Consider the following 56487-nt stretch of genomic DNA (forward strand, 5'->3'; position numbering starts at 1 on the left):
CAAACGGATCCTGCTGGTCAGTACCGACCCGGCGTCAAATGTAGGACAGGTTTTCGGGCAGCAAATTGGTAACACCCTGACGGTCATCACTGCCGTCCCCGGACTCACAGCGCTGGAAATCGATCCACAGGCGGCAGCGCAACAATATCGTGCCCGCATCGTTGATCCGATTAAAGGCGTTCTGCCCGAAGATGTCGTTCGCAGCATTGAAGAACAGTTATCCGGTGCCTGCACAACAGAAATTGCTGCTTTTGATGAGTTCACCGGCCTGCTGACCGACGACGGGTTGCTGAATGATTTTGACCATGTGATTTTTGATACCGCGCCTACAGGGCATACCATTCGTCTTCTCCAGTTGCCAGGTGCCTGGAGCAGTTTTATCGAGACGAATCCTGACGGTGCATCCTGCCTTGGACCGCTGGCCGGACTGGAAAAACAGCGGGAACGTTACTCGCATGCATTATCGGTGCTGGCAGACGGGGAAAAGACACGGTTAATCCTGGTCGCCCGCGCTCAGCAGTCAACGCTGGCTGAAGTCGCCCGCACGCATGATGAACTGCTGCATGTCGGTCTTAAGCATCAGTACCTGGTCATAAACGGGATGATGCCTGCCGAAGAAGCGTCGCAGGACAGCCTTGCCAGTGCATTATACCAGCGAGAACAACGTACTCTCTCCGTAATGCCGCCGGTACTTACCACGCTTCCGACTGACAGGTTAAACCTGCAGCAGGAAAATCTGGTTGGAGTGAAGGCGCTTCGCCGTCTGCTGAACAGAGATATCATCCCATGTTCATCAGCCGCTGTGATACCACGGTCTGAGGTCATCTCCGCACCGTCCCTGAAAATGCTGGTTGATGATATCGCCAGGGACAGACATGGTCTGGTGATGTTGATGGGCAAAGGGGGGGTGGGAAAGACAACGCTGGCCGCTGCTGTCGCCGTGGCGCTCGCTGACAAAGGGTTTGATGTCCACCTCACCACCTCCGATCCCGCAGCACACATTGAAAGCACACTTAACGGACAACGCCATAATCTTCAGGTCAGCCGTATCGATCCACATACCGAGACAGAGCGCTACCGGGAACATGTTCTTGCCACGAAAGGAAAGGATCTGGATCCACAAGGGCGGGCGCTGCTTGAAGAAGATTTACGTTCTCCCTGTACGGAAGAAATCGCCGTGTTTCAGGCATTTTCCCGTGTGATCAGGGAAGCAGGAAAGCGTTTTGTCGTAATGGATACCGCCCCGACGGGCCACACACTGCTGCTGCTTGATGCTACGGGAGCCTACCATCGTGAAGTGGCAAAACGGATGGGGGAAAAGGGACATTATTTGACGCCAATGATGCAGTTGCAGGATCCTGAGCGAACCAAAATCATGCTCGTTACCCTGCCAGAAACCACGCCTGTTCTGGAGGCTGCCAACTTACAGGAGGATCTTCGCCGGGCGGGCATTGAGCCGTGGGCGTGGATTATCAATAACAGCCTTGCCGCCGTACGTACGACGTCTACGTTACTCAAAATACGCGCTGCACATGAAGTGGAACAAATCAGGAAAGTTCAGTCAGGCCTTGCAACACGTCTGGCATTGATCCCGCTACAGGAAGATGAGCCGGTCGGTATTGACCGTCTTAGAATTCTCGCTGGAAAACAATAATAAGCGACACTGCGGACGAGCATAACTTGTCCGCACAGGAGAGAAAGTATGTGGTTAGCAGGAGCGATTTTTGTTCTGACGATTGTGTTGGTTATCTGGCAGCCTAAAGGCCTGGGTATCGGCTGGAGCGCCCTTATCGGTGCCGCGTTGGCTTTGGTCTCCGGCGTGGTCCACATTGGCGACATTCCCGTCGTGTGGAACATTGTGTGGAATGCGACGGCCACCTTTATTGCAGTCATCAGGTTTCTTCGAGTGGGCGGCGCTGCATGTCGCGCGGTGGGGCAACGGTCATGGCCGTTTGCTGTTTACTTACATTGTCCTGCTCGGCGCTTCCGTTGCCGCGCTCTTTGCCAATGATGGAGCCGCGCTTATTCTCACGCCGATTGTGATTGCCATGTTGCTGGCATTAGGCTTTAGCCGCGGCGCGACGCTGGCTTTTGTGATGGCGGCAGGTTTCATCGCTGATACTGCCAGCCTCCCGCTAATCGTGTCAAACCTGGTGAATATTGTCTCCGCCGACTTTTTCAACATCGGGTTCAACGACTATGCCTCGGTCATGGTACCTGTCGACATTGCAGCCATCGTGGCAACGCTGGCGATGCTACACCTGTTCTTCCGTAAAGACATTCCGGCCACCTACGACGTGTCTAAATTGGCTGAGCCGCGCAAGGCCATCAAGGATCCTCTGACCTTTAAAACGGGCTGGTTTGTGTTACTACTGCTATTGATAGGATTCTTTGGGCTGGAGCCGCTGGGCGTGCCGGTCAGTGCCGTCGCGGCGGTGGGAGCACTTATTCTATTTATCGTGGCAAAGCGCGGTCATGCGATCAACACCGGCAAGGTGCTGCGCGGCGCCCCGTGGCAAATCGTCATTTTCTCTCTGGGTATGTACCTGGTGGTATACGGCCTGCGCAACGCCGGCCTGACTGATTATCTGTCAATGGTCCTCGACCGCTTTGCTGAGCAAGGTCTGTGGGTGGCGACCCTGGGCACGGGCTTCCTGACCGCCTTTCTCTCCTCCATCATGAACAACATGCCGACGGTACTGATCGGCGCGCTGTCCATTGAAGGCAGCAGCGCGGCGGGTGTGATCAAAGAGGCCATGATTTATGCGAACGTCATCGGCAGTGATTTGGGGCCAAAAATCACCCCGATTGGCAGCCTGGCGACCCTGCTATGGCTCCACGTGTTGTCGCAGAAAGGCATCAAGATCACCTGGGGCTATTACTTCCGGGTCGGGATTGTCATGACCCTCCCGGTACTGTTTGTGACGCTGGCCGCCCTTGCCTTACGCTTATCGTTTGCCCATTAATTCATCCCTGGCTACCCGCCTGCCGTGACGTCACGGCGGGCCTTACTCACAAGAGAGCACCGTTATGACTTCTATCACGATTTATCATAATCCTGCCTGCGGCACCTCGCGCAACACGCTTGAACTTATCCGCAACAGCGGCGTTGAGCCAACCGTTATTCACTATCTTGAAACGCCACCGGGCCGCGATGAGCTGATAAAGCTGATTGGCGACATGGGGATTTCAGTGAGATCACTGCTGAGAAAAAATGTCGAACCTTATGAACAACTGGGCCTGACTGAAGATGCGTTCAGCGATGAGCAACTGGTGGACTACATGCTGCAATATCCCATTCTCATCAACCGCCCTATTGTCGTCACGCCGCTTGGCACCAAACTGTGTCGCCCGTCGGAGGTCGTTCTGGATATTCTCCCGGGCGCGCAGCAGGGTGCCTTCACCAAAGAAGACGGTGAAGCCGTAGTCGACGCCCAGGGAAAGCGGGTTGCTAAATAAACCAGAGTGAAACAGAGAGGCACCCCATCAAAGGGGGGCCTCTCGTCCATAAGGGGGGTTAAAGAATGGCTATGAAAAAACATCGGGTTCTGTTCGTGTGTTCGGGCAACTCAGCCAGAAGCCTGTTTGCCGAAGCTCTGCTCAATAAGATTGCCGGCGATAAATTTGAGGCGTTCAGCGCAGGAAGCGCTCCGATGGACGCACCTCATCCGCTGACGCTGGAGGTGCTGACCATGCAGGGTATGGATACGTCATCGCTATACAGCAAGGGGTTAGAGCATTTTACCGGCAGTGATTCCCCGCACATGGATTTTATCTTTACGCTTTGCGACAAAACCGCCGGAGAAGGCTGTCCGGCTATACCGGGGCAGCCGATAACGGCTCACTGGGGATTTCCTGATCCCACAGCTGTTGAAGGTACTGAAGAGGAAAAGATTCGGGGTTTTATCCAGGTTGAGAAACAAATAGCCACACGGCTGCGGCTGTTCGTCAGCCTGCCCGTTGATAAAATTGAACGCATGTCTCTTCAGGTCCAGCTTCGACAATGGGGAAGCGACGATTAATCCTCAGCATTGCTTGCGAGACAGCCTGCTGAGACCCACGCCCTGTTCTCCCCGGCTTTCTCCCCTCATGCTACCTGCCTGTACCGTTCCCTAAACGAAAGAGCAACACTCAGGACCGTAATTATCAGTGACACAGACAGAGAAAACAACAAGGTGTCATAAATGCCCATGGCGTCCAGCAGGCTGGCATAGATGGCCGGTGCCAGAGCGGAAAGGAAAAAGCTTGGCATCAGCAGTGTACCGAGTTTGTCTGCATACTGATGTTTATCGAACATAACGAGAGGTAAAGTAGCCCTAACCAGCGTCGACAGGCCGTTGGCTGCACCATAACTTAATACAAAGAGAGCAGCGCTTACGGTGGAGTGGAAACTGAACAGACTGAACACAAAGCAGAATGGCAATATTCCCCCCACCAGCATATTCAGTCCAAGCGGCGAGCCTTTTGCGCCCATAAAAACGTCGCTCAGGCGGGCGCTGACCTGACCGACGCCCCAGAGTGTGCCAATCAATACCGGTACGCCGAAGCCTGCAAGCATGGCGGGGAGATGCGCGGAAATTCCCGTGGATAAAAAGCTCAGCAAGGCCATCAGAGCGGCGTAAATCCAGCCCGACCACCGGTTACTGTCGTCGACTAACCCACAGGGTGACGGGGCTGGTTGGGTACCGGAAGTCAGTGGCGATGACATTTTATCGGGCAGACAACGGAGTAAGAGAAGGCTCATCAGCGCAAACAGCCCATAGCAAACCGTACCTGCACGCCATCCCATCACCGTTAAGAGCCACGCACCTACCGGCCAGAAGGCCACGGAAGCAAGACCGCCCAGCAGCGTTACCTGCGTCATGGATTTTCGTGCCGATGGACCCGCGATATCCACCAGAACGGCGAAGGCGGCGTCATAAAGAGACAATCGCATCCCTGCGCCCATAATAACCCAGGCTGCCCAGTAGCTCAGGGGCCCCTGACTGGCCGCTAACAAAAGACATCCGGTGGCGTTCAGCACGATGCCGCTGGCCATCATCTTTTTTCCGCCCAGGTGTTTCAATATCCTGCCGGAAAATGGCGAGGTGAGCCCCATTATGCCCATGGATAGTGTCTGCCCGGAATAGGTCATCACCTGCGTCCATCCCAGCTCCCTGCCGATAGCCTGACCAAATGCCCCCAGCAGGTAAAAGGTAATGCCCCAGTTAATCAGCTGGGTTAACCCCACGAATAACGTCACCCTGCCCTTTACAATGACCTGTTCCAACGGGAATGCTCCTTGGGGAAAAGACCGGGAGATTACAGGATAATTATTACACCTCTACTTTACTCATCGGAGGCATTTATCCGGCTATGGTTGCGCGTGCTACACAGCCGCGCCACTGCATGCAGGATGTGACGCTCTCAAATGCTTTTCTGGTTAACTCTGACGGACAATTCGGCGGCACTTTCTTTGCGTTCGCTGTAACGGTCAACCAGGTATTCAGCATTGCCACGGGTTAACAGCGTAAATTTCATTAGCTCTTCCATCACGTCGACAATGCGGTCGTAATAAGCGGAAGGTTTCATCCTGCCGTTTTCATCGAACTCCAGAAACGCCTTGGCGACGGAGGACTGATTCGGGATAGTGATCATGCGCATCCATCGGCCAAGAATGCGCATCTGATTCAGGGCATTAAACGACTGTGAACCGCCGCTGACCTGCATGATGGCAAGGGTTTTCCCCTGAGTAGGACGAACAGCGCCTACCGATAGCGGGATCCAGTCAATCTGGGCCTTCATGATGCCGGTCATCGCACCGTGGCGTTCAGGTGAACACCAGACCATCCCTTCTGACCACATCACAAGCTCACGAAGTTCAAGGACTTTTGGATGCGTATCCGGCGCATCATCGGGGAGCGGCAGCCCGGAAGGATTGAATATTTTCACCTCGGCGCCCATCGCCATAAGCAGACATGCAGCCTCTTCTGTAGCTAACCTGCTGTATGACCGTTCTCGTACTGAACCATAAAGCATTAAAATTCGCGGGGCGTGACGGCACGCGGTCAGGGAGAGTCTTTCCGTGCTGATGTGGTTATCGAAGATTTCAGGCTGAATGTTGCTAAGTTCGTTAATCGAATCTGACATATTTCGTTCTCTGTGTGGTGTCATCAACAGGTTTGGTCCTTCTCGGCGCAGCATTCGTCGATAAAGAAGGCCATAATTTCGTTCAGAACCTCATACTGCGGTAAGCAATACAACGTTCTGCCGTGCCGGTTTTGGCGTACCAGCCCCACCGCAACCAGGGCAGCGACATGATGGCTGAGCGTGGAGGCAGGTATGTCCAGGCGTTTTTGCAACTCACCCACGGGCAGGCCCTCATGCCCCGACTTCACCAGCGACTTATACACGGTGAGACGGGTTGGGTGGCCAAGCTCTTTTAGCGCGTTGGCGACGTCATTGAGTTCCATTACAACCTCCATAATTCTATATTTCTAGAATAATAGAAATATAGAATTAATCAACACCACTACGTTAAACACATTTGGTATGGTTCGAATATGCCCCTATCCAGACAGTTGCATCCTGACCGCCGGTGCAACGAATTGAGTACTGGTACAAACGCCACCCCAGTGCCATCCAGGCACGCCGCTTCGCTCTCACCGTCATCATCTATGTCCGGGAGAACATTGCAAAAGGAGCACCGCGCATTTTTATGACCGGTGTGGAAATCAACCAAGACACGCTGATGGAGTACCTGAACGATCGCCTGACCTTTGCCAGGATATCGGAGAACAAGCAGTTGGAGAACTCACTCCGGATTGCGATCGAGATGGTGGAAAATAATAAAGGTAATCTGTAACATGAGCTAATACAGCTAACGCGCCTGCGGCTTGTTCAACTGGCGTCGTCTGCACAAAAGATTTGAGCAGCCATCGCCAGTTTCCTGTTTCCCTCTTTTACCCTTCTTTGACCGTCAGCACATCCAGAGATTTCAGCAGCCACATCATGTCAGTGGCATCCGCCACATTGATATACCATCGGACTCCCCGTGCATATTCATTGTCATCCGGCCAGATGGTGTTACCTGTAATGGTGATCAATAAATCCAGTGTGGCCCCTGCATTATCTTTCAGATGTACTGAAACACAGTTGAGCGAGCCCACCCGATGCGGCCGCATCGAGAGAAGCGCCGGTGACTGCAGGCGTTTTCGGATATGGTCGCAGAGCGTCGTAAGCTGACCATGATCGGTGACACCGATACGGGCCTCTCCCTGCGGTGGCACATCAAACATGACGGCAAGACTCACTTCATTATCATTGACCACGGCAGGTGGTAACATTCCCAGTCGTCTCATACTGCCCTCGCCTCAATGAGTATTCCCCGGGCCTTATCGAGCTTTCGGGCAACGTGGAACGCCGCTTCCAGCTCACTACAGTGGTATTCATTCATCAGCGCACGCCGCTCCGCTTTTTCTTCTTTCTCTGTCATCCCAAGTGCCAGATACAGACTGGGCGGCACCGCCCGGAACAGTGCCTCTACCCTTTTGGCCAGGACCACACCTTCGGTATAGCAACGCGGGAGCTTGGTCGCCGACAACAGCATGGCTTTTTGCTCCACCGTGAGCTTTTTAAAGCGTGAAATTTGCTCCACTTCATCCGGCGGCATGGTCAGACACAGCCACCATTCAGCCATGTTGAGCATTTTTTCCGCCGTGTCCGGGTAGTCCGCAAGGTTCTGGGTGGCCAGCCACAGCCAGGCACCGAGCTTACGCCACATTTTCACCACCTTGGTCATGTAAGGCGACAGCAGCGGGTTCGTGGTCACGATATGGGCCTCATCAATCACCATATTGATTTCACGGTCAAGATACTGGTCACGTTCGGCAATGTTGTTCACCGTATTGACCAGAGCAATGACCGCCACCGCCATCTGCGCTTCATAACCTTCCCTGGCCAGCGTACCCAGGTCGATCAGCGTGACGTCTGCCTCCGGCCACGGCGTACCTGGCCGGTTAAACAGCTCGCCCTCAAAACCTTCGGTGAACATTCGCAGTGCTTCTGACATTTCTTCGGCACGTGCCCGCCGGCTGGCCGTTCTGCGTTCGCGGCCGTCGACATCTTTTGAGTTATCGCGTGCAATATTTTCCAGCGCATGCATCAGATCCTCAGGCAACATTTGCCGGTTCTCATTAAAGGATGCGCGCGCCGCCGCGAGGATAGCTTCACGCAGCATCCCGCGATCGGCCCGCGTCATGCGGGCCTCCTCGGCCGCCTCCCCGCCGGTTACCATCAGACGCGCCGCAATTTCCATTTCTCCCAGGATGTCACGTTTTTCATCGTCTTCCTCATCGCCCGTACCGGCATCAAGCTCGGGCAGAGCCGACTCATCAATGACCAGCTCATCGGGTGAGGCCTGGAGCAACAGATGGGCATCGGCGAAGGGGGCCAGCGAGACACCTTTCCCCGGCTTTACGCTGATTTTATTGACAGTCAGTCCCAGCGACTCACAGTAATCTGCAAACAACCCAAACGAGTTACCCGCCTCCAGCAGGAATAACCGGGAACGGTGTACCGCCATCAGCTGAGACAGCGAAGCACAAAGCGTGGCCGATTTACCTGAACCGGTTGGCCCGAACAGCAACAGGTGCGCGTTCTGCGTGCGGTCATCTTTGTTCATCGGGTCGAAGGTCAGCGGAGCGCCGCCGCGGTTGAAGAAGGAAAACCCCGGATTACCGGTGCCGGTATCGCGGCCAAACACCGGTAACAGGCAGGCAAAATGCTGCACAAACGTCAGCCGGCTGTACCAGTGGTTTTTATCCACCGACGGGTTAAAGCACATCGGCATGGCACGCAGGTAACCATTTAGCGGGGCCACATCGTGCTCAGGATTCACCGGCTGCAGCCCGGCATTGAGCAGTTTTGCACTGATATCGAGATAGCGCTTATCGAGGCTGTTGAGGTCGGGGGCGCGCAGGAGAAACGTCAGCGCAGACCGGTACAGCTTATGCTGGTCGCCCAGGTATTCCCGGGCTTTTTTGGCATCCTCGCGGGCGCGGGTAGATTCAATATTTTCCCCCATAGCGTTACGGCCAAGGCGGCTGAATTCTTCTTCCAGCACGTCCTGCGGTTGCACAATCAGCGTCATAGCAATCATGGTTCCCTCCGGCATCAGGTCCATCAGGGTATTGATGTTCTCCCCCCGCCGGACTTCACCGGTCAGATGGCCCGTTTGCGGCGCGCGGCGTAAGCGTTCGACCGGCACGGCCTTATGAGCGACGTTATCAAACCACCACACACCCCGCTCGGCATCGCTGCGCGGGCGCGTAAACCACAGGGTTTCGCTAAAATCATTCAGAATAGGCAGGCTGTCCGGTTCGCCGTCGTCATGCCGTGCGGCGCGATAAAGCACCTCGGGAGCCACCCACTGTGGACTCGGATTAAACCAGCGCAGCAGCCAGCTGTGGATCTGCTCCCCGTTTTGTCGCTCACAGCGAATGCCGGCACCGGCCAGCGCCGAGGTCAGCCGGTCACATACCTGATTAAGCAGGACTGCCGGCGGCAGCGGATCACGGGCATTCTTCTCGACATATCGATAAATAACCATGCGCGTGCGGCGGGTCTGACCACGCCAGGGCGCGCCGGTGACAATCTTGTCCTCAAAAAGCCCCTTTTCTACTGAAATACTTTGCATGTGTCGTTCAGTTTCGGCCAGCCAGGCGCGGGTAAACGGCGTCCCCTGTGCCCAGGGTTTGACATAGCCCCGTAGCTTATCCATATAGGCCGTCACGTCAGTTTCATCCTGACAGTAAAACTGCACTACCCACTGATTCCCGTCGAGCTCCGGGAGGCTGTCCTGCAGCGCATCCTCCACTACGTCGCGGATTTCTTCCAGACGTTCGGTCGGACGTCCCTCCGTGCCCACCGGGATCACCTCAAACACGGCGCCGACGGACACGCCGTCATCGAGAAGCAGGCAGCGCCCATCCGGGAGATATTCGCCCCAGGGCATATAATCAATAATCGACGGCTGCAGGCCATAGGCTCTGGCCTCATCGCTGTGGGTGAACCGCCCCTCACGGCTGAACGGCTCATGCCCCTCAACCGCGAAGGGTCCGTTGCCACTAAGCTGTACGTCTGAGGTATCGGGTTGACGACGAAACAGTGAAAACATTACAACTCTCCCGTGCGTTCGCCCGGCAGGGCATATTGGATCTGGCTGTAGAACGGAAACACCGTGCTGTATCCCGGCACCGGCGCATTGCCATCGGCGATGTGCGGGTACACGTACATCACCATGTCCGGATTGGGCAGGCGTGGAAACGTCTGCTGTATTTCATTTTCCTGCGTTCGGCTGTAACTTTCCGCCACCTGCGTTGACGCGGTGCGTTCGCGATCGTTGAGCGTTCGGCGAAGCGTAGTGCGTCCTTCCCCGGTCGCGTGCGTCGTTGATGCACCATCATTCCATAACTCCAGCATGGTACTGTCACCCGGGGGCAACATAGTGTCTTTACTGGTACTGCAGCCGCTCAGCAGCATAAGTACCCCTGCATACATCAGAAGTGTTCTTCTCTTTTTCATTCGCCTACCCGCCTTTCTTGTAGAGTTCATCCGCTGAAGCAAAGTCCTGAAAACAATGCAGTAAAAATTTGTCCAGCGCCTTTCGCTGAAGCTCTCCTGTGACACGCGGGATCCGTAATGCCGCAGCGGGCAGCCAAAGCTGCGCCGCCACAGGCGTCGGGTCATTGACCAGCGCGACCATCCAGCTGAGTGAATTCTTTTTGCGGGGAGCGACCGTCCCCGGTCCACGACAGCACCACCACATCGGTTGCAGCACGCCAGAAAACAGCATTGCACTCACTTCCTTCGCACCAAAGCCTGCCACTGCCGGGGAGTGACAAACGGACTGCCAGGGCGTGACCTGATGCGTGATGAGCGAGAGAAACAATGCCTGTGCTGAGTCTGAAACCATCCCGACATCCCTCCTTAATCAAGACCGGTACCGGCCTGGCTCAGACTAAAGCCATAGTTCACCTTGCGGCCCTTCTCTTCATAATCAATGGCAAGCTGTTTGGTGATATGGATCGCCACCTTCATACCCGGCGGCACGTAAATGGCATCAAAGGTTTGGCCATAGCGGGCTTTCACCCAGTCCGCCGTATCCCGCATGCCCCCGGACAAGGCCTTGCCCAACACGGCCTGCCCGGCATCCCCCGTCAGCGTAGAGGTCACCCCGCCATATCCGTTGGTCTGCGTGCTGTTCTGGTTCTGAGCCAGGGCATCACCCGCCGCGCTGCTGGCCCCCAGCGCAAAGAGCGTCGGCAGGTAAGTCGAGGCGTTGGATTTACGCTCACCGGAAAGGCACGGAATACCGTTTTCATCAGACAGCCAGCCAATACTGCTTGCACTCCCGTTGCTTTCACCCTGGCCTCCACCCTGACTGTCAGCCTGCCCGGCAGGCCTTGGCAGGGTGCGTACGGTACCGTCTGAAAACACAAACGTAATGCTGGTCACTGAGCCGCGCACGCACGACAGCGTCCAGTCTCCTGTCGCCGTACCGGATACGACAGCCCCCTGCACATCCGGCAGATCGATGCCGTTTGCGGTCAGGTTGTCTTTTCCTATCAGCACCTTGAAGGGGTAAGGGTCAGTCACTTTCCCATCGATGGGAACGCGGCCTAGCAGCGCGGTCATCGCCCGACGGCCGATTAAGGTAGAGTTCTCAGGAAGGGTATACACCGGGTCTACCGGCCCTTCGGCGGCTTTATTGCCGCTCAGCGTCTGGCCGGTATTCGTTTTATTGGCCAGCTCCGCTTTCTGGCGAGTAATGGCGTTATCGTCCATAAAAGAGGTGGCAAAGGAGAACCCGCTGGCGGCATTGGTATTTCCCTCACCGAGGTGTTTGCCGCTGGCATCGACGGCAACGCCGTCTTTCGGCTCAATCCACTGGAGGCCGTCGCTGCCAGGCGCGGAGGCGGGAGTGCCGCCACCCTCGAGGCCTAATCCCACAGGGATATCGCTGCCAACCGTGGAGGAATTTCCTGTCACCGTCTCCTGGGTACGGCTGCCTTTTTCCTGTAACTGCTGCATGAGGCCGCCAATTTTCGACGTCAGATCCTGCACCTGATTCTTCAGTTGGCTCTGCTCCTTGTCAGCCACGGACTGCGCGTTGACCACCGCCTGATTAATGCGCTCATCGACGTTCTGGTTAGTCTGCTTCAGGTTCTTGTTTTCCTCCGCCAGGCTTTTGTTGTCCGCATCGAGCTGATTTTGCCGTTTGGTCACCGTCTTCAGGCTGCCGACCAGCGTTCTCAGGGTATCCTGCGGCGTGTCCCCCTCGATGCCCATGGCCTTCATGTCCTCCGGAGTCAGGTCAGGCACGACCGTTCCGGCCGTGGTCTGCGCTTTCTTCTCGCCACCGCCTGATGAGCAGGATTTGACGCCGATAAACACCGCGCCAAGGATGGCCAGAGGCACCATGAGTTTGACTAAACCATTGGATTTGATTTTCATTGACGGGAACTCCGCGACTTTTTGGCATGAATGGGCGTCACGGCGGGCTCGGCCAGGAAAGCCCCTTCAGGACGGCCTTGAACCACCAGATACAATACCGTGGTATCTTCCGGCGTCCCGGCATTTCCTAACCACCGGTGCTGGAACGTCGCCGACACAAATTGCCCGTCCAGTTCACGGGGATCGAGAATGACTTTTGCCGCCGACGTATTGCGTACCTGCAGAGCCACCACGCTGTAACCATTGAGGGTCCAGGCGGCCAGCGGGCTGACCATCACCGGCGCTGAGGGATAAAGGGTCGTGATCCGGGACGGCAATTTCAGGGCGACTGTACTGATGCCCGGCACCGTTTCAACCGTCCGCAGCGGCCCATAAAGGCTTTGCGCGGCATAGCGGGTCAGCACCACAGGTAGCGGCGCATTCAGCTTCGCCGGTTTACGTCGTTCTGTTGTCCCCTCCCCCTGAGTGGTTGCCGGCTGCCCGCTGTTGCCGGCACCGCTGACCTGGGTTTTATCGCTGGCAGAGGCTGACGACACCTCACCGTCATAGACCACCTGAACCGGCTCACGGGTTGCTTTCCCCGCCGCCGCACTGACGTCGAGCAGGATAATTTCGCCGTTTTCCTTGTTCTGCAACTGCAGGCGCGTCAGAGGAAACGCGTCGGTGGCATCCAGATAGACCGCCCCTCCGCTGCTCTGCACCCGCAGCTTGCCGTTAAGGGAAGGTGGAAAACCCACCCGCACGTTTTTGTCCACGAACACGATCCGCTCCTGCCCCACGTTGAGGGGTATCTGCAGAGGGATCCGTTCCCACTTCATCAGCTCCACGGCATGGGCGGCACCGGCCGTTGCTATCAGTAACCCACCGGCTACCAGGACGTTTAATTTCACTGGAATACCCCCGTTTTCTTCTCCGGTGCCTGGACAGGCATAGCCTCCAGACGCTGCGGCACACCGTCATAGCAGTCCATGGCCAGCCCAAACGGATTACGCTCAGGGTCGCCCTCCCAGCGGATCACCTTTATCGGATAACGCACCATCGCCCGCTTAACCGGTTCGGTGTGGTAATACTCGTCCGCCACCAGATCAAGGCGGGCCACCCATTCATCCTCGGATTTGATCTCCACGCTTCTACTGCTGTAACCGCGCTTCGGGATCTCGTAAACCACACGCACGCGGTCTTTCAGCTCGCCGCTGTTGGTGCGAAATTCGGCATCCTTATTCAAAAAATCCTGGCAGGCAGGCGTCAGGAAAGGACTCATCTGGGCAATCTTTGCCGGATAGTCCACCTCCCCGTCTTTGGGCCAGGCATTGAGCTGCTGGAAAATGTAAAAGGCAAAGCTGTACACCGTTGACGGCGGCACTTCCCACCATTTTTTGGTACTGCCCGACCGCAGATCGGGCGGATTGTGGATGGTCAGGTTACGAGGTGCCAGCATCCAGCCGGTGCTGGCTGTCAGCAGCGCGACAAACAACATGCCGCACATTAACCGAAGGGTAAAAATATGGTTGTCGCGTGCGCTCACCGCATTGCGAAAACGGCTCATTGACTTGCTCCCCGTTTAACCGGGCGCGTACGCCGCAGCGCCCATGCCCGGCTGTGGACGATCAGCCCCCGAAAAAGTCCGGCGCGGGCGCGCAGCTCCTCCAGACGACGCCACAGATAGTTGTCCGGTTTTCCGCGTTTGTAATTGCTGACCCAGCGCCCGCCGATAAACACCACGATGATGGGCATAATCAGCATGCAGGTCGGGATCGCAATCCAGCCGACTGCAGGGATGAAGACCAGAGGAAGAGAGACCGGAATACCGAGTACAAAACCCACCGCGGCCGCCAGAAGAAACTCTCCGGCGGTGAAGCCTCTCCAGACGACGGGCGGGGTATTCAGACGGTCAGGTAAAAACTCGATAACGGCCATACCGCCTCCTCAGATGATGTCGCTGGATTTGGTGACCAGCCAGATAACGACGACCAGCAAGATGACGCCAATAATCACGAAGGTGCCGAACTCCGTCCAGGTCGCCTTACCCTGACGGACGTGATGGAAGCAGCTGATTGCCGCATTAGCGACAACAATAAAGGCCACGGCCGCAATAATCAGACCGCCCAGCGTCAGACCGTCGCGCAAATAGCCTTTGATGGTGGCATAGGTACCGCTCCCGCCTCCTGATGAAGGCTGCTCAATGGGCGGAAGGTCAGCCAGGGCATTACCGATATAAAAAAGGGTGCTGCCTGCCAGCAGGGAAAAATTGTTACGAAAAAATGTCATTAACTTCATAGAATTATCCTTACTTCAGTGGAAAAACAGGAAGAGTGTTACGAGTAGAAGAACCACCAGGCGGATGGCCGACTCCGGCAGCTTGCTCATAGGAATGGATTTGTCAGACACGCCGCGATAGGCCGTCACCAGCACCCAGGCAACGAACAGAAAGAGCACAGCCCCCAGCAGGCCTAAAATCAGCAAGTTGAGAGCAGACGGCTCCATGCCGCCGCCGGTGCCGGCACTCCAGCCTGACAGCTGACTGCTGGTCATGGACATTAGCGATCCTCCTCGCCGCGGTACTGGCCGGTGACTGACATCGGTATCGAAGGCTGAGCGCGGGAAGGTTCCAGATAGCGCGCTATGCCCTGCTTCATCGTGGTGATGTCGCGGGTCGCACTGAGGTAATCGAAATAGAAACGGGCATCCTGACCATTCTGGTTGGCTACAACGCGGGCCCTGTCCAGGCCGGCCTGAACCTGATCAAGCTGACGCATCACCAGGGCCAGTTCATCTTTTTCGGAAGCCTGCGTCGGGAACGTGCTGAAGCTGCACATAGCCAGCAGCAGTATGCAGAATCCGGGGGTTGGGCGCATGACGCTCTCCTGTGTGTTTAAGGTTGCGGGGAAAGACTGACGCAACCGAACAGGGAGAGCAGCAGGAAAGTGTTTATAGCGGGGAGAAAATTAAATAAACACAAGGGTTAGCCATGCAGGACACCAAACATCAGTATGTGTGATTGGTTCTGACTTGCCTTAAAGGTGAGTGAGGTGCAGAAATTCAGCTAATGACTTACATGTTGAAATAAAGCGATCCAAGACTGGATGCTATAAGCGAATAATCCCTGTCCTGGTTGCTTGTACGTGCGAATGTTCAATGGTGGGTGCATGTCGGCATTCAATACTTAGCAGCCGACATGGCTTTTACTTTCTATTATAACCCTTTGGTAAAACTACCACTCTTCAGCACGCCATCGGAATATATACAACGATAAGAAATGGGCAGTTGCGAATGCCAGTAGCCAAAATCAAGCAATGTGGCATTTACATCTACAGTGATATTGTCACCAGAACCACTCATTTTGACCGCGATGTCTTGAGCTGCATCTGCTGGTGAGGCATTAAGCATATTTTTTGCACAAAGACTCGCAGTTCCTATGTCTGTCAACGCTGTTTTATTATTAATACTTCGATGTCCTGGATCACTTAAAGTAAGAGTTGTTGGGACATTTGTCGCACACCCTGCGCAGGCAAGAATCATTACTAAGAGGGATATTCTTAATCTCATAAAGTTACTTCCCATAACGGTTTAATTTTCTTGAAATTTTAACAGTTTCCGCCTGAAAATCTTCAATTAATTGATTGTAGTGTTAAGGGTCGCTGTTCGAAAATAGTCTCCAATCTGGTATAGCCGGGTATTTAGAGATACTTCTTGAATGCACCGGTCACGACCGTCAGCACAAAACCCAACATAATCGCCGAGGGTAACAGCAGCAAATTAGGCCATACCGCCGTCGGCCACGCAAGATAGAGCATGCAGGGGCCGTACATTGCCGGTTTCACGTAACGCTTCGCGTGATGGTAAACAAAGCTGGACTCATAACCAGCGCCGTATCGACGTAAATCCCGACGAACGAGGCCGTCAACAATGCCAATAACGCTGACCATGATAAATAGCGGTACTGATAACACCAGGATAGCCACGCGAATGGCGAAGATAATCGTTACATACACCGTGGCCTGTAAATACTCCCACAATGCCCTCGCCAGCCAGCTACCAGCCCGGCTAAGCGTCTCTACTGTACCGCCCTGACTGTGCACGCTGCGGGCGGTGTTCACCCAGCTGATAAATCCGGTATCCACAAAAATCCATTGGTACGCCTGTTGTATCCACGCGCTGATGACTGTCACCGGCTGTGAGAGTATCAGGCTGCGGGTAAAGCCTTCAGACAAATAACCGCTTTCCGTTAGCATGACTCGTCGGCTGTGTGCGGCACCCTCACCCGCCCAGATAAACGTCATGCCGGCATATTCGATAAGCAGGCTGACCAGAAGAGAGGCCAGTAATATCCCAATCACCTTCCAGGGCATCAGCCAGAACAGGGTAATGAACAGACCGGGCTGCTTGGGTGGAGCCGTCTGCTGTCTCTGCTGAACTTTCTCCTCGGCCATTATCCCTCCGCAGATGCCGCCAGGGCATCAGAAGGTAAGGCGCTGCCCGTCCACCAGGTTTCGCCGGTGCGATAATTCTGTTGCATGTATTCTGCGATGCGGCTGATGCTTTCCGGCATCAGTGGGTCGTTACCGCTCCCCGGTAACGGCATCCGGATTTTCCACAACCGCCCCCCTCCCAGCAGAGCAAATGCCTGCCCCTTAGGCAGGTTGATGATATCCGCCGGTGTGATCATCGGCATTCTGGCCAGCGTCACCTGATCCTGCACGTTACTGTTAAAATCGGTTCCCTCACCAGGGCGCGACACGTCGGTCACGCCGGAGGTGAGGGTTTTATTGTACACATCGACTTCTGGCAACTGACTGGTCAGCAGCTCCGCCGTACTGTTCTCACGTACCCGCAGCATAATCAGGGAGTTGAAGTTACCGACAACCTGATTCGCCTTCGCACGGCTCCCTACGCGGGCCTCAATATCAGAGAGGGTTTGGGTGTACGCCGTCACCTGGATACCGGCACCGCCCCCCTTGTTGATAAGCGGGATGAACTCATCCCCCATCAGCTCATTGAATTCGTCGCAGTGCAGATTGATAGGGACTTTCTTTTGCGAAGCGGAGCCGGTTTCATCTGCCAGACCAAATTTATAAATATGGCCGGCGACAGAAACCAGATCTGCAAACATGCTGTTGCCAACGGCCGATGCGACCTCCGAATCCGACAGTGCATCGAGGCCGACATACACAATCCCTTTCTTGCGGATCACTTCCTGCCAGTCAAAGATGGGACGCTTATCGTCCATATCGTTGTAATCCGGAGCCAGCAGCGCCGCCGTCTTGCCCGTGGTCAGTTTCTCCAGCAGGGGCAACAGGGAGGCCACGATTTTATCAAAATAGGTTCGGTCATAGCGAACTGCGCTCCGCAGTCCGTCCAGTACCGGATCCCACAGTTTCTTCCCTTCATCCGTGCTCAATGTCATCTCAATGGCCCATACCCGCATCGCGTTGGCCTGTCCCTGCATGTTTCGCGGCAAGTCTTTTTCTTTGAGCATGCCCGAAGACAGCAAATTCTCTACCTGCATCAGCAGGTGAGGCGCCTTCGAGGCCAGCATATTTTCTACGTAGGTTTCATAGAGCTCACCAATGTTGGTGACGTAGCGCAGGATAAGGGTGTAGTCAGGACGCTGTCCAAGTGCCACCAGCGCCCGGGTGATGATATTCACAAAACGCCAGGCGAATTCACGAAACGCCGCTGAGTTCCCTTCACCGGACAGCTGCCCTGCGACGCGTGAAGCCACTTCAGAGATGCGGCTAAAGCGGCCGATGGCGTTATACCGTGCGCTGACGTCTGGCCACCCCAGGTGAAAGACGTAAAACTCATTCTCCCTGCCCGCTCTCCGGGCTTCTGCATACATGCGTTTGAGCAAGTCTGCGTCCCCCTTGGGGTCAAACATTACCGTGACATCACCGCGGCGAATGTCTTGGGTGACCAGCACCTCGGCCAGACGGGTTTTGCCCACGCGGGTGGTACCGATCACCAGCGTATGCCCCACCCGCTCGCCAAGGTCATACAGCACGTCACTCTCATCAGGTTCGACACCGTGATAAACAGGACTGCCTCCCACTGGCGGTAAGGGCCGTGCAGGATTGAATATTGAGTCAGTCTGCGTCAGACGACACAGCCACGGCAGGCTGTATTCCAGCCGTTTCTCCAGGTCGCGAGCCATGCGATAGATAACGGAAGGCTGAACATAATGTTCCGCTTCAGGTCGTCTTGCCTCCAGCAGACGTTGCGTGTGTTTTTGCGTCCACTGAAATCCGCGGCCCAGGAACAAATACCTCTGGCTGACGGGGATTTGCCGGCTGCTCAACTCATAGCGCGGCAACCGCTTAATATTGCGACGGTAACGCAGGATACGCAGTCCTTGACGGGTACGCTGAAGAGCCAACACGCCAAATCCGGCGGCGGTGACCCAGCTGACTGAAGGGGCCAGGGCAACAGCCCAAGGGGCCGTCAGGCAGATGTAGGTTGCGCTCCAGGCAGTCCCTGCCGTATACAGCTCTACGGCAGGTCGCAAAAGGGATTCCATGACATAACGGTCGCTCATCGCTGTTTGTCCTTCAGGTTATCGCTACCCCTTATCTCTCCCGTTGATACCGCGCTCACAACCGGTTTTAGCAATGACGTATTCATACTCCAGACGTAGCATATTCCCTCCAGCAGTACGCTAAAGAGAATGACGCACTTCCCTATTTGATTCATCAGGTAGTGATCTCCCAGAACTATTCTGGCCACGTCAACAAGTTGTCCCACAGGAAGGAAAAGCCAGAAGCCGAACGTCGACGCACCAATTAAGAAGAAAGGCACTGCGACACACACCCGCCAAAACAGGCTTAGCCCATAACGAAATGGATCGACCATAAGGAATGCAAATGCTTCAAGACGACCAAAGCCCAGCTGTCGCAGTCGATTGAATTTTGAAATAAAGGATTGAGGGGATGTCATAACCGGTCTCTCACTGATCGATGTATTGCCAGCCGGCGTTACCGGACAGCAGTTTTAACAGACGATTGCCGCTGATAAGCGAAACGTCGGGTACGGCGCGCAACGCTTCGCGGCTGACCTCCCCGGTTCGCCCGGTATGTACAAAGAATCCCCGACAGCGCTCCTGACGTACCATCGCCCCAAAGTCCAGGACATGCCCGGACGAAATGCAGCTGGAATAGCGTTTTGCCTGTATTAACCAGCGCTGGCCATTAATCCAGACCTGTCCATCGACCCCGCCGTCGCCGCTGTAGCGGGCATTTCGCTTTATCCGACATCCCTGACGGGCAAACGCCGTCATAAGCATTTCTTCAAATACATAGGGATTGATTTTTCGAAGGTAAACCAGCCTGGCAGCGTCATCCCTCAGTTGCGGGAGGCGGACAAGAATACGTGCGGCCTGACGCTGATAACGTCGGTGGCGGCGCTGACTTGCCGTGCCAAAGAGAAACGGCAGCAGCATGAATGCCAGAGGAAGTAGCAGAACGCTCAACCACCATCCCGGCACGCCTTGCCGCAGGGCACTGAGAATCTGGCCCCCCGTAAGTGCAGGACTCATTGTGTAAGCCCTTTCTCGGTAATGATCAGCGGGTAGTGGGTCAGTTGCAAACGGCGAGCCAGGTCACTGCCGGAAACCGGCACCATATCGCTTCCCGGGAGCAATGCCTGTAACGCCTTCAGGCGGTCCTGGTCGGCAACGTTCACCACAAATCCGGTGGCATTGAGACGCGTAAGCTCGACCCTGCGCTGAGCCAGCCACTGCCTGGACAGGTCATCATCGCCGATAATAAAAACGGGCGGCATCCCAGGGAGGGTGAGTTTTCTGGGCATCACTGCACCGGGTGAAAGCTCAGGCGTGCGGACGGGTAATGCAGACGCCACAGAGACCTGCGCGGGCGCCTGAGGCTGATCCACTGATTCCGGCGGCGTAAATTCACCGGGCTGGTCATTCACCGCATCAAAATAGGTATCCGTTGGCTCTCCCCCGAGGTCTCCCACCACAGTCAACGCCGAATACCCCGCCGTTGAACACCCCACAGCGCACATCAATACCATCATTTTTAAGAATTTCATTTGGGCTCTATCCAGGTGAGTTGATTACTGGCCAGCGCAACTCCCTTCAGCGGCGTCGGCATCAGATAATGTGTGTCAGAGGCTTGCTGAACGGGGGCCAGGGTGTCGAGCTTACGGCGCACGATCGCTATGTAGGTGGCCGCGGCTTTACCGCCGGCCGGGTGGTGGTAACACCCTGCCGCTTTAATCCAGCTCCCCGGACTGGCGTCATAGCAGGTTCGAAGAATGTTAGCCGCGACGCGCAGGTTGGTGTACGGGTCGAAGGCTTCATAAAAGGAGGTAAACAGATGGCCATTCCACCCCAGGTTGACCTGAGCAATACCGACGTCGATGCGTTTGAGCGGGTATTTCCGGACAAATTGCAGCAGGGACTGCCAGGCGGCTTCGCGGGTCTCAAAACGATAGCCTTTGCCCGCCACATTAATTGTCCAGGGCCACGGGCGTTCGCCATACGAAAGCCGCCGGGAGCTTTCGGTCAGGGCCAGGGAATATAAGGATTCTGCCGGCACCCGTGCCGCTGCCGCAATCTGATGATAGGCGGGCGGAATTTGCTGAAGCGGCTGAACGCTTTTCGCAACGCCGCACAGCGGCAGCATTAACAGTGCTGACATCAGAATGCGGCGAGTTGCCATCCGTTTTCCCCTTGCTGCAGGATCACCGGCATTTGCCCCTGACCGTAGGTCAGCCACAATCCGCGATCGTGATTCAGTGTGATTTGACGACTTCTGACCCGGTCCACCGGAATGTTGTGGCTGACCGCCCATTTGCGCACCGTGTCATCTTTGCCATCGCTGCCCACCAGATAGATATCAACCGGGCGATTGTCGGCCAATACCGCGGCGAGGCGCGCATCACAGCGCTCACAGTTGTCGCGAACGAACAACGCCATGCGCCCGTTAGTGTCATGGGCTAGCCCGGAGGCATTCCCCATATTGACCGACAGCGCATTAGGGTACAGACGACTCCACGCCGCGTTCACTTCCCGCTGAAACGCCAGCTCCTTTTCCGTGCGCTGGTATTCTTCTTTAACCCACAGTTCCGCGAGCCGACGGCGTTCTGAAACGCTGTCGCTTTCAACACCCAGCGTGGTCAGTGGGTCAAGCCCGGGAGACTGGATCCCTCGCTTACCCTGTTTCAGTTGCTGATACTTCTGCCACTCTGTATCACTGAGCCCCCACTGCTGGGCTGATTGCTGTGACTGAGACTGGAGAGACTTATCCTGAAGACTACTTGCGGTTGACGTGGTGCTGGTTGCGCTGTTGACGGTATCAGCTCTGGCGGCACCCGTTGCCAACAATATGAACAGCATTGCTACGCGACTGATTTTCATCACGACTCCTGTTTACTGCGCGCTGAGGCGCTGTGGTATACCGTTCACAGAGAACACTGCCTGATTGCCCTCAATGCTGCGCAGCTGCCATCCCCAGGCAGAATCGCCCGGCGACAAAAGTTGCATCTGAGATAAGTTCGTAGCGCCCTGCGGCGCAATGACAGCAAAATTCTGACCGCCCCGCTGCTCAATGCCCGTCAGGATAAACGGCGCAGCCAGTGGCACAGTTCTGGCTGACCGCAGAGACTTTTTTGAGGCACTAGTTTTATGTTTTTTTCCAGAGGTCACCGCACCGCCTAAAGCGGCAGCGGGAGGTTTTTGAGCCTGGCTCACTTTGAGGGCATCGACAGTGGCTTTGAGGGAGGAAAACTCGAGTGCGCTCGCCTGACCATTATCAAGCTCATACTGAAGCGCTTTTTTCTGCTCATCGATTTGGCTTTCTAACTGCCCGATTTTTTGGTTCTGACCGGCGATTTTTCCGTCCAACGTGTTACCGAGCGTACTCATCCCTTTCACCACGCCTTCTTTTAGCGCAAAGCGTTCATCTTGCTCAGCAACGTGTTTTTCCAGCGTGGCCACTGAGGACGAAAGCTGACTCAGTTGACCGCTGCGAAATGCGGCTTCGAGAGAATTAAGCCGGATGTCCATCGTGCTCAGTTGCTGATACAGCACCAGGCTCAATATGCCAGGCGCAATAATAACGATTGCCGCAACGCCGATGGCAACGCGTTTTAGCCATTGAGGGTTATTCATCGGAAACACTGGACGCCGGGCGGGAGTGGAATGTGGCTCACCGGTGCTGTCAGCGCTCCCGGGGCCTGATGTCGGTTCTTGCTCAGGCAATGTTTCGGGGGTCATTGCACGTCATCCTTTCAAGGGTTCAGAAAGGTGTAAGGTGCAAAAATAGGAGGAATAAGGCGATATTTAAGTAAACATCGCCATTTAAAAATTAGCCGTTAAAGTGAGCGGACCAGCAGACGGTCTTTGGCATTATGGGTTGGGCTGTAATAATCGCCACACCCCACTTTGATACTTCGAATTCTCACGCTGATTTTGCAACGTTTCAAGATTAAAACTCAAATGCACTGAATCGGGCAATGCATCGATAAGCAATTGAATTGATGAGTTGTTCAGTGAATTCATTCAAAAAATAGTAAGGATAATCGGTACTGTTGATATCATTCTGGGCTTAAAATATGCTGATTTACTATTTATCTGGTTATTGCAAAGTCATCAAGCCTGCACGAGCTAGAAACATTTTCAATGTTAGTCACTTAGAATCAAAAAAACGCAACAAAATCCTTTCAAAATCAGAAATAGTCTTTGAAGGAAATAGTTCGATAATACCGCCATTTTTTTATGAATTTGGACGTATAAAAATTCATGACAACGTCTATATAAATGCTGGCTGTATTTTCCTCGATAACAATAATATCTCAATAGGTTGTAATACATTAATAGGCCCAAATGTGACATTGACATCTGTCACACATCCCGTCGATCCAGCATTCAGAAATACTGACATAATTTCTTCACCAATCGTTATTGGAGATAATGTCTGGATTGGTGCAGGTGTTGTTGTACTACCAGGGGTTCAAATAGGTCGCAACAGTGTAATTGCTGCTAACAGCGTTGTGAAATCTGATGTACCCGAGAATGTGTTGTTCGCTGGTTGTCCGGCAGTATTTAAACGCAATCTTTAAGAATTATTAGAAAATAACCCAGCATGAAACAATCGAACATGCTTTCTGCTGGGGCACTTAATAACTACTTAGTTAGTAGCACACCAAGCTACTGCAGTGATACATGACCCACCGACAACCCCTCCCCCAGTGTAAATTTGCCAACCATTACCATCAGGGGAAGGAGTATTTGTGTCTGGAGCATTCCAGCCATCTCCCCCCCAACGCGACAACACATAACCGCCGGAGAGCATCTGCTTACCAGCAGGGCAATATGCGGTGGAGAGAACATATCTACCACATGCGGCAGCGCCGGAAACCAGTTGGAAATCTTTCATTTTTGCAGATGCAGTCCACACGCCAGATTGACAAGATAAAACAGCACCTGACGCATCGCGACTTACTAAGCCATTTGGCGCACATCCCCAGCCTACATTATTGACTTGATCTAATTGCAAAGTCTCCCCAGCAGACAAGCGTCCATCGGCTCGAACACTTCCTCCTCTGACCTGCCCACCCGTATAGATATTTTTATCATTGATGGCTCGTACCCAGTCATTATCAGTCATAGTAAAACCACCTCCATGTGTTTCATTGAGCCAACCTTTACTGTCTCGGGTTATCAGCCACCCATTATTACTGCGGATATCACTGCCAGCGGTGATGGCGTTTCCCGCTGTAATACTATTGTTGGCCGTTACGTTGGAAGTTGCATTCACATTTCCCCCCTGAACTGTACCGGCAGCAGTAACATTGCCACTAAAGTTTCCCGTCTGCGCGTTGACCGTATTGGTATTGTTGAGGTTGTTACTCCCCATATCAATGCTCGTATGCATGCGGTTCAGGTCAGGTTTTCCTGTCACCGAAAAACGGTACAGGCGGTCACTCTCCTCCCGGGCCACACCCAGTTCATCAGAAGGGATAAGCGCCCCGACGTGCCCGCTGGACGTGCTGACGCCAAAGCTAGCTAAGGGCACGCTCCAGCTCTCCATCGCGCCGGTCACATTGGTACTTTTCCAGACGTACGCACCCAGGCTATCAATATCGACAGAGATCTGTCGCAATGCGGCATACGGTAAACTTTCTCCGCCCTGGGTGATCACCAGCACCTGCAGTTGGTCAGTGTTCGTCGCATTGCGCGTGACAGCTGCACTGATCTGCTGCCCGTCAGCCGTGGTATTACTGAACCCGGGTTCAATAAGCCCCGTATTTTTAAGCATCTGAGGGGTAATAATCACCGGTGCAGTGGTTCCTGCAGCGGACAGAATAGTGTCATAGTAGCGGCCCACATAGGCTTTCACGGACGATCGGAAGCGGGTCAGTTGGGATGCCGTGACCTGCCAGCCGCGTTGCTGAATATAGTCGTTGTAATACCCCATGGACCACACTGCCACCACCAGGAGGATAAGCAGTCCGATACCAGTACTCATCATCGTCCAGCCGCGGTCAGCACGTTTAAAATTTGTCGCCATACGTCACCACATGAATAAAGGATCTGAAACGTTGAGCGCCATGCACAGCAGCGCCCCGTAACCCAGCCAAGGTCCCAGGGGCCCCCCGCGGGAGGCCTCCCGCGAGCCGGCGTGCCAGAGAATAAAACCGACCAGCCCCACCATGAGAGTAAACAGCGTGAGGGGTGAACCAAACCAGGCGCCCAGACCTGCGGCCAGCCAGACGTCGCCCAGCCCAAGCACCTCCCGCTGAGCGAGACGCTCTCCCAGAACGCGGATGAACCAACCGAAGCTGAACAGAATGAGGGACGTTAACGCATGGGCAGGAAGACACTGATTAACCCAGGCAACGCAAAAACCTGCGGCGGTAAACGGCCAGGTAAAATCCCGAGGCAACCATCCCGTCAGGGTGTCGATGAGGCTCATCCGAAAGATAAATACGACAAAAATAACCGACGTCATCAGCTCAAACGGTTTGCTGAGTGAAGACAGCATGACTATTGCGCACAGGGCAATGGCGTGAAGCCAGATATGCTGTTTGATAACACGAGCATCAGATTCAGAAAATGCCTGATGCCCGTAATCCTTCATCACGTCCGTTACCTGAGCGGTCTCATAACGCAAGAACAGTAGTGCAAGGCAAAACAGCGGGAGCGACAGCGGCCAGGGGCCCACTATCGTCAATACTGTGACAGGTTCGGTCATATGACTATTCCCTTTTCCTGTTTCAGGATCCGTTTATAGATGGCATAAATACGGTTGGCGTAGGACTCACGCGTTTCATGGCGGTCTTTACGAAAACCGGCATTATAGGAGCCCAGACAGTTCCAACTGATGCCACAGACCTGAAAATGTGACGCCAGAATCCGCGTACCGATTTGCACATTGAGACAGGGACGCGTGAGGAGATCGCTTTTTTGAGTGATCACCCCGTCGCGAATAAGCTCCGGGATATGCGTTGAGTTGACCTGCATCAGCCCGTAATCCTTACTCAGAGCACGGCCGGTCCGTTTGTCACGGTTAATGTTAATGGCGGAGGGATTCAGGCTGCTTTCTCCCCGGGCAATGGCCTTTAACAACAGAGGGTCAATGTGGTATTTGGCACCGGCCGCATCAAAACAAAATGCGGCCGCCGGCTGGCACACGACCAGAAGCAGGAAGAAAAAAACGCGTGCCATGCAATTTTACCCGTTCACAGTAAAGGTAAGCGTGTTCTGCCCCGTACCGCCGCTGTCCTTGATGCATTCCTTGGCCGCCGTTTCAGCAGACACGTTGCCGTCAGTATGCGCCGAACTGTTAATGCTGACGCTGGCATAGGCGCCGTTACCCATTTGCTGCGCGATAGAAATACACGCATCCTGCGGGATTTTTGCCGAAGACAGGGAAAATCCATTGTTGAAGCCGTTTGCCGCGACAGGCGTCAGTATCACCTGACCACCGAAGGTGTTGGTCATCGTTGCAGACCCGGAAGCCGCGTCTCCCTGAATGGTCATGCCCTTTGCACCGCCTGCGGAAATCACGGTGCCGGTCATCGTGCCGGCACTGGTGAAGTCATACCCACTGCTCCCCTTAAAATTGCCGCGGACGTAGGTGATGATGCTTTGGTAATTCGTGATTTCCATTGCCACGTCTTTCTGCGTCCACAACCCCCACAGCTTACTGACGACGTACACAATAACGACGATGGCCAAGATGGCGAGTGTCCCATTCTCGATAATGCCCCACCCGCGATGGGGTGGGCGGCGAACAGAAACAGATAACGGATGAGCTGACATAAGAGATCCTTTAATGAGGAGAAGTGTGGGTCATGTCCTGAATTTGCATCACCATGCCCAACATGAGTAAGAAGAAACTGATTATCAGAAACAGAGAGAAAAGTTTTGCGACATTGGCGCGCCGGCCAACTAACGCCAGCACCTGCTCAAGCCAACGGTCTGCGTAGTGACTGATGAGCGTGGACGCGCCGTCGCCCTGCCCTAAAATTGACAGGTAGTTGGCCGCTTCCAGGCTTGGAAACTGGTATCCGCAATCGCGAAGCGACCTGCCAAGGCTGTTGCCCATACTGATACCGTCCATCACAGCATTGAGCCGCTCCCGTAACCAGGGGGAGCCAAAATCATGCAATATTCTGACGGCATCAAGATGCGGGACGCCGGCCTCAAGCAGCGCAGAGACGTTCATGAGAAAAACGGCGCCCTGCAGATCCTTGTAAATTGACCACGGCATCAGCAGGTCGGCAATACGACGTAACCGGCCACGCCAGCGCGGCAGTGACCAGAACACCAGGCCCACTAACGCAACGCTCCCAAGCGCAGCAACACTGCCATAAGCCGTGGTAAACACCGATACCTGGTTCATGAATCCGAGGGAGCCTGTCCAGGACTCAGGAGGTGACAGTTTACTGAGTGTCGGGATAAGCAGCCGGTTATTGACTGTCAGCAGGCCGGTGCCCAGGGAGAGCAGTAAAACCGGATAGACGGAGGCCATCAGTACCTGTGCCATAATCCGCCGCCGGGCGATAATCAACTTGTCGGCTTGCTCAAGTGAACGCGGTACGCTGCCGCTGCGGATGCCGGCGCTGATGAGCGCGGCCTCTTCCCGGGGAACCCAGGTAGCGAGCACGTCAGGCAGGGAATGGCCAGCACTGTTATCGGCAAGCGCTTCAAGGCAATCTTCCACCAGTTCAATATAAGGATGCCAGCGGCGGCCAAAATCGGTATGCACCTCCCCGATCATCGACAGCGCCTCTTTGAATGATTTCTTGTTTTCCAGCAGAAAACGCAGCGTCTCGTAAAAGGGTTGACGGTATCTCCCGGTGAAGGTCCTGCGCACGAGCTCGTAACGAACGCGTTCTAACAGGTTCATCTCCTGTGCGCGGTAGGTTACTGTGGAATACTCAGACATGAGGCACCTCGCAGGCGAGCAGCTCATCTTCATCGAGAGGACACACCAGATCGCCGTCAAGCGGGTCCACAAGCCCTTCGGCCAGGCGTCTCAGAAGATGTGTGCGCCGGCTGATCCCGCCTAAATGCTGCAACCAGTATTGCCGCGCGAAGGAGGTTCCGTGAGACAGTAACAGGCTCATAAAACGGGCGTCGGGTCGGATCACTTCGGCCAGTACGGTACGGCCGGTCACACCGCGGCTGACAATTCGACCGGTAAGCTCGACCTTTTTCTGACAATGCTCGCAGCCGTCGGGGTGACGAAACCAAAGCTGCTCCGGTGCGCAAACGTCGGGTTCATTGCAGTATTTCTCCAGTCTTTCCCTGATATGCCCCGCAAGCGTGGGGGCCTTCTCAGACCAAGGCACGCGGCAATGCGGACACAGAGTCTGAACCAGCCGCTGACTAAGCAGCCCAACCATAATTTGCGGATCGGCAATGAGCTGAATATTGACACCCATCGAACCAATACGCGCAATAGCACCGGCCGCGCTGGGTGCGTGCAGCGTATCGAAAACGACATGGCCAGACTCGACGGCGTGGATAGCCGCCATGACGGAATTGCGCTCCTGCATTTCACCGATCACGATACCGTCCGGATCTGAGCGAAGTGCGGCAGCGTTGGAGTCTTCCCAGGCCTCCACCACGTGTTCCCGGGCACTGCTAATGGGCGTCACTGAGGTTTGAATAGCCCCGGCAATGCGACCCTCAACGGGATATTCGATGGTCAGCAGGCGTTTTTTACCCCCCGTACGGTCAAGCCAGAGTCGGCTAAAGGTGCGTAGCGTTGTACTTTTCCCGGACCCCGTTGGCCCTGTCAGCGTCACCATGCCTTCCGGTATTCTCAGGATTTTTTCAATCAATGCCTGTTGCTCTGGCAGGAAGCCAAGCTGCTCAAGGGTAGGCACTTTATCGCTGTCGTCCGGAATAATACGCAGCACAACGTACAGCCCGTCCGGCGTCGGCATGTGCTGATAACGCGCCCCGAACACCCCTGCGCGGCGGGCATACTCCGATGCCACCCTGCCCTTTTGCGCAATCTGCTCAAGGAAGTCAGTCGAAAGCAAGTCGCACATGGAGCGGTAAATCGTAGATACCAGAGACAAACCTTCGTCATAGGTCAGCTCATTAATGACTTCAAGCTCACCGTGTATGCGCATCTCAATGACGGTAATGTTTTCATTTTTGCTCAGTGTCAGATGAATATCCGAGGACAACAGCTGCCCCGAGGCCGCCATATAGGTCAGAGCTTGTTGCTGAGTTGCACTGAGATCTTGCATCTGCTGGCGAGGAATGAGCACTAGGCTCCCAGTATTTAACCGCTTATCGCGCCGGGCCTTGAGCTCACTGAGTGACACAAACTCTTTTGTGGCCAACGGATAGGCTTTGACCCTATCCATGACCCAACGCTGAACCCGAGGATCCGTTCGGCGGTTGGTGTCAATGACCAGCCTGACGGCCCCATGACTGTCGGGAACCTCCTCAGCCAGCACAAAATCCATAATTTCACTGTCCGGTTGCATGGCGTTTCCTTAATCAGAAAGACAGTTCTGTCCCGTCACTCAGTTTCACTGCATTCAGGGTGACCGATTTGACCGTCAGCTTGCTTCCCGGCAACTGATCGCCCGGAGAAATCTCGGTCACCCCACCCTGAGGCAGAACAATGCGGGCACGCAGCTGCGCGCCCTTTCCATAAATCTCCTGAAGGCGGACAGGCGCCATGACACTCTTCTCTGACGGTGCTCGGGTAGCTTGCTGCTCCGCCCCCGCAGTCGGGGAGCCTGAAGGGATGAAAGGCAGCGGCGCGGGGGCATTGGCCACAGGGCTTGCCTGACTCATCTGAATTTCACTTTCGCTCTCACGCAGCTGCCGCGTGAGTCTGGCGGTTTGCACCTGCTGTTCCAGCAGGAAGTTGCGGGACTGAATGGCCTCGAGCTGGCCAATCGTGACATTCCCCGTATTGGCAGAGACCGCGCTTTCTGCCGCCAGGCACGGTAGGCTAAAGACAGCAAAAATGCCCAGCAGCCAGAGTCGGGAGGCGGGCTTAACGTTGTGCATAGAGACTCCCCTTAACGGTGTAGTCAAACTGCCCCTGTGGGCTGAGCGTAAAGGCAATACTGAAGAGACGAAGCCCGGTATCATCGCAGCCGGCCAGCATCCACTCCGGCGCCAGACGGGCATTGACCGCAAAGGTAAACTCACGCCAGTCCTGAGGGGGAGGAAGATTGGCTGCACCGGGGATGACTTCCGGCGGTTTTATCTCGGTAAACTGGACGTGGATGTCGCGCCGCTGCAGATGAGAAACAAAACGCATCAGTTGTGCGTTGCCGTCGGGTACGTCCTCATCTCTCACGGGCTGAGTGCTGGCAGCATAGGGCACATTGACATCCCCGTTCTGTCCGCCCTCTTTCAGGTTGAACTCCGCGCTCTGCCCAAAAATCTGTTTAGCCCGGCGGGCAAAATCCTCCACCGTGGTACCGGGCATCGCCACATACCGCAAGCGCAACCCCGTCTGGGTACATTCGCCGGCGGTAAGCCGCCATCCCACCACAGAAACAGGCAGTGGCTCACGGGTAAACCAGCACTGACTCAGAAAAACAGAGGACGGCAACAACGAGGCCCACGGATGCGCAGCCTTTGTCGGGACGCTGGGCTTCGTCGCCGTCAGGGCGTGCGCCTTATACTCAGCCAGCGCAGCCGCCTGCCTGGCCCGCAAGGTCGCATCATCCCGCCAGTAATAGAGCGCGGCACAGACACCCATCACCACCAATACCAGCGCGCCTAATTTTGGCAAAGAGGGTATCTGGCGCAGCTGAACGCGACGACGCAGCTGGCGGGTTAATGAACCGCTCAGGCTTTGCCAGGATTGAGGGGCTTCAGGCGTTGTCGTACATTGCCAGCCGCGCTGCACATCAACCGGGTCATTGAACTCAATGAAACGTTCCTGGGCGGCGTTGACCTCCTTCAATGTCCCGACTACGTCTCCCATGACGGAGAGTCGCCCCCCAACCGTGGCAAAAAACACCCAGCTGTCAGCGCCTTCATCAAGACGATAGATGCCGTAGCTGTTGCCCCCTTCGCGTATTAAAAAAGCAGCGGCCAGCGAAAAGAGGCCAACGCCGCGTCTGACCCGGGCAGGTCGGGCAAAGCCGACCATTCTGTTGGGTTTTCTGCCTGTTTGGATCCGATGGGTGTCGCCGCGGTTATTGCGTCCAAATCCAATCCCGGCACCCTTTTCATCCACCCAACGTAATCCTGCCAGCCAACCGCTGCGGCCCTGAATAAGAACGGGCTGCGTAGCCGCTGAAGGACGCATCTCTTTATGTTTTCTCATCGTTACCTCAGCAGCACGGGCGTAATAAGAATGACGAGCGTGGTGCGTGACGACTTCCCATCCTGTCCACCACCCAATAGCCAGTTACCCGGCGTAAAGGTACCCTGCCTGTCCGCCGATGTGGTGACCTGGTCAGACCCTGTCAGTACGAGCGTCTGCCCACTGCGCATGTTGACTTTTTGCGTCATCGCTTCTGTCGAAGTGTTCGGCACGTCATTTCGCGTATTGCCGTCTTTACTGATAAAAGACTGGATCTTCGGAGGACTGGTATAACTGAAAGCAAACTGCAGCTGCACATCGCCGTTTTCCTGGATATACGGCAGCATGGTCATGAAGAGACCGGTGGTCAGCGTCGTGGTGGTCATCGTCGAGGTGACACCCACGTTCGCGGTAGCCGTCGAGCTTGAGCTCGACAGGATCCCCTGCTGGTTTGAGAGCTGATACGGCACCGGGGTCAGGTTAGTCGTTGCCCTGGCCTGACTGGTCACCACGCTGACGTTACCCTGCTCTGACAACGCTTTGATAAGCAGTTGTGAACCAGAAAAACGTGCCGCGCCGCCATTGGCGGTATCAAGAATAGCCAGACCCAGGCTGCTGGCTGATGAGGAAGCGCCGGTAAAACTGCCGCTGACGGTTGCGCCGAAATTATGAAGAGACTTCGCGATAAGCCCGGTATCAATGCCGTTATTCTCAGTGCGGGAATGCGTGTAACTGAGGATTTCGATATTCAGTTGAACCTGGCGATTCAATACAGTGTTCTGGTATTCAACATAGCGGCTCACGCGATCGAGCACTTCCGGGGTATCGGTCACTGTCAGCGTGCCGCTGGCCGAAGAAAGCCAGTAGCGCCCTTTTGCTGGCGTCAGCATTTTTTCAACGGTATTACGGATATCTTCATAAAGGTTACTGCTGAGGTCATATCCAGTCTTTTGAGCGGAATTGACGTCCCCCGTCATACCTGAGCCTGTTCCTCCCCCCGAGCCCAGCTGATTGCCAGCACCGGAATTGATGCTGGCAGAGCTGTCAATTTTGGTGTTGAGGATCACCAGTTGGAACGTACGTGTATCCATCTGGTAAAAAACGATGTTGCCATGGTCATTACGCCAGGACAGGCCAAGGCGACTGGAGGCAATATCGAGCAATCCACGCAGGTCACCTTGCCATTTCAGGCCGGTGAGTACCGGGTCTGTCAAAGAGACGGAAGCGGCCTGCTGTGCTTGTCCACCAATATTGGACAGAGGAACCCTGCCATTGTCATCAGGTGCAGGCAGTTTGCCCGTCAACTGCTGAGTAGTGATACTCCCGCCACCGGTTGAGACCAGCGTTTGCAGTGCATCAGGCGTGATAGTGACGCTCAGTCCGCACATAGCCGTAATGCGCTGACCAATCTCGGGCAGGGTCATCCCTTCCGGGCGGTTAATCGTTATCTGGCAGTTGGGGAGAGATTTATCCTCCGGCGATGCCACAACAGGGATCACCGGTCGGAGATTCACCCACGGCTTGTCTGTCCAGGTGACGGCATCCTGAGTGATAGATGTACGGCTTTTAACGATACGCTGGGCGGCATTGCCGTCCTCCAGCGCTTTACGATCCATGCGATTAAATTCTGTGCATCCCGCCAGCATCACCAACGCGGCAATCATCGCGGCGTGGAGAACGGGTCGGGACAGGGGAAACTTCTGCATCCTCGATTCCTTCAGTTGAGATAAACGACATTGCCTTCTGCCACGCCGGCGGGAAGGGACAAATTCATATCGGTGCCGTCAGACATTTTCAGCCGTCCGCCTGATACCATGCACACCAGGGCTGAACCGACTGACTGGCTGTTCAGGGAATCGACCAGGCCCGGGCGATCCGCAGACCAAACCCAGAGTCTCCCTCCATGAATTGCCGCCTGAATGTGACTGTCAGGGGCCGGAACAATGCCAAACTGACCAACGGCAAGCGGCCCCTCGGCTAACTGGCGGGTGTATCGCCAGTCATTCACCGCGCTGGCCAACCGGAGCATGTCCGAGGCGAGACGGCCTGCATTCATCTGGATCCCCTGACGTTCAAGGCGGGAGGCCTCCCGGGTCTGAACGTTGCCGACAATCAGCAAAAAAATCATAGCCAGCGCGGCGATGGCGTACCCCATCAGTTACGACCGGGCTGGTCACTGACGGATACCAGGCACTGCATGCGGCTGGCGGCGGCGTAAAGCGGTTTGTCAGCCTGGCGATACAAGTCAAAAACCTGAACCAGTACCGACTCAAAGTTGCCGTGGAATGTCAGAGGCGCGTCGATTCGATAGTCGAGCGATACCGGCCAGATAACGACCCAGCTCCCGCCGTTGTCGCACTTCGCTGAACCCGCCCAGCGGGTTAGCGTCTCTTTTAGCGTGGAGCCCACCTCGGCCCGCCACAGTTGCCCGGACGGGGCAGCCGTTACCGGTGTTCCCGGGATAAATAGCGGGCCTGAGGCAGAGGTCGGCGGATTTTGTACAGGAAGTGCCTTAGGCACTGGGGAGGTATTGGTAGTCAATAAAGACGTCGTGCCAGTAGCCGCGATAGAAGACGTTGACGTTTTGGCAGAGGGTTGCACCGTCAGCCTTGGTTGAGTAGCGGATGACGCAGCAGGCGTGGGATTCGTGGCAACAGGGGTTGAGTTACTCGTCAGGGTGCCCTTCCTCACTGTCGTCAGCTCCGGAGAGGGTACCGGGGCACTTTCAGGTTTCAACACGGGTTTGGGCTGTCCAGCAGCGGGCACGGGAAGAAGTGATGCGGCCGGATTATTGTTTGAGGCTCCAAATGACGGGGCAGTGAACGGATCACCCGACAGTCGCGGCAAAGCAGCCGCAGTAGTCGGTAAACGGGAGGAAACAGGCGGGGTGGCTGCGCGCGGTGCGAAATCACGATAGGCATCGCGAAGCGTAAAACACACCTCACGGTTGACATCATCAACACGTAAACGCCAGGCGGGGCCGGCCAGGATCTGCAACGCCTCGCTCAGACGAACGGGACCTATCGAGCGCTGCACGGCCGGTAACGGGCTGCTGAGCAACTCGGTAAATACGGAAGAGGATGCCGGGCAAAGAGAGTAACCAGACTCCAGCAGCAGGTAGCGGAAACCATCCGCGACAGAGCGCACTAACTGCGCCGGCATTGTAATATCGACCATCTGGTTTAACGGGTCACGCTGCGCATCCGCTGGCCGGGTGCTGACCAGGGTGTACTTGTCATAGCGCACCACCTCGGGCGACTGGCCCTGGTAGATATCGCTGAAGCGGGGATTGGCTGAAATACGCGGCAGTACGTCTGAGGACGTGTTGCTATTAGTGCACCCGGCGGTCAGCAATGACAGCGTAAGCCATGCCAGATTGCGCCCGGGATGCGGGGTCAGTTGTGCCATCAATGTTCACCGTAAGAGTCATCCTAATGAGAGACGGATATTTTGACGGCGACGCAAAGTGGGACAACGTTAAACTCTTTCTGGAAACTGAAGAAAAACCCAATACCTGCCTGACGCTAGCAATTGTTTGATGCGGACTTTTCCGGAGGGGTAGTGTTGGAAGGGGGTTTTGGCAGCACAAGGATAAAAAAACGCCGGGCATGCCGGCGTTTCATACAGATATATTGAGTGGGTTAATCAGGATAAAACTCACTGTCCATGACCTGATCAAACGTCCACGGACATGATTTCGGGAACGTGTTCTCATCCATGCCCGTTTCTCTTGCAGCAGACAAAATGGCATCGCCGTAAGCGTCTGTCGTCATCTCATCCAGCTCACGCTTTAAACTTGGACTTTTAGACAGGCGACGCGCCACTTTACGACGTTGTTCTGCAATGGTCAGTTGCCAGCTGCGGCCACGGTGGGAAGGCTGGAAAGCCCACTTAAGGAGATGGAGAAACAAAACCTCAAGGCGTGACTCCAGCTCGCTTCGTTGGCTATTGCCCATGCTCTCGATTTCCTCCAGCAAGTTTGGCGCGTCTAACTGACTCAGGCTGCCGGAACGCAGCAAATTCGCCTGTTCCCGAGTCCAACCATAAAAATCAGTATCATAACGGTTAGTCATAATGTTCCTCCGCTAACAGCTCACCTTACCTTTAGTAAAGTGAGTCTGTCAGAGAATCGAACGCCAGTCAAAACTGGCGAAAAGTGATGTACACAAAGCTTAATAGTCCTCACGAAATACCGTAGACAGCTCCCCGACATACGCCGTACCCGAAACCGAGGAACGGAATATCGTCGTCGAAATCCATCGGCGGTTCATTGCCCATAGACTGTGGAGCTGACTGAGGTGTCCCGCTCTGTGCGGGGGCTGCAGAGTGCTGTTTACTTGCAGGCTGACCACTTCCACTGGTGTTGGTGCGATTACTGCTGCCCAGCATCTGCATAGTGCCTTGCTGTTTGACCACAATTTCAGTCGTCCAACGCTCGGCACCCGCATTGTCAGACCACTTACGAGTCTGCAGCTGACCTTCGATGTAAACCTGAGAACCTTTATGCAGGTATTCTCCGGCGATTTCAGCAAGCTTGCCAAACAACACCACGCGGTGCCATTCAGTACGCTCTTTCTCTTCGCCTGATTGTTTATCACGCCAGGATTCGGACGTGGCTAATGAAATGTTCGTCACTGCCATACCATTTGGAAGATAACGAACTTCGGGTTCCTGCCCTAAAAAACCGATCAGGATAACTTTGTTTACGCCGCGACTGGACATATTGAATTCCTCTTAAAGTAGTTGAGAGGAACACACCCGCTGGTGTGTTCCAGCTGGGTGTGTATCCGTGTCGAGTTAGAATGAATTGTCAGCGTAACTTTTCAGTTGCTCTGCATTCTGTCCCGGCGGTGTAGAAGTCGGTTTTTCGGATTTGAAGACGATCTCGCCACCAATCTTTATCCACTCGACCGCTATCAGTCGGGCTTTTAAACTTGGACGACTTTCACCGGCGTGATCCCCTTTAGACAAGGTGAAGACGTCAGCGGTAAGACCGCTCAGAACGAAGCCAATCAACACCTGTTTCTCTTCATCCACTGACTTTTGGCAGCGATTGATGAGTGAAACACTTTCCTTGCCTGCAACAGTCACGTCAAAACGGGTGTAAGACGCATTGTCTGTCGGGCCGGTAAGGGCATTAATGACGGCACAGGTGAATTCACCTGTGGTGCCAGCCACTTTGCGGATATTTTTAAGGTATCCGATGCCGGTAACGTTGAGATTGAAATATTCAGCCTTAGGCTGAGAGGAAGCATGTGAAGCGTTGTTTGAAGCAGGGGTATTTGCAGTAGCAGTCATGATGTTCTCTCCGGAGTGAAAATAAACAGGTAGCGGAGAAACAATCATCCCAGGCGGGAGAATGTTTCCCGCAGGGAAGTCAGTAACGAGGTCACTGACTGGCTGAATTTGTGAAGGTGGCCTTAACCCGAAGGTCTCTGTTTGCAAAGGTTAACAGATTTAACGTAACCGCCCGAAAGCGCCATCTCTCAGGTCATGATGGCATTGGCATGTGATCACCCGAAGGCGTTCCTCTCAAATCACCGGAACATTGGCAGTTGTCAGAGACAACGATTGGCCTGTTCAGTTTTAAACCGCGGCGAGGAGAAGTCAATATAGCGAGTCTAAAAAATTGAAATTGGGGAGACACAAATAAACAGCGGCACCCTAAGGTACCGCCATTGTGATCTGCACCATCGATCTGAGGTTAAGCTGTTTGAACAGCAGCTCCGGGGCATGTTCAGGACCCGGCACGGTTTTCACGGAGGTTATGTGCCTTACAGACTCTACTCTCAGGTGTGGGAGCGGTCTGTCAGACTGTTCGGCCAGAACGCAATGCATGTAGCATTCTGGCAGACCGCAGTCACGGGGTGCGGCTTCAGAGCCACGAGAAACATAGCAAAATACATGCCTCGCCCGCAATCGGTTAATTCTGCTTTGATTTACGGGACTTAGGTTTAGACGGCTTTTTCTTCCCTTGGTCAGGGGCATTGACCACACCTTTGCAGGCCGGATATTTCTCACAACTGTAGAAAGTCCCTTTCTCACTGCGCCGCAATCGGGTTTTACTGCCACAAAGGGGACATAGCGGCGTCGGGGGCACGCGGATCGTTACATTCTGAACCAGCCCCTGAGCAACAAGCTGACGCGTCCAGCCCGTCTGTCGGGCCATAAAGTCTTCCAACCGCATCCTCCCCGCGGCAACCTCATCAAGCGCCTGCTCCCACAGCGCTGTCATGCCTGGCTCTTTCAAGGGCGCAGGCAAGGCGTCTATCAGATCCATCGCCACCTCCGTCGCCCGCAGATAGCGGCCCTTAATGACGATATATCCCCGCTTTAGCAGAGTGTCGATGATACCGGCACGGGTCGCTTCTGTTCCCAGGCCCGCATTCTCTTTCAGGACCTTTTTCAACTGCAAATCTGTCACGTAAGACGCAGCGTTCATCATCGCGGCTATCAGCGTATCGAACGTGAAATGCAGCGGTGCTTTCGTTTTAAGATTCTTCACCTCAGCAGCCGTCACGGTGCAAACGTCCCCTTTGTTCAGCGCGGGGAGCGCGTTGTCCTGATCATCCTCGGCGTTCTCTTTCCCATCAGCGACTGAGTTGAACAAAATTTTCCATCCAGGGACTACGACCACCCGACCGGTTGTGCGAAAAAGCTGTCCTCCTATGCTGAGGTCCAGGCGTGTCACATCGCTCTCGTGCAAAGGCAGGAACTGGGCGAAGTAGTGGCGGCGAATGAGCTCATACACCCTCTTCTCTGCGTCATTCATTTTACCCAGGTCGCAGGTATGCTTAGTCGGAATGATCCCGTGGTGAGCCGTGAGCTTTTTATCATTCCAGATACGTGAAGCAAAACTGGGATCCAGGGTCGCGATTACAGGCGTCAGGGAGGGGTCAATTTTAGCCAGTGCGGCAAGAACCTGAGGGATTTCTTCGCGCATCGACTCCGGCAAAAAACCGCAGTCGGTACGGGGATAGGTCGTGGCCTTATGGGTCTCATACAAACTTTGGGCAGTATCAAGCACCTGCTGAGGTGACATTTCCCACAGTTTCCCACAGGCCTGCTGCAAAGCGCCTAACGAAAAGGCCAGCGGCGCAGCTTGTGTCTCACGCTTTTTCTCCTGCTCAAGAACTTGAGCCTGCCCCGTCTGACGGCACAACTGGACCACCTGCTGGGCTATGCCCTGATGGACACAGCGTTTTTCCTCATCGGTGTACATTTTCGCAGGCACCCACTGGGCAGCAAACGTCACACCACCCGCATGCAAAACCGCACTGACCTGCCAGTAAGGTTTCGGAACAAAAGCGGCAATGACCCTGTCGCGGGTCACAAGCAGTGCCAACGTCGGTGTCTGCACCCGGCCTACTGACAGCACCCCGTCAAACCCTTTTTCACGGGCCTTCAACGTATAAAGACGGGTAAGATTCATGCCGGTGAGCCAGTCAGCACGGGCGCGCCCAAGTCCCGCATAATACAGTGCCTGAGTCTCCGTACCGGGTTTAATGTTACTGAGCCCCTCGCGGATACTCTGTTCATCCAACGCCGATAGCCAGAGCCTGTTGACCGGTCCCCGCCATCCGCAAAAGTCCAGCAACTCCCGGGCAATAACTTCGCCTTCGCGATCGGCATCGGTGGCAATCACCACTTCGTCAACCTGCTTCAATAGTTTTGCGATCGTCTTAAACTGATCTTCCGTGTCTTTCTTCACTGTCATTTGCCACTGTGCCGGCAGTACCGGCAGGGCATTAATATTCCAGGGCTTTGCGAACTGCGGACCGTACGCCTCCGGAGAGGCGTTTTCGAGTAAATGACCGACCGCCCAGGTGACCGTCACGCCCGGGCCCTGAAGAAAGCCGGTGCCCCTTTTCGTGGCACCGAGGATGGCTGCGATGTCCCTCCCCTGAGAGGGTTTTTCACAAAGGAATAGGCGCATTATTCCTCCTTTATTTAGCAGTACCGCTATTATTAGCCCGGTAGCGGATACGCAGGAGATTAACGCTGGCCTCATAGACGGGCGGGGAGAAAGCAGACCGACGGGTCCCCAGCAGCACGTCAACATCAGGTTCACCGAGATCCAAAACGGCCTGCTGCCACACTGCATTATTTTCGACTGCGTCCTGTCTAGAAACATTTACTGAGCGATAGCTCATCGCAGTCCCATAAATCTCACGAAGAAGGCGACTTCCTTCACTTAACATGTCGTAACGTTGTTGACGTGAAATTAATCCATAGTGCGAGGCCTGAAGGACTTGCTTGGCAAACTGATCAAAACCAAGAAGCAGGAAAACACAGCGATAACCCAGGGGGGTATTACTGAATACCCGAATATCAAGGGGTTCAGAAACAGAAGCCTCACTTAACGTTGCCCCTTTCGGTAACCATTGCATGTCTTTTTCAAGACCTTCGATCAGAGAATGCATCTTTTTATTCGCGGTATTGAGCTTCTCTTCCATCGACCACATAGTGGCATCTGCCCATGGGTTATTCTTAAGAGAGTCCTGATTGATTTTGGATGCCAGACTGAGAAAGCGCGGCATTCCCATGATGGCAGGCTTGCCTTTACTCCCCTCTTCCCCTTTCTCTGCTTTCCTGCCCTGCCATAACCCAATGGCATAGTGGCTGTGGAGTTCAATTTTCAACTCTGAGTGCAATGCACCCGTTCTTTTTTCAGTATTTTCAGCCATCGTTGTCACCGTCTTATCAGTTAAGAAGGTCTAGATAGTCCTGAAAATACAGAGCTCCCAACAACGAAAAACTCTTCATTCATTTTCTGAATATTAGACCACGCCATCCTAAACCCTGTTGTGAAATAGGTTTCTGTACATTTTCCGACCTTGTTGCGCCCCGCAACAAGGTTATTTTTTAGGCGATCAGCTATAACGAATAATCGTTTTATAGAGCCACTAAAATTTATGGCTATTTTTTAACCACTGCGGTGCCCCGCAACATTGCATTCCGAATGTCAGCGATAACGCTTGAAACACTTTCGGCAGAGGCCCTTTGTGCAGGCCTTTGAAATGCTGGCATCGGCGATAAGGCGGCGTTTGCCTGTCCGACAGGCTGGGACGAAGTGACAGCGTCGGGCATCACAAGTTGTCCATCACGGGCCCGTTTGAGCATTGCCAGCATCCAGCCCATAGGGTTGGTTAACTGGCCCTTACGCAGTTGTTTTTTCAGCATGCCCATAAGCGCAGAAGACTCCGGCTCAGGCAAGGCAGCCAGCTGAGCAGACAGCGCTGCCGCATCCTCCGTTGATATCTTGCTGGTCAGCGACTCAGGCAGTTCCGGTACTGACAAACCCTTACCACCGTTCTCATCCGGTACGTACGTTTTTTTATTCACACCTTGTGTGAAAATACGTACGTTACAGTTCGATTTCCGAACTCCGGCGTAACTCGCTGATTTTAGACTGAGTTCTGGATCCGAACTCGGCTCATACTGACTCATTACTTCACTGAGTTCGGATTCCGAACTGGGTATTTTATGACGTTTTTCTGCGCTTTTTATACTGAGTTCGGGAACCGAACCCGGCTGATAGGCACGGCGTAGAGTGGCCATCTCATGCGGTGTTGATGCCGAACCGAGACGACTGTCAATCATGGCCAGACGTGAATGGCGGTGACGCATCGTCGGGTCATTTTTGATGTCGGCAAGCACGGCCATGGCCGTCATGCGAACCGCCTTATTACGGTGCTGGCAACTCGATGCTACGAGGTCAAGCCAACCGGGATCAAACGTTTCTGCATCACGGCAACTTAGCGGCTCATCATGTTGGGCATAAATGTTACCCCTCACCCGGCCGCGCACATCACGGACGCGCTTACACAGGCTCAGCCAGCCGGTTATCCTCAACATGAGAAGCACTCTGCTGATAGTTTCACGGGACGCTTTTTCCGCATGTGGGGAGGCAAGTTGGAGTTGCAATTCGTCGTAGGTTGGAAAGACCGCCCCCTCGTTTTGCTGTGCGTAAAGACGGATCATCACCCACGCCGTTTTATCCAAAGGCGAAAGACGCGTATCCATAAACAGCTGACGTGGAAAAGCATCATGTACATTGCCCAGGAAAAGTAGCCCGCTGCGTTCGCTGATGACATCATTCTCCGCCGTTCTACTGGCGAGGTTATTCTGCATTCGTGACAGAGTGAACTCTACGATGCTGTCTGGCGGTAATCCCATCTCGCGTCCTCTTTATACATGACAGCGACAGCACTGCGGGGCCATGAAGGCCCCGTTTCTGGATGTGCGTGTCAACGTAAAACTGTGCTTAACCTTCAGCATTATTTCCTGATTTCACGGTTATAGGTCTCGTGATTCATCAACAACCAGCGGTGCCCGCCGTCTTTGCTAAGCATCCTCCAGAAGGGACCGATATCAATTTTTAGATAGCCTTTTACATCCAGTCGCTTGCACACCTTTTGGCCGCTCTCAAGAGAGTTCACCATACCCATGGCTTTATGACGCACCGCAGGAGTAATGTGTTGACGCGGGTTGAAATCGATTAGTTCGGTCATACCGCCCCCCGCTTATTGCCCTTACGGTCACGTTCACGACACCATGTGGTTACGCGCGTCCAGACGGCAGTCAGTGAGACATTATGGAGCTCGGCGGCAAGCATCATTACGTCCAATGCGTCATGAGAGTCCGGCGAGTTAAGACCTGATGCGTCCCACTGTGTCCAGATGCCGGCATCCGCCTCTTCATCCGGCGCCTGTGTACGCCCTCGGGCCGTATCAATACCTTTGAGACGCCGCCGGGCGCTGACCTCGGCCGCGCTCAGGCCGAAGTATGTCTGCATCAGCTCGATGGAACCGCCAAGCGCTAACGCCCGGTCAATCCTCTGCATTCGCTTCTGCTCAGTTCTGGACTGCTGAACGATGATCCAGAAATTGTCGTGATTAATGCTCAGATTCAGCACCGACACGCTGCTTTGCATCAGGTAATGCAGGTCGTCGACGGTCAGTTGACTCAACTGACGCACCTCTTCGATCGTCATCCCTAAAGACTCACACCGGCGAATATTCCCGGATTTCAGCTCCATAAGGAGATGTGTCAATATGGCATTCGTTGCCTGAGATAAGTTTTGGCTCACAGTAAACCCCCGTTCATCCCCAAATCCGCAAGTAACCAAGCATCCATCATCCAGCAGGCAGTGCATGCTATGAAAATCAGCGCATTACTCATCATCTTTTCCTCCGATCAGGGACAAGGCTTTCAACTGCGACGCCTGACCGTTAAGCCCCTGATTCAGCTGGGCTTGTCGCCCGGCCATCCAGCCTGATACGCGGGCTTTTGTGTCACCGCGACAGTTACGTGCTTCCCTAACGTTAAGCTCAGACAGCGCCTGATTTCCGCATCGCTGTGTCAGCCAGTTTCGCAAAACAGCAGATTCTTTTTCTGAGGGTTCAAACGACTCAAGAACGTTCCAAACTCCCACTACCCAGCCCTCACGAAACTGGTCAGCCCGGTTTCGCTTTGTTTGTACTTTGAGGCGTTTAAGCCGGTAGGCTGAGTGCATGTGTATATCAGTGGCATCCCTGAGCTGGCGGGACAGGACCGTGAATACGTACAACCCCACCTCAGGACGTTCATTGAGTCCATAAAAATGCAGTGAACGCCGGCGGCGAGCCTGCCCTGTTCGGCTGGCGGAGTGATACCAGCTAAACCAGCAACGGCATCCCGTGGCCATACATACCACGGCAGCCAGTGCATTCAGCCACCCCGGGATACTGATGGCATCGGAATAAATTTGATAACTGACCGCTTCCTGGACGTCGCCGAGTGCTACATCCTCCGGCGAAAGGTTGTGTCGCTGCATAAGGACCTGTGCAAGACGCACAGCGCGCGCGGCCTCATAAGCGTTGTTATTGCGGGTTCCTAAAGCCATAAGCTTACGGATACGTCGCAAGAGCTTTTCATTATCTCCGGCTGTCATAGCGTTTCCCCGTACCAATGTGCTGATGATGTTCCCGGACTTCCTGACAGCCGATACAAAAACGGACGCCACGAACCGCCCGACGGCGCGCTTCCGGAATGGCTGCTCCACAGTCCTCACAAAAGTGATGTGACGGTTTATCAGATCGGACTTCGTCAAGAATAAGACTCAGACTAGCCCGGAGCTGCTGCTCAGTGACCGCCTGTGCCATTTCATCATTGAGATCAAAGGTCATCGGAACCTCCCTTCACGGCATCACGCTGTAACTCACGCAGGCGACGTAAAACGCGGATCAGACGCATGACTTTAACGACGTGCTGATCGGCAAAAACGGGCTGGTCGCTGATAACCGGTGAGCCGAAAAAATTCAGGCAGAACATAAACATATTGAAGGGCTGCTTCGGAAGGTTACCCGTTATGCCCGCCAGGAACAGGACGAACTCATTGCTGTTTTGTTCGGAAGCGTTGTAACCCGCTGACTGCGGAGATTTATCTTCGTAAATGCTCTCTGCACATCCCATAGTCTCTGCGAGTTCATAGGCCAGGCGGTAGGCCATGTCCTGCAGGTGCTCGATATCATCCTGTAATGCCGGGATGTGCCAGATATCAGTGACCGGCTCAAGCCCCGTTGCGGCAAATGCAACAGATGACTCATAAAGCACCGACTGAGCAGACTCATCAGATGACTCCGACAACGCGGAAAACAAACTAATATCGTTAAATGCTGGCTGACCACTCGGCTCACCGCTGAGAACCGCTGGCCCACCATAAAGATCAGGCTGTGTCTCCGTTCGTTTCGCAGGACGCAGTTGACTGCCATCGGTAAGAGACTGCAAAGAGGCGGGTAATGTTGGAACCTGTACTTCAGCGTTGTTATCCGGAGCAGGTTCAGGTCGGTTTTGCGTTCCTGTCAGCGTGCCGGAGCGCAGCCCGGTTAAGTGCGTTTTATCATCAGGCTTCGGTGGTAGCTGCCTCACTTCTTTTTCTTGTAATACTGATAGGTACTTATCCTGAAGTGGACTCATTACGGGCGGTGCAGGCGGTTCACCAAACATCTCGCGCCGCTGCTGCTCTTTCGGGTCAAGCTCAATCAGCCAGCGGTCATAGTTCAGGGATGGGTGCGGTAATGCTTTGAGAAGCTCGCCAATGAGCTCATCGCGAAACATCTCAAAGGAGTACAATTCTGGGTTATTGAACAAACAGCAGGTATCGGCGAAAACCTCATGAAAATCACGTTTAGCCGATACGTCAGGAGCAAATATTTTCCACGTTTTCTCAGCTGTCGAACGCAGACTAAGTAAAGGGGTTACCTGAGACCGACTTAGCCCTGACTCAAGAAGAATCGGCATAGAAGGGTATAAATAGGTCAGGGTATCTTCCATCCGGCTAATCCCTGAGAAATGTATCGGATAGCCCTGCTGATTAAGCAAATCGGAGAGCTCACGCAATGTGACACTTTTTCCAAGTTGTTCTTCCCAGATTGTCCGAGCGTTATGGATACCAAAAGCCTTTTCGATATATGTAAGGTCTCCGCGAACTTCGTTTTCAGCAAGATGCCCAATTACACACTGCAGACGTCCGGGCCAGGGCTTAACGATGGTCTGGATCCGATAGAAACGATCGTCCCCCGTCTCCTGCCAGAGGTCACACAGGATTTTATAGCGGGTATTCCCGCCATCGCTGAAGATATACACATCATCACCCTCCGGATCGCGCGTCACTTTGGGAATAGAATCCAACCCGCGCGAGCGGATAGAAGATTTGATGTCATCAAAACGGGGATTACGCGACTTGCGCGGATTGTCCGGATTTGGACGTAATTGATCTAATGTGAGCACCATCGGCATTTCACTGAGTGGCAGCACTGCAGGTGAAACGTTATCTCCTGTAGTGAGCTGCGACGGTGATTTACCACGCTGAAGCATGGCATCAGAAAGATTAACTTTGGTGAACTTGCTCATCTGTAAGCTCCTCCCTGTAAGGCAGGAGCGCGAAGAGACTCAAAGCGGGTAAAGCGGCTGTCAAAACGGAGTGTAACCATCCCAATAGGTCCCTGCCGCTGCTTTCCGATGATCACTTCAGCCAGCCCTTTATCTTCTGTGTCGGGGTTATAGACCTCATCGCGATAAATAAACATGATGACGTCGGCATCCTGCTCCAGCGCGCCGGAGTCACGCAGATCACCGTTATTTGGTCGTTTATCTGCACGAGATTCAAGAGAGCGGTTAAGCTGGGAGAGAGCCAAAACCGGGCACTTCATTTCTTTCGCAAGTGCCTTAAGAGAACGTGAGATTTCGGCGATTTCCTGCGTACGATTCTCCTGATCGGGGCACCGCATCAGTTGTAAGTAATCGATCATAATCAGTGAAGGTTTACCGTACTTACGCGCGCTGCGACGTGCACGAATTCGCAGCATCGACGGCGTCAAATAGCTGGTATCGTCAATGATCAGCCTATCCCGCCAGTCATTCGCGATTAGGCCGGCAACATGACTTATGCGAGCCCAATCCTCATCCTCCAGCAGTCCACTTTTGAGGCGTTGAAGTTCCACATTTCCCAATGATGAAATAATGCGCATAAGAAGCTGTTCAGTCGGCTGCTCGAGACTGTAAACCTGAACGATACTTTCCTTATGTTGCTCAAGAGCGCCCGTCACCATGCCCATTGCCAACGCCGTTTTACCCATCGATGGGCGTGCAGCCAGCAACACAAGATCACTGTCCTGAAGCCCGCATGTGCGGGTATCAAGATCGTCATAACCTGTTGGTGTACCGGTTATCCCGTTACCTGACTGATTGCGCATTTCCAAATCGCTGATAAGTCGCTCTAACCCTTCGATCACGGAGGTACCTTTTTCAGGCTCTGCTTTTTCAGCGATATCAATGATCCGTTTTTCAGCCTGCTCGAGGATGGAAGGGATATCTGCACGGGGTGCAGCGACATCCCGACTCAGATCGTTACCCAAAGCAGCAAGCTGTCGCGCCCTGCTATAACGCGCAACAATTTCGCTGTACGCGACAATATTGGCCGCGCTTGGCGTGTTTTTACTGAGCGTTGCTGCGTAACCAAACCCTCCCACTGTCTCCAGCGTTTTTTGCTGATCAAGCGTGTCTGTCAGGGTGATAAGATCAATTGGTTTGCCAGCATCAATCAGGCGCTTCATTTCACGAAAATATGTCTGATGCGTCCTACTGAAAAAATCATCTGCGGTAAGGACAAGTGCAACGTCATCCCAACGATCGTTATCGAGCATTAAACCACCCAGCACGCCCTGCTCCGCTTCAACAGAAACAAGACCTTTCAAGGCTTCCATGTTGGATTCAGCCATGTTTCGCCTCCATTTCTTTCAAGGCGATGCGGTCGAACTGCGGTTTCCATTCAGGGAAAAGTTCGCTTGCAAGGTTGTACATCGTGGCGAACGCAGAGTCGCTTACCCGGCCGGTTTTCTTTTCCAGGCGATGGGCAGGCTGACCAGCTGCGTGACCTTCAACGTAAATTTCGAGGTCATAAATGAAGGTGCTGAGCAGCGAGACTTTGATTTGTTCGCTGTGCGCGCTATACCGGCCATCATTGATGATCTCTTCAAGTTGCTGGTAAGTATCACGAGCAAGGCGGGTGTACTTCATACAGTTAATGAGGATGCGTATTTCTGGGAGTTTCAGACCTAGGGCTGAAAAAGGCAGCAAGTTTTCCATCATATTGATGGTACCGCGGATGAATTCCCTTACATCAGGAAGTACGGGTTTTACGACACCCACGGCCGTTCGCGTTGCTGCCAGAACAATCAGTTCCAACATGATTGAACGGGCACCCTGAGAATCGACGATGATGACATCGTATGACTGGAAAAGAGGGTGCTGAAGAACGTTACGTAAGCGTAAACGACCATCCGGAGCGTGAAGCATGGCAGTCGGAAGCTGAGCGTGAGGGTCGTTTGAAATGATGATGTCGAGCCCGCTGATGACGCTGCGGGATATGAGACTCGAAGGTTGGTTTAGATCTGCAGTCTGCATGAGCAATTCATACAAACCTTTGGGGGCTTCATAGGAAAGAGAGAAAATGCTACTCGCAGTTGGCTGAGCATAGTCTCCATCGATAAGAAGGACTTTTAGACCTGCATCGGCAAGGAAACCGGCAAGGTTGGCTGCCTGTGTGGATTTACCTTCCCCACCCTTGGTAGAAATAACTGGAATTACATGCATTTACACACCTGATTAGTTTAATTCAGTGTGTTTCAAATCGCTAATTACTGAACAACAATAACTTAACAACTCGGAGATGGGATTGAAAATCCCTGTGTCCTTGGTTCGATTCCGAGTCCGGGCACCATTTTTTATTAAACCAGCTTAATCGCTGGTTTTTTGCTTTCTGGCGGATGCACTCTCCATCGAACTGTATTCGATGAATGGAGTGACACTCGCATAGCCCTGACTGACAGTAAAATCCGCGCGACAAAAACCCTGGTAAAACCCTACAAACTCACCGATGCTCACGATCTGTATCTACGGGTATCAACCCACGGCTCACATCTAAAGTCTTTCTGCTACTACTTCGACGGAAAAAATCCCACCTGACCTTCAGTGCTTATCGATCCGTTTGGCGCTGGCGCTTAATCTGCACGTCTTTCTGCGCTCAAACGAGTTATGTTTCGCCGTCACGAAACTGCCTGGGGGAACAACCGACGATGCGGCTGAACGCCGAGCTGAAGGCGCTTGAGGATTGAAACCCGACCTGTAGGGCAATCTCGCCTATCGTGAATGTGCTCGACCGGAGCGCATCCTTCGCAAGTGCCATCCTCCACTGCTGAAGATACTCGATGACGCCGATACCCATGATGGAACTGAACCGATGGGCGAAGCCAGATCGCGAAAGGGCGCAGAGACGTGCCAGCGTATTCACGGACCATGGATACGACGGTTTCTCGTGTATTGCGGTGATAGCGAGCGCCACCTGGGGGTCGGCCAGTCCTGCAAGCAGCCCGGTCTGCTGTGGATCCATATCGAATGCAACCCTTCGCAGTGCTTCAAGCAATATCAGTTCCATCAGGCGCCCGACGAAGAATTGGCTCCCCAGGCTTTGAGACCGGCTTTCCTCCTCATTCATTGTGAGTAGCGCCTTCAGGTGTCCTGAAGATCGTGATTCACCCGCATTCAACATTATGACTTGAGGAAGCATGCCCATCAGGAGAGCCTCGTTGGCAATGTCGAAGACGAACCGTCCACCGCGCACAACGGTGGGCTTTCCTGTGACGTCGCCGTCGCCGAGGCTCATGCGTAAAAGTCCGGTTGCCGCGATAATTTCATCGCTGTCGACCGGCGATGCGCGGTGATCGGAAGCCAGGGTGAAGGGCGTGGATGTCCGCACGAAGGCGAAGTCATGTTCTCGCAGTAGGAGTGGATCGGCATCGGGCCGCAGAAGCGTGCATTCACCGCTCTCGACCCAACAGAACAACAGATCGTCGCGCTGGCGAAAACTCACGCCCCATCGCCCATGTGCATCAATGCGTGCCCACAGCGTCGTTTTCGGTCGAAGCAGACAGATCAATTCTGAAAGGGGATCGCCTTGATTCTGGACGATTGATAAACAATTTTGGTCTTTCAATTATCGACTGTGCTCCAACAAGCGCCTAGTTTAGTTAAACCAAAATAACGCAGCGGAGTTTATCATGACAGTGAATATTCAAAAGCTTTGGGCAACGTATTCCAACGCCTGGCGCGACGTCTCTTCGGAAGAGCGCGGTCACCTTCTTAAGTCAAGCGTTACCGATGACGTCACATTCACAGCACCGGACACGAACGGTCGTGGAGTCGCAGACCTGACAAGCATGCTAGAGGAATCCAGCGCACCTATTCAGGAGCATACTTCGATACGACAGTTCTGATCGTTCAGAACAACCAGTTGCTTGCAACCTGGTCGATGCTTGACCGGACCGGAGCGGTGCTCCTGAACGGCAACAGCTACGCCCGATGGGATGAAGAGGAACGAATCGTCCATCTGGCCGGTTTCTGGCAGCCTTAATGTAGATCGTCGATGTCGACAGGAGTTTGCTACCCGTCGACATCGACGAGCATCGCAAGAATTCACGATGTCAGTCGGTATGAACTCCTGTCGCAAATCCTGTTTGAATTCAACCACCGCAACAATCCTCTGTATCGTCATTTTCCCGGCAGAGCGGGTTCAGGTCCGTTGATATCACCCGGCGTCATGATGATGAAAAAACGGCCTGCTATTCCAATATATTTAGCTTGTTTTTTGGCCTGTCGCGCCATTTCTCTTCGAGCTGCATCATGACGTTCAGTGAAGCTGGCAGTACCGTTTTGTGTCATAAGTACCGTCTGATAATACCCGGGAATGCCTTAGCATCGTGACCAGCTCCCCGTTGTTCAGTGACAGATCAGCGCAGATGACCTCATGGGTATCGGTGTCCACGGGCAGGTGCAGTTTTCGCCAGGCGAGGCACTTTTCCTGAGCGTGCTTTTTCACCTTCCACTCGCCTTCACCGAAAACTTTTAATCTGGTGGAATCGATAACGAGATGGGCAATCTCGCTGCGCGTAGGGTTTTTAAAAGGGATGCAAAAGGACTTAGCCCGTCTGCTAATGCAAGAATAATCCGGGCAACGAAGTGGAAGCTTCATTAACGTAAAAATGGAATTAATGAATCCCTGAGCGGCACGTAGCGTAAGACGCGTTTGAGCATCAGTACGGTGGAAATAGCCAGTTCAGATTAATATTGAAGATGCTCTCATGACGACGTTTTGGGCTCGTCGTACCAGGCCTGGATGGCCGATTTATCAAGCCAGAGTGTCAGCGATTGACGAGAGCCTTGTTGTAGGCCGCCAAGTCAGTGATCTTGAACTTTTGCTTTGCCACGGGATATCGCTACAGGATTAGGAACGTGGTGATCTGATCTTGCTTGCTGTCAGAAGTTCGATTTATTCAATATAAGCCATGATGATGTTGCTTTTATTACTAATTTTATAGAAATTTCCGATGTACAAAGTAACGAGCTAAAAGAAGCAGATGAAAATATCCTACTATTTTATTTTCTTTGGATTAAATCTATGGAATTTATAAGCATTAAAAAAGAGCTTAATTAACATTAAGCTCTTATAAAAACACATTTAAAACAACTTGATACTAGGTTTTGGGAAACTACAAATATATTTCATGACAAACATCACCTTAATCAGTAGTCCTACTTTTCTTATAAATAGCTATTAGTTCTTCTATTAACTCACGAGCTAACATAGCAGTCATGATGTGGTCTTGAGCATGTACCATTACAAGAGTAATAGGTAATTTACCACATCCTTCATCTAGTCCGATAAATGTAGTTTGTACTTTATGGGCTTCATTGGCAGCTTCTTTTGACTGTTCAATCAATCCATCGACTTTATGCCACTCACCTTGCTTAGCACAAGCAAGTGCTTCAAATGCAAAAGCTTTGGACTGCCCTGCATTGATAATTAATTCTATAATGCTAGATTCTAAATCGATATCAGTATCCAAAGTTAATTCCCCTAAAACATTAAGATATGTTTATAATTTTGCACTTATTAATTATGTGGTCAGGAATATTTTGTCCAATCCCTGTTCTATTAGGTACTGTAATATATCCATTTACTGGCTGGATATCATATTCGCCTAAGCTTCTAGTAAAACTACTTAAGTTTCCTATATGATGTTCATGAATACAGAAATTAGGAATCACCGCTTCTATTTGTAATGCCGCCGCCGCAGATATCGGCCCGCCACAGATATGAGGCTGAACAAGCACATCATAAATTCTCGCCATATCGCATATCTTTTTAGCCTCGGAAATACCACCACAAGTAGCAAGATCTGGTTGAATAACATCAAGTGAGCGATTTTCTAAAAATGGCCTAAAACCATACCGTGTATAAATCCTTTCACCAGCGGCAAGCGGGACATCAACCTGATTACGTAATTCTTTAACGAGATCAGCATTGAGAGAACCACATGCTTCTTCCATATAATAGATATTAAGATCCTTTATAATTCGATTAATTTGTAACGCCGAATTAAAATCAGTCTTAGCATGAAGCTCTAAAATAATATCGACATTATCTCCGACCGCTTCACGAATGGCTACCAGCCTATCTCTACAAAGTTTAAGTTTTTCGTTTGATATTAAACCATCATTTCTTTTGTTTTTATCGCCGTTAATGTCTCTTTGTAAAGGATCAACTTTGATTGCATCATAGCCATCATCGACAGCACGCTTTGCTGCCTCAGCTAGTGGTATTACTCCAGGAAGTGGTGTTTCTTTCTCGCCCCAACCAAACTGAATTTGGCTAGCATAAGTTCGGATTGTATCGCGAGTCTTACCGCCGAGTAATTCATATACCGGAACATTTAACGCTTTACCTTTGATATCCCAAAGAGCAATGTCAATAGCACTAATCGCGGAAAAAATTACTGTGCCTCCGCCTTGTCCCCAAAAAGTATCTCGGTATAGCTGATCCCAAATCTTTTCAATGCATAGAGGGTCTTGACCAATGATTAATTTTGCAAAATCTTGAAGCTGTCCAATCGCACCTTGTTTGGCGTTACCATAAGCCACGCCAGCCTCCCCAAAACCACTAATACCTTCATCTGTGTTAATTCTAATAAAAATAGGTTCATTAGGAGATGATGGATCATAGTCCGCGCAAAATATATCTATATTAGTTATTTTCATTCAGAGTTCCTCATGAGGTCATACCTTAATATAACCTCACTAATCAATTAATATATAACATCCATTACAAGTTTTTTATAATTTTGATATTTTTAAAGCAAAATCCAGGACTTTCTTACCATTCATTGCACCATAATCCATCATATTAATGAGATCACATGGAACACTTTTTTCGTCACATAATTTCTTTATTTCTGGTAATTTATGTCTAATTTGTGGCCCAAGTAAAACGGCTGTTGTACCTTCTAAATGTGATTTTACTTGGTCAGCAGAAACAGCGTTAATTTCACAATCAATATTCGCTTCTACGGCAGCTTTCTTCATTTTAGTCACCAGCATACTTGTAGACATTCCAGCCATACAGCACAGTATAATTTTATTCATCGTGTCACCTCATTGATTATTATGCTTTAACTTATTGCTGCTGAATAAGTGTTTCATCTTGTTGGTTTTGCATTTCTTCTTGACACTTTTGTTTGTCAAAGACTTTGAAAAATGGATAGTAGATAGCACCGACAATCAGCAAATTAAACACAGTCAGAATGACCGCAGAAAAGCTACCATTTGTTGCTAAGAAACCATACACACCTACAGGTGTTGTCCACGGCAATGTGACACCTGTGAGTCTTGGTACTAAATCTGTTGCCATGGCAAAGTAAGTTGTTGTTGTTGCAACTAATGGAGCGATAATAAAAGGCATTAACAACAAAGGGTTAAGGACAATTGGAACCCCGAATATTACTGGTTCGTTAATATTGAAAATACCAGGAACTATTGAAAGCTTACCAATTTCTTTTAGATGTTGTGATTTAGCCCAAAATGCCATGAAAAGGACCAATATCAGAGTAGACCCAGCTCCCCCCATTTTGGTTGAAAAGTAGAAGAAATCAAAAGTTACTACGTTTGGCAATTCTTGACCCGCTTCAAAAGCTACTCGGTTTTGATCCATTAACGTTAACCAAATTGGCATCATAACGGCTTGAACAATAGTTGAACCGTGTAGACCTATTGCCCATAGTAAACTAATAAAAAGAGTGGTTAACATGGCGCCCCAGTATGATCCGCCAGCATGTAGTAACGGTTTAGAGACAAATGTTTGAATCAATACATGTAAGTTTTCCCAACTCGTTTTTTCGATTCCAACGCGTACCAGTAAAGCGAATAGGATGATGAATAGAATAGGGACTAGTGCCGTAAATGATTTTGATACTGCTGATGGAACACTCTCAGGCATTTTTATTACAATCCCTCTTTTGACGAAGAATCGCATAATTTCAACAGAAATGATCGCCATTATGATGGAAACGAACATCCCTTTAGCCCCCATATAATTCAGGTTTATCCCTGCAACATCTATCGTTTTATCAAGTTCTTTAATAAACACTTGAATATCATATGGAGATACGATCATAAATGCAGTAACAGAAGCGATAGCTGATGTTATTGCATCAAGAGAGTATTTTTCAGCTAAACGATAAGCAACACCCACACTAACCAATAGCCCAAGCAGACCAAAAGTCGCATTCACGGGAATAGATAGTGCCTGTTTCCAGCCACTACCAAAGATAGATGCCATAAAGCCAGGATAGCCGGGAATAGGCAGGTTTCCGATGATCAAAAATACTGAGCCCACAATAATTAGTGACATAGACATCACTAAGCCATCTCTTATTGCTTGTAAATGTGTTTGATTAGCAACCTTTGCGGCATATGGTACGAAATACCGATCAAGGAAAGCTATCAATTTATCCATGGTCGTTGCCATAATTTAATCCTTAGGAATAGAGGTAGATGTTTATTATTATTATTAATAGAGCTATTATATTTTATAATATATAACAGCCTTAGTAGTCGTTGTTAAAACCTTGCCATTAACTTTTCTCAAACATCCAACGGAACTGAGGCATGTAATCTAAGTTTTCTTTTACTGTCTCTTTAAGTGCTTCGTCTAAAATTGTGCCGGTGTTAACAATCGGGTTTAAAATTAATCCCCGTTTTGCAGCAACTAAATCACCTTTTACAGCGGCCTCGACAGTAAGTGTTTCAAATTCTTTCATTAGTTGAATAAGGCGCAGTGTGTCACATGGGAATGGATCAACATTTAAAGGTAATGGACCATTCTTGGTAATAATGGAGCTCACTTCTACAACACAATCATCGGGCAAACCACTAATAGTTCCGTTATTACGTGTATTAACATGCATAATTTTACGTTTATCGTTGTAAATTGAAGACATTAGCTCACATGCTGCTTCTGAATAATATTGTCCTCCACGTTTTTCCAACTCTTTCGGTTTTTCTGCCAGCTCTGGATTTTTGTAGATATCAAATAGACGTTTCTCCATTGCTTTAACTACTTCTCCTCGAGTTCCTTCACCTTCAGCTTCTTCTTGTTCTTGCTGCATGATGTCGTCACTGGTGTAGTAATAACGTAAGTAGGCACAGGGTATCATTCCCATGTCTTTTAATAGATCTTGAGGCCAGTTGAAAGGCGGAATATTAGAAGGTATCAATGGATCATTTCCTTTGAGGATCTCATCCATAACAATACTTAGCTTATCTGTTCCGTTGTGGAGTATTTTTCTCGCCCAAATTAGATGGTTCAATCCCGCCACTTGCATAACGAAATCACCTTCATCTGCACCAATAATTTGTGCGATACCTTTTTCCATGATGACAGGAACATTACATAAACCGATAGCTTTGACATTGGTATACTTTAGGACGGCTTCTGTAACCATACCTGATGGGTTTGTAAAATTAAGTAGCCATGCATCAGGACAAAGTTCTTCCATTTCTTTACAGATTTCTAATGTGATTGGGATCGTTCTGCAAGCATTAGCAAAGCCGCCAAGGCCATTTGTTTCCTGCCCAATCATTCCATATTTTAATGAAATTCGTTCATCCCGAATTCGAGCATCTAGACAGCCGGCTCTAAATTGCGAACAAACAAAGTCTGCACCTTCTAACGCAAGACGACGGTCGAGAGTCACTTTAACCTCGATACATAAGCCTTTATTTTTTATCATGCGCTTAGCAAGTTCTGAAATAATCTGAACCTTTTCGTGACCATCTTCGATATCTACCAGCCATAATTCACCGACTGGTAACTCTTCATAGCGGTTAATGAGTCCTTCAATGAGTTCCGGTGTATAACTAGAGCCGCCACCAATCACTACAATTTTCAATATCTTATTCACTTTTAATTACTCCCTCATGTATAGGTGTGCTAATCTCATACGAGGAAGTCAACACCGACAAACGAAATCGCAATGCTTATGAATTAATAATTCTAATACATAGGGTCATTCTAGAAGATGGCAGATAAGCAAAATATACTAGCAAACCTTTATACTTTCAGCGTTGTAGCCAAATTCCTAAGCTTCACTTTAGCTGCCGAAGAATTGTGTCTGACTCAAGGAGCCGTAAGCCAGAGAATTAAAAAACTTGAAGTAGATCTCGGTTTCACTCTTTTTGTTCGTTTAACAAGAAAGCTGGAGTTGACAGAAGACGGTCATAGAATACTCAGAACCTTGACAAAATCGCTATCCAATATCTTCACTGAAGTTGATGATATTCGCTTCAATGAATTAAGAGGAGAATTGTATATAGGCGTAGCACCTACGTTTGCACATTTGTGGCCAGTACCAAAGTTATCTAAATTTCAGAAAAAATATCCTTATCTCGATGTAAAAATACGCGTGAAAGCAAGTAAGCTAGATTTTCAAAATCAGCCTGTTGATATTGCCATTTATTATGGCAATGAAACTCATCCCGATTTCTACCACATTCGACTTTTTGATGAAGAATTAGTCCCTGTATGCACTCCTGGATATGCAGAACGTTTTGGTCTTACTAAAGATGACTCACGATTAGAAAGCACGACCTTTCTTCATTGTACCGAGTCTTTGGAGTTCTTATCACCACTTACAGAATGGCAGCATTGGTTAAATTCCACAGGGAGAAGTACAAGTATTTTGAAACATAAATATGTTTTCAATCATGAAGAATTAACAATGGTAGCAGCACGAAATTCAATTGGAATCGCTTTGGGTAGGTATCAAACCATCAAATCGTATCTTGATAGCGGAGAATTAATTTCTTTATTTGAACGAATTCCCTCAGGCTATGGGTATGACCTGATCTGCCCCAGGGGACATGAAACAAGACCAAAATTACAGGCTTTTCTAAACTGGATTAAAAAATATACGAAATATTACGACACACCCTAACCAGTAATTCTGAACATTGGGTTAATAAAAAGTATTTCCTAACAACAAACAAATGATTTATGCGAAATTTACGTAAGAGCTAAAAAAAACACCCCTACCTTATAAAGAGATAAAAACGATTCAGGAATAATCTACTAAACCGTTTTACAAGGTTAGAAAAGCATCTTGAAGCTTTATACGCTTGCATGGACAGTATCGTCGACATCGACGAGCATCGCAAGAATTCACGATGTCAGTCTGTAGTCCCTCCTGAATTTAGTCTTACTGCTTGATAGAGTTCTCTGGTTAAAATACAACCATTGGGAGGCTCATCATGAAGAAAGCGCGTTTCACTGAAACTCAGATCCTGCGAGTTCTAAAAG

Annotated in this window: 59 protein-coding genes and 3 pseudogenes (1 of these 62 cut by a window edge); 7 read left to right on the top strand and 55 right to left on the bottom strand. The window is 52.2% G+C overall.

Features of this window, described 5'->3' with window-relative positions; all coding sequences use genetic code 11:
- The 4 genes and pseudogenes from arsA to IEV89_RS10155 all read left to right on the top strand — a co-directional run.
- Nucleotides 1-1654 carry the 3' portion of an arsenical pump-driving ATPase gene (gene arsA / locus IEV89_RS10140; RefSeq protein ID WP_188473287.1) on the top strand. 107 nt of this gene lie to the left of the window's left edge, so the window shows 1654 of its 1761 coding nt (coding positions 108-1761); the start codon falls outside the window, past its left edge; its stop codon occupies nucleotides 1652-1654.
- 48 nt (nucleotides 1655-1702) lie between these two features.
- Nucleotides 1703-2966 (top strand): annotated as a pseudogene (locus tag IEV89_RS10145) (arsenic transporter).
- Between the two features lie 64 nt (nucleotides 2967-3030).
- Nucleotides 3031-3459, top strand: a complete 429-nt coding sequence (gene arsC, locus IEV89_RS10150; protein WP_188473118.1) for a glutaredoxin-dependent arsenate reductase — start codon at nucleotides 3031-3033, stop codon at nucleotides 3457-3459.
- Between the two features lie 65 nt (nucleotides 3460-3524).
- Nucleotides 3525-4022 (top strand): arsenate reductase ArsC, encoded by a 498-nt coding sequence (locus IEV89_RS10155; RefSeq protein ID WP_112197296.1) that lies wholly within the window; start codon nucleotides 3525-3527, stop codon nucleotides 4020-4022.
- Nucleotides 4023-4087: 65 nt separating this feature from the next.
- On the opposite strand, the gene IEV89_RS10160 is transcribed toward IEV89_RS10155, so the two are convergent.
- From IEV89_RS10160 to IEV89_RS10170, 3 genes are all read right to left on the bottom strand, one after another.
- On the bottom strand, nucleotides 4088-5269 hold the full coding sequence (locus IEV89_RS10160) for an MFS transporter (protein ID WP_188473120.1): 1182 nt from the start codon (nucleotides 5267-5269) through the stop codon (nucleotides 4088-4090).
- A 137-nt stretch (nucleotides 5270-5406) separates the two neighbouring features.
- Nucleotides 5407-6129 (bottom strand): arsenical resistance protein ArsH, encoded by a 723-nt coding sequence (arsH, locus tag IEV89_RS10165; protein ID WP_188473127.1) that lies wholly within the window; start codon nucleotides 6127-6129, stop codon nucleotides 5407-5409.
- 23 nt (nucleotides 6130-6152) lie between these two features.
- Nucleotides 6153-6452 carry an ArsR/SmtB family transcription factor gene (locus IEV89_RS10170; protein WP_188473289.1) on the bottom strand — a complete coding sequence of 100 codons (300 nt, stop codon included), beginning with the start codon at nucleotides 6450-6452 and terminating at the stop codon, nucleotides 6153-6155.
- A gap of 125 nt (nucleotides 6453-6577) precedes the next feature.
- On the opposite strand from IEV89_RS10170, the gene IEV89_RS10175 reads away from it, so the two are divergent.
- Nucleotides 6578-6844 (top strand): hypothetical protein, encoded by a 267-nt coding sequence (locus IEV89_RS10175; RefSeq protein ID WP_188473129.1) that lies wholly within the window; start codon nucleotides 6578-6580, stop codon nucleotides 6842-6844.
- Nucleotides 6845-6941: 97 nt separating this feature from the next.
- Here IEV89_RS10175 and IEV89_RS10180 read toward each other — a convergent pair whose 3' ends face one another.
- From IEV89_RS10180 to IEV89_RS10275, 20 genes are all read right to left on the bottom strand, one after another.
- Nucleotides 6942-7340 (bottom strand): hypothetical protein, encoded by a 399-nt coding sequence (locus tag IEV89_RS10180; RefSeq protein ID WP_188473131.1) that lies wholly within the window; start codon nucleotides 7338-7340, stop codon nucleotides 6942-6944.
- Nucleotides 7337-10156, bottom strand: a complete 2820-nt coding sequence (locus IEV89_RS10185; RefSeq protein ID WP_188473133.1) for a conjugative transfer ATPase — start codon at nucleotides 10154-10156, stop codon at nucleotides 7337-7339. Before IEV89_RS10185 ends, IEV89_RS10180 begins: the two co-directional genes overlap by 4 nt.
- A complete protein-coding gene (locus tag IEV89_RS10190) occupies nucleotides 10156-10563 on the bottom strand; it encodes a TIGR03751 family conjugal transfer lipoprotein (RefSeq protein ID WP_060435728.1) in 408 nt (135 codons plus the stop codon). The genes IEV89_RS10185 and IEV89_RS10190 overlap by 1 nt, the downstream gene beginning before the upstream one ends.
- Before the next feature lie 4 nt (nucleotides 10564-10567).
- The gene (locus IEV89_RS10195; protein ID WP_188473135.1) at nucleotides 10568-10954 is read right to left on the bottom strand and encodes a hypothetical protein; all 387 of its coding nucleotides are present in this window, start codon (nucleotides 10952-10954) and stop codon (nucleotides 10568-10570) included.
- A 14-nt stretch (nucleotides 10955-10968) separates the two neighbouring features.
- Complete coding sequence (locus IEV89_RS10200) at nucleotides 10969-12495, bottom strand: TIGR03752 family integrating conjugative element protein (RefSeq protein WP_188473137.1); 1527 nt, start codon at nucleotides 12493-12495, stop codon at nucleotides 10969-10971.
- A complete protein-coding gene (locus IEV89_RS10205) occupies nucleotides 12492-13385 on the bottom strand; it encodes a TIGR03749 family integrating conjugative element protein (RefSeq protein ID WP_188473139.1) in 894 nt (297 codons plus the stop codon). Before IEV89_RS10205 ends, IEV89_RS10200 begins: the two co-directional genes overlap by 4 nt.
- Nucleotides 13382-14041 (bottom strand): PFL_4703 family integrating conjugative element protein, encoded by a 660-nt coding sequence (locus IEV89_RS10210; protein ID WP_188473141.1) that lies wholly within the window; start codon nucleotides 14039-14041, stop codon nucleotides 13382-13384. Before IEV89_RS10210 ends, IEV89_RS10205 begins: the two co-directional genes overlap by 4 nt.
- The gene (locus tag IEV89_RS10215; protein ID WP_047609041.1) at nucleotides 14038-14412 is read right to left on the bottom strand and encodes a TIGR03750 family conjugal transfer protein; all 375 of its coding nucleotides are present in this window, start codon (nucleotides 14410-14412) and stop codon (nucleotides 14038-14040) included. The genes IEV89_RS10210 and IEV89_RS10215 overlap by 4 nt, the downstream gene beginning before the upstream one ends.
- A 9-nt stretch (nucleotides 14413-14421) precedes the next feature.
- The gene (locus IEV89_RS10220) at nucleotides 14422-14772 is read right to left on the bottom strand and encodes a TIGR03745 family integrating conjugative element membrane protein (protein WP_188473143.1); all 351 of its coding nucleotides are present in this window, start codon (nucleotides 14770-14772) and stop codon (nucleotides 14422-14424) included.
- Between the two features lie 15 nt (nucleotides 14773-14787).
- Complete coding sequence (locus IEV89_RS10225) at nucleotides 14788-15033, bottom strand: TIGR03758 family integrating conjugative element protein (RefSeq protein WP_188473145.1); 246 nt, start codon at nucleotides 15031-15033, stop codon at nucleotides 14788-14790.
- Nucleotides 15033-15350, bottom strand: a complete 318-nt coding sequence (locus IEV89_RS10230) for an integrative conjugative element protein, RAQPRD family (RefSeq protein WP_188473147.1) — start codon at nucleotides 15348-15350, stop codon at nucleotides 15033-15035. The genes IEV89_RS10225 and IEV89_RS10230 overlap by 1 nt, the downstream gene beginning before the upstream one ends.
- Nucleotides 15351-15687: 337 nt before the next feature.
- Entirely contained in the window at nucleotides 15688-16056 is a 369-nt protein-coding gene (locus IEV89_RS10235; RefSeq protein ID WP_229746439.1) for a hypothetical protein, read from the bottom strand.
- Between the two features lie 116 nt (nucleotides 16057-16172).
- Nucleotides 16173-16925, bottom strand: a complete 753-nt coding sequence (locus IEV89_RS10240) for a TIGR03747 family integrating conjugative element membrane protein (RefSeq protein ID WP_188473151.1) — start codon at nucleotides 16923-16925, stop codon at nucleotides 16173-16175.
- Nucleotides 16925-19027, bottom strand: coding sequence for a type IV conjugative transfer system coupling protein TraD (gene traD, locus IEV89_RS10245; protein WP_188473153.1), 2103 nt, complete (start codon nucleotides 19025-19027; stop codon nucleotides 16925-16927). The genes IEV89_RS10240 and traD overlap by 1 nt, the downstream gene beginning before the upstream one ends.
- Nucleotides 19024-19425 (bottom strand): hypothetical protein, encoded by a 402-nt coding sequence (locus tag IEV89_RS10250; RefSeq protein WP_188473155.1) that lies wholly within the window; start codon nucleotides 19423-19425, stop codon nucleotides 19024-19026. Before IEV89_RS10250 ends, traD begins: the two co-directional genes overlap by 4 nt.
- A gap of 10 nt (nucleotides 19426-19435) precedes the next feature.
- Nucleotides 19436-20023: a restriction endonuclease gene (locus tag IEV89_RS10255; RefSeq protein ID WP_188473157.1), complete on the bottom strand. Its 588-nt coding sequence runs from the start codon at nucleotides 20021-20023 to the stop codon at nucleotides 19436-19438.
- Nucleotides 20020-20538 carry an integrating conjugative element protein gene (locus IEV89_RS10260; protein WP_115060438.1) on the bottom strand — a complete coding sequence of 173 codons (519 nt, stop codon included), beginning with the start codon at nucleotides 20536-20538 and terminating at the stop codon, nucleotides 20020-20022. The genes IEV89_RS10255 and IEV89_RS10260 overlap by 4 nt, the downstream gene beginning before the upstream one ends.
- On the bottom strand, nucleotides 20535-21170 hold the full coding sequence (locus IEV89_RS10265; protein WP_188473159.1) for a transglycosylase SLT domain-containing protein: 636 nt from the start codon (nucleotides 21168-21170) through the stop codon (nucleotides 20535-20537). The genes IEV89_RS10260 and IEV89_RS10265 overlap by 4 nt, the downstream gene beginning before the upstream one ends.
- Nucleotides 21149-21868: a TIGR03759 family integrating conjugative element protein gene (locus tag IEV89_RS10270; protein WP_188473161.1), complete on the bottom strand. Its 720-nt coding sequence runs from the start codon at nucleotides 21866-21868 to the stop codon at nucleotides 21149-21151. The genes IEV89_RS10265 and IEV89_RS10270 overlap by 22 nt, the downstream gene beginning before the upstream one ends.
- Before the next feature lie 12 nt (nucleotides 21869-21880).
- Nucleotides 21881-22726: a plasmid transfer protein gene (locus IEV89_RS10275; protein ID WP_188473163.1), complete on the bottom strand. Its 846-nt coding sequence runs from the start codon at nucleotides 22724-22726 to the stop codon at nucleotides 21881-21883.
- Nucleotides 22727-23064: 338 nt separating this feature from the next.
- Here IEV89_RS10275 and IEV89_RS10280 point away from each other — a divergent pair, with 338 nt between their 5' ends.
- Entirely contained in the window at nucleotides 23065-23571 is a 507-nt protein-coding gene (locus IEV89_RS10280) for a DapH/DapD/GlmU-related protein (RefSeq protein WP_188473165.1), read from the top strand.
- 68 nt (nucleotides 23572-23639) lie between these two features.
- On the opposite strand, the gene pilV is transcribed toward IEV89_RS10280, so the two are convergent.
- From pilV to IEV89_RS10440, 32 genes and pseudogenes are all read right to left on the bottom strand, one after another.
- Nucleotides 23640-25022, bottom strand: a complete 1383-nt coding sequence (gene pilV, locus IEV89_RS10285; protein ID WP_188473167.1) for a shufflon system plasmid conjugative transfer pilus tip adhesin PilV — start codon at nucleotides 25020-25022, stop codon at nucleotides 23640-23642.
- Between the two features lie 3 nt (nucleotides 25023-25025).
- On the bottom strand, nucleotides 25026-25706 hold the full coding sequence (locus IEV89_RS10290) for a prepilin peptidase (protein ID WP_188473169.1): 681 nt from the start codon (nucleotides 25704-25706) through the stop codon (nucleotides 25026-25028).
- On the bottom strand, nucleotides 25703-26179 hold the full coding sequence (locus tag IEV89_RS10295) for a lytic transglycosylase domain-containing protein (RefSeq protein WP_188473171.1): 477 nt from the start codon (nucleotides 26177-26179) through the stop codon (nucleotides 25703-25705). The genes IEV89_RS10290 and IEV89_RS10295 overlap by 4 nt, the downstream gene beginning before the upstream one ends.
- 6 nt (nucleotides 26180-26185) lie before the next feature.
- Nucleotides 26186-26776, bottom strand: coding sequence for a type 4 pilus major pilin (locus IEV89_RS10300; RefSeq protein WP_188473173.1), 591 nt, complete (start codon nucleotides 26774-26776; stop codon nucleotides 26186-26188).
- 10 nt (nucleotides 26777-26786) lie between these two features.
- Nucleotides 26787-27905, bottom strand: coding sequence for a type II secretion system F family protein (locus IEV89_RS10305; RefSeq protein ID WP_188473176.1), 1119 nt, complete (start codon nucleotides 27903-27905; stop codon nucleotides 26787-26789).
- Nucleotides 27898-29466 (bottom strand): GspE/PulE family protein, encoded by a 1569-nt coding sequence (locus IEV89_RS10310; protein ID WP_188473178.1) that lies wholly within the window; start codon nucleotides 29464-29466, stop codon nucleotides 27898-27900. The genes IEV89_RS10305 and IEV89_RS10310 overlap by 8 nt, the downstream gene beginning before the upstream one ends.
- A gap of 13 nt (nucleotides 29467-29479) precedes the next feature.
- Nucleotides 29480-30001, bottom strand: coding sequence for a type IV pilus biogenesis protein PilP (gene pilP / locus IEV89_RS10315; RefSeq protein WP_188473180.1), 522 nt, complete (start codon nucleotides 29999-30001; stop codon nucleotides 29480-29482).
- On the bottom strand, nucleotides 29988-31277 hold the full coding sequence (gene pilO2 / locus IEV89_RS10320; RefSeq protein ID WP_229746440.1) for a type 4b pilus protein PilO2: 1290 nt from the start codon (nucleotides 31275-31277) through the stop codon (nucleotides 29988-29990). The genes pilP and pilO2 overlap by 14 nt, the downstream gene beginning before the upstream one ends.
- 2 nt (nucleotides 31278-31279) lie before the next feature.
- A complete protein-coding gene (pilN, locus tag IEV89_RS10325; RefSeq protein ID WP_188473182.1) occupies nucleotides 31280-32962 on the bottom strand; it encodes a PilN family type IVB pilus formation outer membrane protein in 1683 nt (560 codons plus the stop codon).
- Between the two features lie 11 nt (nucleotides 32963-32973).
- Nucleotides 32974-33411: a type IV pilus biogenesis protein PilM gene (gene pilM, locus IEV89_RS10330; RefSeq protein WP_188473184.1), complete on the bottom strand. Its 438-nt coding sequence runs from the start codon at nucleotides 33409-33411 to the stop codon at nucleotides 32974-32976.
- The gene (gene pilL2, locus IEV89_RS10335) at nucleotides 33411-34664 is read right to left on the bottom strand and encodes a PFGI-1 class ICE element type IV pilus protein PilL2 (protein WP_188473186.1); all 1254 of its coding nucleotides are present in this window, start codon (nucleotides 34662-34664) and stop codon (nucleotides 33411-33413) included. Before pilL2 ends, pilM begins: the two co-directional genes overlap by 1 nt.
- Nucleotides 34665-34897: 233 nt before the next feature.
- Nucleotides 34898-35329, bottom strand: a complete 432-nt coding sequence (locus IEV89_RS10340; protein WP_188473188.1) for a DUF29 domain-containing protein — start codon at nucleotides 35327-35329, stop codon at nucleotides 34898-34900.
- A gap of 109 nt (nucleotides 35330-35438) precedes the next feature.
- Complete coding sequence (locus tag IEV89_RS10345) at nucleotides 35439-35978, bottom strand: single-stranded DNA-binding protein (RefSeq protein WP_188473189.1); 540 nt, start codon at nucleotides 35976-35978, stop codon at nucleotides 35439-35441.
- A 75-nt stretch (nucleotides 35979-36053) separates the two neighbouring features.
- Nucleotides 36054-36554: an STY4534 family ICE replication protein gene (locus IEV89_RS10350; protein WP_188473191.1), complete on the bottom strand. Its 501-nt coding sequence runs from the start codon at nucleotides 36552-36554 to the stop codon at nucleotides 36054-36056.
- A 625-nt stretch (nucleotides 36555-37179) separates the two neighbouring features.
- On the bottom strand, nucleotides 37180-39192 hold the full coding sequence (locus IEV89_RS10355; protein ID WP_188473193.1) for a DNA topoisomerase III: 2013 nt from the start codon (nucleotides 39190-39192) through the stop codon (nucleotides 37180-37182).
- Between the two features lie 10 nt (nucleotides 39193-39202).
- Nucleotides 39203-39943, bottom strand: coding sequence for a PFL_4669 family integrating conjugative element protein (locus tag IEV89_RS10360; protein WP_188473195.1), 741 nt, complete (start codon nucleotides 39941-39943; stop codon nucleotides 39203-39205).
- A 232-nt stretch (nucleotides 39944-40175) separates the two neighbouring features.
- Nucleotides 40176-41435 (bottom strand): STY4528 family pathogenicity island replication protein, encoded by a 1260-nt coding sequence (locus tag IEV89_RS10365; protein ID WP_188473197.1) that lies wholly within the window; start codon nucleotides 41433-41435, stop codon nucleotides 40176-40178.
- Between the two features lie 101 nt (nucleotides 41436-41536).
- Complete coding sequence (locus IEV89_RS10370) at nucleotides 41537-41770, bottom strand: ParE family toxin-like protein (protein ID WP_188473199.1); 234 nt, start codon at nucleotides 41768-41770, stop codon at nucleotides 41537-41539.
- Nucleotides 41767-42348: a DUF2857 domain-containing protein gene (locus tag IEV89_RS10375; protein ID WP_188473201.1), complete on the bottom strand. Its 582-nt coding sequence runs from the start codon at nucleotides 42346-42348 to the stop codon at nucleotides 41767-41769. The genes IEV89_RS10370 and IEV89_RS10375 overlap by 4 nt, the downstream gene beginning before the upstream one ends.
- Before the next feature lie 84 nt (nucleotides 42349-42432).
- Complete coding sequence (locus IEV89_RS10380; RefSeq protein WP_188473203.1) at nucleotides 42433-43191, bottom strand: DUF2786 domain-containing protein; 759 nt, start codon at nucleotides 43189-43191, stop codon at nucleotides 42433-42435.
- Complete coding sequence (locus tag IEV89_RS10385) at nucleotides 43175-43426, bottom strand: TraR/DksA C4-type zinc finger protein (protein ID WP_188473205.1); 252 nt, start codon at nucleotides 43424-43426, stop codon at nucleotides 43175-43177. Before IEV89_RS10385 ends, IEV89_RS10380 begins: the two co-directional genes overlap by 17 nt.
- On the bottom strand, nucleotides 43416-45152 hold the full coding sequence (locus tag IEV89_RS10390) for a ParB family protein (RefSeq protein ID WP_188473207.1): 1737 nt from the start codon (nucleotides 45150-45152) through the stop codon (nucleotides 43416-43418). Before IEV89_RS10390 ends, IEV89_RS10385 begins: the two co-directional genes overlap by 11 nt.
- Nucleotides 45149-46519, bottom strand: coding sequence for an SPI-7-type island replicative DNA helicase (gene dnaB-PI / locus IEV89_RS10395; protein ID WP_188473209.1), 1371 nt, complete (start codon nucleotides 46517-46519; stop codon nucleotides 45149-45151). Before dnaB-PI ends, IEV89_RS10390 begins: the two co-directional genes overlap by 4 nt.
- A pseudogene (locus IEV89_RS10400) lies at nucleotides 46492-47393 on the bottom strand (ParA family protein). Before IEV89_RS10400 ends, dnaB-PI begins: the two are co-directional and overlap by 28 nt.
- Before the next feature lie 439 nt (nucleotides 47394-47832).
- A complete protein-coding gene (locus IEV89_RS10405) occupies nucleotides 47833-48792 on the bottom strand; it encodes an AraC family transcriptional regulator (protein ID WP_229746441.1) in 960 nt (319 codons plus the stop codon).
- Between the two features lie 554 nt (nucleotides 48793-49346).
- On the bottom strand, nucleotides 49347-49517 hold the full coding sequence (locus IEV89_RS10410) for a hypothetical protein (protein WP_188473213.1): 171 nt from the start codon (nucleotides 49515-49517) through the stop codon (nucleotides 49347-49349).
- Between the two features lie 5 nt (nucleotides 49518-49522).
- Nucleotides 49523-50062, bottom strand: a pseudogene (locus tag IEV89_RS10415) (IS5 family transposase); the annotation flags it as partial.
- A 312-nt stretch (nucleotides 50063-50374) separates the two neighbouring features.
- Entirely contained in the window at nucleotides 50375-50689 is a 315-nt protein-coding gene (locus IEV89_RS10420; protein ID WP_188473301.1) for a PTS lactose/cellobiose transporter subunit IIA, read from the bottom strand.
- A gap of 31 nt (nucleotides 50690-50720) precedes the next feature.
- Nucleotides 50721-51893 carry a mandelate racemase/muconate lactonizing enzyme family protein gene (locus IEV89_RS10425; RefSeq protein ID WP_188473215.1) on the bottom strand — a complete coding sequence of 391 codons (1173 nt, stop codon included), beginning with the start codon at nucleotides 51891-51893 and terminating at the stop codon, nucleotides 50721-50723.
- A 75-nt stretch (nucleotides 51894-51968) separates the two neighbouring features.
- Nucleotides 51969-52277, bottom strand: coding sequence for a PTS sugar transporter subunit IIB (locus tag IEV89_RS10430; RefSeq protein ID WP_188473217.1), 309 nt, complete (start codon nucleotides 52275-52277; stop codon nucleotides 51969-51971).
- Nucleotides 52278-52308: 31 nt separating this feature from the next.
- Nucleotides 52309-53658 (bottom strand): PTS cellobiose transporter subunit IIC, encoded by a 1350-nt coding sequence (gene celB, locus IEV89_RS10435; RefSeq protein WP_188473219.1) that lies wholly within the window; start codon nucleotides 53656-53658, stop codon nucleotides 52309-52311.
- Between the two features lie 106 nt (nucleotides 53659-53764).
- Nucleotides 53765-55093, bottom strand: a complete 1329-nt coding sequence (locus IEV89_RS10440) for a 6-phospho-beta-glucosidase (RefSeq protein ID WP_188473221.1) — start codon at nucleotides 55091-55093, stop codon at nucleotides 53765-53767.
- A gap of 117 nt (nucleotides 55094-55210) precedes the next feature.
- Between IEV89_RS10440 and IEV89_RS10445 the strand changes: the two genes are divergently transcribed.
- Nucleotides 55211-56125 (top strand): LysR substrate-binding domain-containing protein, encoded by a 915-nt coding sequence (locus IEV89_RS10445; protein ID WP_188473224.1) that lies wholly within the window; start codon nucleotides 55211-55213, stop codon nucleotides 56123-56125.
- Nucleotides 56126-56487: the final 362 nt, after the last annotated feature.

The sequence above is a fragment of the Hafnia psychrotolerans genome, assembly GCF_014639435.1.
GTDB lineage: Bacteria > Pseudomonadota > Gammaproteobacteria > Enterobacterales > Enterobacteriaceae > Ewingella > Ewingella psychrotolerans.

Excerpts from the sequence above, each read along its gene's own strand:
- arsC (WP_188473118.1), top strand. The coding sequence starts at position 3,031 with ATGACTTCTATCACGATTTATCATAATCCTGCCTGCGGCACCTCGCGC.
- IEV89_RS10155 (WP_112197296.1), top strand. The coding sequence starts at position 3,525 with ATGGCTATGAAAAAACATCGGGTTCTGTTCGTGTGTTCGGGCAACTCA.
- arsH (WP_188473127.1), bottom strand. The coding sequence starts at position 6,129 with ATGTCAGATTCGATTAACGAACTTAGCAACATTCAGCCTGAAATCTTC.
- IEV89_RS10170 (WP_188473289.1), bottom strand. The coding sequence starts at position 6,452 with ATGGAACTCAATGACGTCGCCAACGCGCTAAAAGAGCTTGGCCACCCA.
- IEV89_RS10180 (WP_188473131.1), bottom strand. The coding sequence starts at position 7,340 with ATGAGACGACTGGGAATGTTACCACCTGCCGTGGTCAATGATAATGAA.
- IEV89_RS10185 (WP_188473133.1), bottom strand. The coding sequence starts at position 10,156 with ATGTTTTCACTGTTTCGTCGTCAACCCGATACCTCAGACGTACAGCTT.
- IEV89_RS10190 (WP_060435728.1), bottom strand. The coding sequence starts at position 10,563 with ATGAAAAAGAGAAGAACACTTCTGATGTATGCAGGGGTACTTATGCTG.
- IEV89_RS10195 (WP_188473135.1), bottom strand. The coding sequence starts at position 10,954 with ATGGTTTCAGACTCAGCACAGGCATTGTTTCTCTCGCTCATCACGCAT.
- IEV89_RS10200 (WP_188473137.1), bottom strand. The coding sequence starts at position 12,495 with ATGAAAATCAAATCCAATGGTTTAGTCAAACTCATGGTGCCTCTGGCC.
- IEV89_RS10210 (WP_188473141.1), bottom strand. The coding sequence starts at position 14,041 with ATGAGCCGTTTTCGCAATGCGGTGAGCGCACGCGACAACCATATTTTT.
- IEV89_RS10215 (WP_047609041.1), bottom strand. The coding sequence starts at position 14,412 with ATGGCCGTTATCGAGTTTTTACCTGACCGTCTGAATACCCCGCCCGTC.
- IEV89_RS10220 (WP_188473143.1), bottom strand. The coding sequence starts at position 14,772 with ATGAAGTTAATGACATTTTTTCGTAACAATTTTTCCCTGCTGGCAGGC.
- IEV89_RS10225 (WP_188473145.1), bottom strand. The coding sequence starts at position 15,033 with ATGTCCATGACCAGCAGTCAGCTGTCAGGCTGGAGTGCCGGCACCGGC.
- IEV89_RS10230 (WP_188473147.1), bottom strand. The coding sequence starts at position 15,350 with ATGCGCCCAACCCCCGGATTCTGCATACTGCTGCTGGCTATGTGCAGC.
- IEV89_RS10235 (WP_229746439.1), bottom strand. The coding sequence starts at position 16,056 with ATGGGAAGTAACTTTATGAGATTAAGAATATCCCTCTTAGTAATGATT.
- IEV89_RS10240 (WP_188473151.1), bottom strand. The coding sequence starts at position 16,925 with ATGGCCGAGGAGAAAGTTCAGCAGAGACAGCAGACGGCTCCACCCAAG.
- traD (WP_188473153.1), bottom strand. The coding sequence starts at position 19,027 with ATGAGCGACCGTTATGTCATGGAATCCCTTTTGCGACCTGCCGTAGAG.
- IEV89_RS10250 (WP_188473155.1), bottom strand. The coding sequence starts at position 19,425 with ATGACATCCCCTCAATCCTTTATTTCAAAATTCAATCGACTGCGACAG.
- IEV89_RS10255 (WP_188473157.1), bottom strand. The coding sequence starts at position 20,023 with ATGAGTCCTGCACTTACGGGGGGCCAGATTCTCAGTGCCCTGCGGCAA.
- IEV89_RS10260 (WP_115060438.1), bottom strand. The coding sequence starts at position 20,538 with ATGAAATTCTTAAAAATGATGGTATTGATGTGCGCTGTGGGGTGTTCA.
- IEV89_RS10265 (WP_188473159.1), bottom strand. The coding sequence starts at position 21,170 with ATGGCAACTCGCCGCATTCTGATGTCAGCACTGTTAATGCTGCCGCTG.
- IEV89_RS10270 (WP_188473161.1), bottom strand. The coding sequence starts at position 21,868 with ATGAAAATCAGTCGCGTAGCAATGCTGTTCATATTGTTGGCAACGGGT.
- IEV89_RS10275 (WP_188473163.1), bottom strand. The coding sequence starts at position 22,726 with ATGACCCCCGAAACATTGCCTGAGCAAGAACCGACATCAGGCCCCGGG.
- IEV89_RS10280 (WP_188473165.1), top strand. The coding sequence starts at position 23,065 with ATGCTGATTTACTATTTATCTGGTTATTGCAAAGTCATCAAGCCTGCA.
- pilV (WP_188473167.1), bottom strand. The coding sequence starts at position 25,022 with ATGGCGACAAATTTTAAACGTGCTGACCGCGGCTGGACGATGATGAGT.
- IEV89_RS10290 (WP_188473169.1), bottom strand. The coding sequence starts at position 25,706 with ATGACCGAACCTGTCACAGTATTGACGATAGTGGGCCCCTGGCCGCTG.
- IEV89_RS10295 (WP_188473171.1), bottom strand. The coding sequence starts at position 26,179 with ATGGCACGCGTTTTTTTCTTCCTGCTTCTGGTCGTGTGCCAGCCGGCG.
- IEV89_RS10300 (WP_188473173.1), bottom strand. The coding sequence starts at position 26,776 with ATGTCAGCTCATCCGTTATCTGTTTCTGTTCGCCGCCCACCCCATCGC.
- IEV89_RS10305 (WP_188473176.1), bottom strand. The coding sequence starts at position 27,905 with ATGTCTGAGTATTCCACAGTAACCTACCGCGCACAGGAGATGAACCTG.
- IEV89_RS10310 (WP_188473178.1), bottom strand. The coding sequence starts at position 29,466 with ATGCAACCGGACAGTGAAATTATGGATTTTGTGCTGGCTGAGGAGGTT.
- pilP (WP_188473180.1), bottom strand. The coding sequence starts at position 30,001 with ATGCACAACGTTAAGCCCGCCTCCCGACTCTGGCTGCTGGGCATTTTT.
- pilO2 (WP_229746440.1), bottom strand. The coding sequence starts at position 31,277 with ATGAGAAAACATAAAGAGATGCGTCCTTCAGCGGCTACGCAGCCCGTT.
- pilN (WP_188473182.1), bottom strand. The coding sequence starts at position 32,962 with ATGCAGAAGTTTCCCCTGTCCCGACCCGTTCTCCACGCCGCGATGATT.
- pilM (WP_188473184.1), bottom strand. The coding sequence starts at position 33,411 with ATGGGGTACGCCATCGCCGCGCTGGCTATGATTTTTTTGCTGATTGTC.
- pilL2 (WP_188473186.1), bottom strand. The coding sequence starts at position 34,664 with ATGGCACAACTGACCCCGCATCCCGGGCGCAATCTGGCATGGCTTACG.
- IEV89_RS10340 (WP_188473188.1), bottom strand. The coding sequence starts at position 35,329 with ATGACTAACCGTTATGATACTGATTTTTATGGTTGGACTCGGGAACAG.
- IEV89_RS10345 (WP_188473189.1), bottom strand. The coding sequence starts at position 35,978 with ATGTCCAGTCGCGGCGTAAACAAAGTTATCCTGATCGGTTTTTTAGGG.
- IEV89_RS10350 (WP_188473191.1), bottom strand. The coding sequence starts at position 36,554 with ATGACTGCTACTGCAAATACCCCTGCTTCAAACAACGCTTCACATGCT.
- IEV89_RS10355 (WP_188473193.1), bottom strand. The coding sequence starts at position 39,192 with ATGCGCCTATTCCTTTGTGAAAAACCCTCTCAGGGGAGGGACATCGCA.
- IEV89_RS10360 (WP_188473195.1), bottom strand. The coding sequence starts at position 39,943 with ATGGCTGAAAATACTGAAAAAAGAACGGGTGCATTGCACTCAGAGTTG.
- IEV89_RS10365 (WP_188473197.1), bottom strand. The coding sequence starts at position 41,435 with ATGGGATTACCGCCAGACAGCATCGTAGAGTTCACTCTGTCACGAATG.
- IEV89_RS10370 (WP_188473199.1), bottom strand. The coding sequence starts at position 41,770 with ATGACCGAACTAATCGATTTCAACCCGCGTCAACACATTACTCCTGCG.
- IEV89_RS10380 (WP_188473203.1), bottom strand. The coding sequence starts at position 43,191 with ATGACAGCCGGAGATAATGAAAAGCTCTTGCGACGTATCCGTAAGCTT.
- IEV89_RS10385 (WP_188473205.1), bottom strand. The coding sequence starts at position 43,426 with ATGACCTTTGATCTCAATGATGAAATGGCACAGGCGGTCACTGAGCAG.
- IEV89_RS10390 (WP_188473207.1), bottom strand. The coding sequence starts at position 45,152 with ATGAGCAAGTTCACCAAAGTTAATCTTTCTGATGCCATGCTTCAGCGT.
- dnaB-PI (WP_188473209.1), bottom strand. The coding sequence starts at position 46,519 with ATGGCTGAATCCAACATGGAAGCCTTGAAAGGTCTTGTTTCTGTTGAA.
- IEV89_RS10410 (WP_188473213.1), bottom strand. The coding sequence starts at position 49,517 with ATGACACAAAACGGTACTGCCAGCTTCACTGAACGTCATGATGCAGCT.
- IEV89_RS10425 (WP_188473215.1), bottom strand. The coding sequence starts at position 51,893 with ATGAAAATAACTAATATAGATATATTTTGCGCGGACTATGATCCATCA.
- IEV89_RS10430 (WP_188473217.1), bottom strand. The coding sequence starts at position 52,277 with ATGAATAAAATTATACTGTGCTGTATGGCTGGAATGTCTACAAGTATG.
- celB (WP_188473219.1), bottom strand. The coding sequence starts at position 53,658 with ATGGCAACGACCATGGATAAATTGATAGCTTTCCTTGATCGGTATTTC.
- IEV89_RS10445 (WP_188473224.1), top strand. The coding sequence starts at position 55,211 with ATGGCAGATAAGCAAAATATACTAGCAAACCTTTATACTTTCAGCGTT.